At 31.9% G+C, this 57671-nt stretch carries 50 protein-coding genes (1 of these 50 only partly in view); 24 read left to right on the forward strand and 26 right to left on the reverse strand.

The genetic code is table 11. The annotated features are described in order from the left end of the window. The first annotated feature begins 64 nt into the window (after window positions 1-64). Window positions 65-1012, forward strand: a complete 948-nt coding sequence (locus Q4Q47_RS20265; RefSeq protein ID WP_303308554.1) for a phosphoribosylaminoimidazolesuccinocarboxamide synthase — start codon at window positions 65-67, stop codon at window positions 1010-1012. Window positions 1013-1066: 54 nt separating this feature from the next. Here Q4Q47_RS20265 and Q4Q47_RS20270 read toward each other — a convergent pair whose 3' ends face one another. The 3 genes from Q4Q47_RS20270 to Q4Q47_RS20280 all read right to left on the reverse strand — a co-directional run bounded on the left by Q4Q47_RS20270 (window position 1067) and on the right by Q4Q47_RS20280 (window position 3625). Beyond that, window positions 1067-1987 carry a hypothetical protein gene (locus Q4Q47_RS20270; RefSeq protein ID WP_303308555.1) on the reverse strand — a complete coding sequence of 307 codons (921 nt, stop codon included), beginning with the start codon at window positions 1985-1987 and terminating at the stop codon, window positions 1067-1069. 113 nt (window positions 1988-2100) lie between these two features. Beyond that, window positions 2101-3222 carry a chromate efflux transporter gene (gene chrA / locus Q4Q47_RS20275; RefSeq protein WP_303308556.1) on the reverse strand — a complete coding sequence of 374 codons (1122 nt, stop codon included), beginning with the start codon at window positions 3220-3222 and terminating at the stop codon, window positions 2101-2103. A gap of 28 nt (window positions 3223-3250) precedes the next feature. Beyond that, window positions 3251-3625 (reverse strand): TfoX/Sxy family protein, encoded by a 375-nt coding sequence (locus Q4Q47_RS20280; protein ID WP_303308557.1) that lies wholly within the window; start codon window positions 3623-3625, stop codon window positions 3251-3253. 622 nt (window positions 3626-4247) lie between these two features. On the opposite strand from Q4Q47_RS20280, the gene Q4Q47_RS20285 reads away from it, so the two are divergent. The 4 genes from Q4Q47_RS20285 to acs all read left to right on the forward strand — a co-directional run bounded on the left by Q4Q47_RS20285 (window position 4248) and on the right by acs (window position 9815). Beyond that, a complete protein-coding gene (locus Q4Q47_RS20285) occupies window positions 4248-5636 on the forward strand; it encodes an alanine/glycine:cation symporter family protein (protein WP_303308558.1) in 1389 nt (462 codons plus the stop codon). Continuing rightward, window positions 5623-5877: a DUF4212 domain-containing protein gene (locus Q4Q47_RS20290; RefSeq protein WP_303308559.1), complete on the forward strand. Its 255-nt coding sequence runs from the start codon at window positions 5623-5625 to the stop codon at window positions 5875-5877. The genes Q4Q47_RS20285 and Q4Q47_RS20290 overlap by 14 nt, the downstream gene beginning before the upstream one ends. Then, a complete protein-coding gene (locus Q4Q47_RS20295) occupies window positions 5867-7594 on the forward strand; it encodes a sodium:solute symporter family protein (RefSeq protein WP_303308560.1) in 1728 nt (575 codons plus the stop codon). The genes Q4Q47_RS20290 and Q4Q47_RS20295 overlap by 11 nt, the downstream gene beginning before the upstream one ends. A gap of 313 nt (window positions 7595-7907) precedes the next feature. After that, window positions 7908-9815 carry an acetate--CoA ligase gene (gene acs / locus Q4Q47_RS20300; RefSeq protein WP_303308561.1) on the forward strand — a complete coding sequence of 636 codons (1908 nt, stop codon included), beginning with the start codon at window positions 7908-7910 and terminating at the stop codon, window positions 9813-9815. Window positions 9816-9951: 136 nt separating this feature from the next. Here the strand turns inward: acs and Q4Q47_RS20305 are convergent, their stop codons facing one another. The 9 genes from Q4Q47_RS20305 to Q4Q47_RS20345 all read right to left on the reverse strand — a co-directional run bounded on the left by Q4Q47_RS20305 (window position 9952) and on the right by Q4Q47_RS20345 (window position 20552). Further along, window positions 9952-10938, reverse strand: a complete 987-nt coding sequence (locus Q4Q47_RS20305) for an NAD(P)-dependent alcohol dehydrogenase (protein ID WP_303308562.1) — start codon at window positions 10936-10938, stop codon at window positions 9952-9954. Between the two features lie 149 nt (window positions 10939-11087). Beyond that, a complete protein-coding gene (locus Q4Q47_RS20310) occupies window positions 11088-11846 on the reverse strand; it encodes a hypothetical protein (RefSeq protein WP_303308563.1) in 759 nt (252 codons plus the stop codon). 237 nt (window positions 11847-12083) lie between these two features. Further along, window positions 12084-13670 (reverse strand): alpha/beta hydrolase family protein, encoded by a 1587-nt coding sequence (locus Q4Q47_RS20315; protein WP_303308564.1) that lies wholly within the window; start codon window positions 13668-13670, stop codon window positions 12084-12086. A gap of 109 nt (window positions 13671-13779) precedes the next feature. Then, the gene (locus Q4Q47_RS20320) at window positions 13780-14880 is read right to left on the reverse strand and encodes a helix-turn-helix domain-containing protein (RefSeq protein ID WP_303308565.1); all 1101 of its coding nucleotides are present in this window, start codon (window positions 14878-14880) and stop codon (window positions 13780-13782) included. Window positions 14881-15013: 133 nt separating this feature from the next. Next, window positions 15014-16381: a serine hydrolase gene (locus Q4Q47_RS20325; protein WP_303308566.1), complete on the reverse strand. Its 1368-nt coding sequence runs from the start codon at window positions 16379-16381 to the stop codon at window positions 15014-15016. A 94-nt stretch (window positions 16382-16475) separates the two neighbouring features. Then, the gene (locus Q4Q47_RS20330) at window positions 16476-17297 is read right to left on the reverse strand and encodes a nuclear transport factor 2 family protein (protein ID WP_303308567.1); all 822 of its coding nucleotides are present in this window, start codon (window positions 17295-17297) and stop codon (window positions 16476-16478) included. A gap of 31 nt (window positions 17298-17328) precedes the next feature. Next, complete coding sequence (locus tag Q4Q47_RS20335; protein ID WP_303308568.1) at window positions 17329-18075, reverse strand: type 1 glutamine amidotransferase domain-containing protein; 747 nt, start codon at window positions 18073-18075, stop codon at window positions 17329-17331. Between the two features lie 89 nt (window positions 18076-18164). Continuing rightward, window positions 18165-19214, reverse strand: a complete 1050-nt coding sequence (locus Q4Q47_RS20340; protein ID WP_303308569.1) for a helix-turn-helix domain-containing protein — start codon at window positions 19212-19214, stop codon at window positions 18165-18167. 165 nt (window positions 19215-19379) lie between these two features. Further along, window positions 19380-20552: a metallophosphoesterase gene (locus Q4Q47_RS20345; RefSeq protein ID WP_303308570.1), complete on the reverse strand. Its 1173-nt coding sequence runs from the start codon at window positions 20550-20552 to the stop codon at window positions 19380-19382. Between the two features lie 210 nt (window positions 20553-20762). Here Q4Q47_RS20345 and Q4Q47_RS20350 point away from each other — a divergent pair, with 210 nt between their 5' ends. Together Q4Q47_RS20350 and Q4Q47_RS20355 are read left to right on the forward strand one after the other, a co-directional pair. Further along, entirely contained in the window at window positions 20763-21578 is an 816-nt protein-coding gene (locus Q4Q47_RS20350; RefSeq protein ID WP_303308571.1) for a sensor histidine kinase, read from the forward strand. Beyond that, on the forward strand, window positions 21575-22273 hold the full coding sequence (locus tag Q4Q47_RS20355; protein ID WP_303308572.1) for a LytR/AlgR family response regulator transcription factor: 699 nt from the start codon (window positions 21575-21577) through the stop codon (window positions 22271-22273). The genes Q4Q47_RS20350 and Q4Q47_RS20355 overlap by 4 nt, the downstream gene beginning before the upstream one ends. A gap of 161 nt (window positions 22274-22434) precedes the next feature. On the opposite strand, the gene Q4Q47_RS20360 is transcribed toward Q4Q47_RS20355, so the two are convergent. The 5 genes from Q4Q47_RS20360 to Q4Q47_RS20380 all read right to left on the reverse strand — a co-directional run bounded on the left by Q4Q47_RS20360 (window position 22435) and on the right by Q4Q47_RS20380 (window position 26398). Further along, window positions 22435-24039, reverse strand: coding sequence for a protein kinase domain-containing protein (locus Q4Q47_RS20360; RefSeq protein WP_303308573.1), 1605 nt, complete (start codon window positions 24037-24039; stop codon window positions 22435-22437). Between the two features lie 169 nt (window positions 24040-24208). Then, window positions 24209-25234: an ATP-binding protein gene (locus Q4Q47_RS20365; RefSeq protein WP_303308574.1), complete on the reverse strand. Its 1026-nt coding sequence runs from the start codon at window positions 25232-25234 to the stop codon at window positions 24209-24211. A gap of 223 nt (window positions 25235-25457) precedes the next feature. Then, entirely contained in the window at window positions 25458-25793 is a 336-nt protein-coding gene (locus tag Q4Q47_RS20370; RefSeq protein ID WP_303308575.1) for a hypothetical protein, read from the reverse strand. Window positions 25794-25802: 9 nt separating this feature from the next. Then, complete coding sequence (locus Q4Q47_RS20375; RefSeq protein ID WP_303308576.1) at window positions 25803-26111, reverse strand: hypothetical protein; 309 nt, start codon at window positions 26109-26111, stop codon at window positions 25803-25805. Continuing rightward, complete coding sequence (locus tag Q4Q47_RS20380) at window positions 26108-26398, reverse strand: hypothetical protein (protein ID WP_303308577.1); 291 nt, start codon at window positions 26396-26398, stop codon at window positions 26108-26110. The genes Q4Q47_RS20375 and Q4Q47_RS20380 overlap by 4 nt, the downstream gene beginning before the upstream one ends. An 865-nt stretch (window positions 26399-27263) precedes the next feature. Between Q4Q47_RS20380 and Q4Q47_RS20385 the strand changes: the two genes are divergently transcribed. Next, window positions 27264-29795: a T9SS type A sorting domain-containing protein gene (locus Q4Q47_RS20385; protein WP_303308578.1), complete on the forward strand. Its 2532-nt coding sequence runs from the start codon at window positions 27264-27266 to the stop codon at window positions 29793-29795. A gap of 234 nt (window positions 29796-30029) precedes the next feature. On the opposite strand, the gene Q4Q47_RS20390 is transcribed toward Q4Q47_RS20385, so the two are convergent. Both Q4Q47_RS20390 and Q4Q47_RS20395 read right to left on the reverse strand, forming a co-directional pair. Continuing rightward, complete coding sequence (locus Q4Q47_RS20390) at window positions 30030-31295, reverse strand: carboxypeptidase-like regulatory domain-containing protein (RefSeq protein ID WP_303308579.1); 1266 nt, start codon at window positions 31293-31295, stop codon at window positions 30030-30032. Window positions 31296-31521: 226 nt separating this feature from the next. Beyond that, on the reverse strand, window positions 31522-32172 hold the full coding sequence (locus tag Q4Q47_RS20395) for a hypothetical protein (RefSeq protein ID WP_303308580.1): 651 nt from the start codon (window positions 32170-32172) through the stop codon (window positions 31522-31524). A 247-nt stretch (window positions 32173-32419) separates the two neighbouring features. Here Q4Q47_RS20395 and Q4Q47_RS20400 point away from each other — a divergent pair, with 247 nt between their 5' ends. Continuing rightward, entirely contained in the window at window positions 32420-34186 is a 1767-nt protein-coding gene (locus tag Q4Q47_RS20400; RefSeq protein ID WP_303308581.1) for an ABC transporter ATP-binding protein, read from the forward strand. Between the two features lie 11 nt (window positions 34187-34197). After that, entirely contained in the window at window positions 34198-34716 is a 519-nt protein-coding gene (locus tag Q4Q47_RS20405; protein WP_303308582.1) for a DinB family protein, read from the forward strand. A 4-nt stretch (window positions 34717-34720) separates the two neighbouring features. Here the strand turns inward: Q4Q47_RS20405 and Q4Q47_RS20410 are convergent, their stop codons facing one another. Further along, entirely contained in the window at window positions 34721-35929 is a 1209-nt protein-coding gene (locus Q4Q47_RS20410) for a multidrug effflux MFS transporter (protein WP_303308583.1), read from the reverse strand. A 127-nt stretch (window positions 35930-36056) separates the two neighbouring features. Between Q4Q47_RS20410 and Q4Q47_RS20415 the strand changes: the two genes are divergently transcribed. The 9 genes from Q4Q47_RS20415 to Q4Q47_RS20455 all read left to right on the forward strand — a co-directional run bounded on the left by Q4Q47_RS20415 (window position 36057) and on the right by Q4Q47_RS20455 (window position 43097). Beyond that, window positions 36057-36506 carry an FKBP-type peptidyl-prolyl cis-trans isomerase gene (locus Q4Q47_RS20415; RefSeq protein ID WP_303308584.1) on the forward strand — a complete coding sequence of 150 codons (450 nt, stop codon included), beginning with the start codon at window positions 36057-36059 and terminating at the stop codon, window positions 36504-36506. Between the two features lie 104 nt (window positions 36507-36610). Then, entirely contained in the window at window positions 36611-37057 is a 447-nt protein-coding gene (locus Q4Q47_RS20420; protein WP_303308585.1) for a DinB family protein, read from the forward strand. Between the two features lies 1 nt (window position 37058). Continuing rightward, entirely contained in the window at window positions 37059-37652 is a 594-nt protein-coding gene (locus Q4Q47_RS20425; protein ID WP_303308586.1) for a Crp/Fnr family transcriptional regulator, read from the forward strand. A 96-nt stretch (window positions 37653-37748) separates the two neighbouring features. Continuing rightward, window positions 37749-38102 carry a nuclear transport factor 2 family protein gene (locus Q4Q47_RS20430; protein WP_303308587.1) on the forward strand — a complete coding sequence of 118 codons (354 nt, stop codon included), beginning with the start codon at window positions 37749-37751 and terminating at the stop codon, window positions 38100-38102. Window positions 38103-38132: 30 nt separating this feature from the next. Further along, complete coding sequence (locus Q4Q47_RS20435; RefSeq protein WP_303308588.1) at window positions 38133-38711, forward strand: YceI family protein; 579 nt, start codon at window positions 38133-38135, stop codon at window positions 38709-38711. Between the two features lie 339 nt (window positions 38712-39050). Continuing rightward, a complete protein-coding gene (locus tag Q4Q47_RS20440; protein WP_303308589.1) occupies window positions 39051-39662 on the forward strand; it encodes a DEAD/DEAH box helicase in 612 nt (203 codons plus the stop codon). Next, the gene (locus Q4Q47_RS20445) at window positions 39662-40198 is read left to right on the forward strand and encodes a GNAT family N-acetyltransferase (protein ID WP_303308590.1); all 537 of its coding nucleotides are present in this window, start codon (window positions 39662-39664) and stop codon (window positions 40196-40198) included. Before Q4Q47_RS20440 ends, Q4Q47_RS20445 begins: the two co-directional genes overlap by 1 nt. 69 nt (window positions 40199-40267) lie before the next feature. Beyond that, window positions 40268-41359 (forward strand): amidohydrolase family protein, encoded by a 1092-nt coding sequence (locus tag Q4Q47_RS20450; protein WP_303308591.1) that lies wholly within the window; start codon window positions 40268-40270, stop codon window positions 41357-41359. A 118-nt stretch (window positions 41360-41477) separates the two neighbouring features. After that, window positions 41478-43097, forward strand: coding sequence for a helix-turn-helix transcriptional regulator (locus Q4Q47_RS20455; RefSeq protein ID WP_303308592.1), 1620 nt, complete (start codon window positions 41478-41480; stop codon window positions 43095-43097). Window positions 43098-43548: 451 nt separating this feature from the next. Here the strand turns inward: Q4Q47_RS20455 and Q4Q47_RS20460 are convergent, their stop codons facing one another. The 6 genes from Q4Q47_RS20460 to Q4Q47_RS20485 form a co-directional block, all read right to left on the reverse strand. Beyond that, the gene (locus Q4Q47_RS20460; RefSeq protein WP_303308593.1) at window positions 43549-45090 is read right to left on the reverse strand and encodes an acyl-CoA carboxylase subunit beta; all 1542 of its coding nucleotides are present in this window, start codon (window positions 45088-45090) and stop codon (window positions 43549-43551) included. 127 nt (window positions 45091-45217) lie between these two features. Next, window positions 45218-46681, reverse strand: a complete 1464-nt coding sequence (locus Q4Q47_RS20465) for an acetyl-CoA carboxylase biotin carboxylase subunit (protein WP_303308594.1) — start codon at window positions 46679-46681, stop codon at window positions 45218-45220. Between the two features lie 100 nt (window positions 46682-46781). Continuing rightward, a complete protein-coding gene (locus Q4Q47_RS20470; RefSeq protein WP_303308595.1) occupies window positions 46782-47270 on the reverse strand; it encodes an acetyl-CoA carboxylase biotin carboxyl carrier protein subunit in 489 nt (162 codons plus the stop codon). A 144-nt stretch (window positions 47271-47414) separates the two neighbouring features. Then, window positions 47415-48092 (reverse strand): PrsW family intramembrane metalloprotease, encoded by a 678-nt coding sequence (locus Q4Q47_RS20475; RefSeq protein ID WP_303308596.1) that lies wholly within the window; start codon window positions 48090-48092, stop codon window positions 47415-47417. 24 nt (window positions 48093-48116) lie between these two features. After that, on the reverse strand, window positions 48117-48671 hold the full coding sequence (locus Q4Q47_RS20480; protein ID WP_303308597.1) for an NUDIX hydrolase: 555 nt from the start codon (window positions 48669-48671) through the stop codon (window positions 48117-48119). Next, a complete protein-coding gene (locus Q4Q47_RS20485) occupies window positions 48656-49840 on the reverse strand; it encodes an aminotransferase class V-fold PLP-dependent enzyme (protein ID WP_303308598.1) in 1185 nt (394 codons plus the stop codon). Before Q4Q47_RS20485 ends, Q4Q47_RS20480 begins: the two co-directional genes overlap by 16 nt. A 475-nt stretch (window positions 49841-50315) precedes the next feature. On the opposite strand from Q4Q47_RS20485, the gene Q4Q47_RS20490 reads away from it, so the two are divergent. From Q4Q47_RS20490 to Q4Q47_RS20510, 5 genes are all read left to right on the forward strand, one after another. Continuing rightward, window positions 50316-50906 carry an RNA polymerase sigma-70 factor gene (locus tag Q4Q47_RS20490; RefSeq protein WP_303308599.1) on the forward strand — a complete coding sequence of 197 codons (591 nt, stop codon included), beginning with the start codon at window positions 50316-50318 and terminating at the stop codon, window positions 50904-50906. Window positions 50907-50974: 68 nt separating this feature from the next. Further along, window positions 50975-51898, forward strand: a complete 924-nt coding sequence (locus tag Q4Q47_RS20495) for a FecR family protein (RefSeq protein ID WP_303308600.1) — start codon at window positions 50975-50977, stop codon at window positions 51896-51898. 83 nt (window positions 51899-51981) lie between these two features. After that, entirely contained in the window at window positions 51982-55458 is a 3477-nt protein-coding gene (locus Q4Q47_RS20500) for a TonB-dependent receptor (protein ID WP_303308601.1), read from the forward strand. A gap of 11 nt (window positions 55459-55469) precedes the next feature. Continuing rightward, window positions 55470-57047 carry a RagB/SusD family nutrient uptake outer membrane protein gene (locus tag Q4Q47_RS20505; protein ID WP_303308602.1) on the forward strand — a complete coding sequence of 526 codons (1578 nt, stop codon included), beginning with the start codon at window positions 55470-55472 and terminating at the stop codon, window positions 57045-57047. Window positions 57048-57403: 356 nt separating this feature from the next. Beyond that, window positions 57404-57671, forward strand: the beginning of a protein-coding gene (locus Q4Q47_RS20510; protein WP_303308603.1) for a VCBS repeat-containing protein. 3086 nt of this gene lie beyond the right edge of the window; 268 of the gene's 3354 nt are visible here — the first part of the coding sequence; its start codon is at window positions 57404-57406; its stop codon lies off the right edge, out of view.

The raw sequence follows: 57671 nt of genomic DNA on the forward strand, positions 1-57671 counted from the left end.
ATAAATATTAATTAAAAAGAGTTTCTCTCCCTCAGGGAGAGATGTCTGAAAGACAGAGAGGGATATGAGTAATACAATAATAGATACCAATTTCAATTTCCCAAACCAGAAGAGTGTTTACAAAGGAAAGGTAAGAGAAGTATATAATATCAATGATGACGAATTGGTCATGATTGCAACCGACAGACTTTCGGCGTTTGATGTTGTGATGCCAAAAGGGATTCCGTACAAGGGACAAATCTTAAATCAGATAGCTACTAAAATGATGGCTGCGACTGAAGATTTAGTGCCGAATTGGTTAACCGCAACACCAGACCCTAATGTAGCTGTAGGACATTTATGTGAACCCTTTAAGGTAGAAATGGTCATACGAGGGTATATGTCTGGTCATGCAGCACGCGAGTATAAGGCTGGTAAGCGCATCCTTTGTGGGGTGCCTATGCCAGAGGGCATGAAAGAAAATGACAAATTCCCTGAGCCTATTATTACACCTGCTACTAAGGCAGAACAAGGGGATCATGATGAGGATATTTCACGTGAGGATATTTTAAAGCGCGGTATTGTTTCTGAAGCTGATTATGTGGTATTAGAAGATTACACACGTAAATTATTCCAACGAGGAAGCGAAATTGCAGCATCTCGAGGCCTTATTTTAGTCGACACTAAATACGAGTTTGGAAAAACGAAGGATGGACACATTGTACTCATTGATGAAATACATACACCAGATTCCTCACGTTATTTTTATGCTGATGGCTATCAAGAACGTCAGGATAGAGGAGAAGCACAGAAACAGCTTTCTAAAGAATTTGTGCGTCAATGGCTGATAAGTAATGGCTTTCAAGGTTTAGAAGGGCAGACGGTGCCTTTTATGAGCGATGATTATATTGAAACTGTTAGTGAACGTTATATTGAACTTTACGAAAATATTACAGGTGAAACTTTTGTAAAAGCAGATGTTTCTAATATACAGGAGCGGATTGAAGGGAATGTGTTAGCGTATTTGGAATAACTTGTTTATTTAATCTAATCTAGTTTTTTGAAAAGATATTAGAAGACTTACTAATTAGGGCTGATATCTTTTTATTTTTAAAATAACAGGATTAGTTTTATGGGAAATGTTGTAACCGTATTTTTTTACAAAATTTTCGTTGATTTTGTATCCTCCATTGTCAAATCCAATCCAGAATTCATCTTTTTTAACAAGAAGAGCTTCTGCTTTACCATAACAGGTACAAGAATCACATTGCTTATTGTAAAATAATGAAGAATCAGTATCGCATACAATCTTTTTAAAAGAAACGGTTTTGGTTTTTTGAGTAGTAATGTTATACATTCTTATTTGTCTTTCATACCTCTCCAAAATGTATAATATAGGTTGACCCTTATCATTATAGCTGATTTTCATATCTGAAATATCTAGAGGGGATTCATCTTTGCCTCTATAAATATCAAGTATCCTTACCTCATCAGAATTCCAGTTTTGATCCCGAAGGTTATTTAAATTATAAAAATAAATAGCCCTTTTATTATATTCTTTCGAAAAATATAATTTGGAATTGATCGAGTCAATTGCAAAAGCTTCAATAGAAGAATTATCTTTGTTTGGTATTAAACTCGAAATGATTCCGTTCAAATTAGTAGAACTAATTGGTTGATAGGGGGAAGTAGATTTGAGATCTAAAAACTCAATTTTTCGATAATTTTCTTCAATTGCATACCAGATTTTACCATTAAAAAAGTCAAGCGCTTCAATATCTTTTCCTATTATTTTATGGTCAATAGGTTTAAGTTTATAGTTTTTTAAATCAATGTAATCAATGCTTCCTTCATCGGAAGCAACGATTATGTTACCATGATTATCAGAACAAATAGCACTGAGTTCATATTTTTCTTTATTGAGTTGAATGAATTCAAAGTCATTTTGAGCAAATCCTGAAAATGTTATTAAAAAGAATATTGTAAAAGAATAAAATACATTTTGCATATTTAAAGAGGGTTTTGTTTGTTGATTGGCATAATTGTCTGATATAAATAAAGTTACTTATGTTTTATTTTAAAAGAAAATAATTTCTACAAAAAATAAAAATTTCCAACATTTCACACCAAACTCAATAAAAAACCAAACATCGCCCCACCCAAAACAATAAAAGCACTATTCAATTTCTTAAAAACAAAAACGACTACCAAACTAACTATTGCTATTAAAACTGTTCGCCAGTCTGTTACCGTATCTTTTACCATATCGATACACACGGCAACAATTAAAGCAACTGCGGCGACATTTACGGCATCTAAAAAAGCCCTGATGATTTTTGATTTCCGCATTTTAGGAATCAAAGGATTTAAAATTAAAACGAAAAGAAAGGAAGGGAGAAAAATTCCCAAAGTTGCGGCAATAGCCCCCCAAATACCGTTCATTTGCCAGCCAATAAATGTTGCTGTCGATAAAACGGGACCTGGAGTAATTTGTCCGATGGCAACAGCATCAATGAGTGCTTGTCTTGTTAACCAACCGTTTGCAACCAATTCCGTATCGAGAAAGGCAAACAACACATAACCACTACCGTATAAAATAGCACCTACTTTTAAAAAGGTCAGAAATATTTTTAGAGTTCCTATTTTTAAAGGATCTGTTGCTTGAAATATTAAAAGAGGAACAAAACTGTTTAAATTGGTGTTGTTTTTTTTAATAAAATAGAGTGTCAAACCCAGTATGCCACTACCAAAAAGAGCTACTATTTCGTTGACTCCAAGTAAGCAGGCTGCTAAGGTTATACTGCCTAAAATAGCCAGTTCTGTATTTTTAATAGCCTTTTTACCAAGACGAAATGCTGCCATTAAAATAATGGCTATGACCGCTGGTTTAATACCATAAATAAAAGGTTCTACTTTTGGTAATTGACCATATTCCTGATAGAGATACGCTAATATGGAAGTTATAACAACCGCTGGAAAAATAAAGCAAATCCCAGCAACAAATAAACCTTTCCACCCTGCGCGTTCATGTCCGCAGTGCATGGTCATTTCTGTAGAATTCGGACCTGGAATTAAGTTTGTAGCGCCAACAAGATCGAGAAAGTGTTCTTGTGTCATCCACTTTCTTTTCTTTACAACTTCGTCTTCCATCATGGCTATATGAGCGGCGGGACCACCAAATGCTATACTGCCTAACTTGAAAAATAGCTTGGCAATTTCTATTAGTTTCGTTTTTTGAGACATGTTATGATATTCGAGGAAGTATAATGTATTATTTGATTTTCTTTTTCTTCGGCTTACTAGCCTTAGCCAACGGGTTAAAAGCCATACATAAATCTAACCAATACGATAAATCATCATCCCTATCAAAACCATCGGGGGTTACAAAAATATAGCCTCGCATGGGACGACCTGTAAAGTCCATAGGCAAACATTCAGGTTTGTCAAGTTCCGCTTCATAAACAGACTCTCCAATACGGGCCATTAATAAATGATCGCCGTATTTTTTATCTAAGTGAATTCCACAAAGCATTTTGTTATCAACTTTAAAACATAAACCTCCCATCATTTTAAGTTCCGTAAAGGCAGTTCGCTTTTCCTTAAGTTGTTGTCTTATTCTATCTGCTAAATATTCATCGTAAGCCATCGGGATTTGTTTTAAACATTGAACTTGGAGTAAATTTAATACAATTTATGAATTCAACTAATAAACTAATAATAAATAGTATTCAATGATGTTAGAGGTTTTTCCTTAGTGGCTTTGCGGCTTTGCGAGACCCACAAAATATGAAGGTATTTATCCTAGAAGTGATAAGTCACAACCGGTTCATTCAAAAGTTGTTCCTTACTATAATTATTAATCGACATAGTTTAAACAATTTATGAATTCAACTAATAATAGATTAGAACTCAATAGTAGTTAGAGGTTTTTCCTTAGTGACTTTGCGGCTTTGCGAGACCCACAAAATATAAAGGTATTTATCCTAGAAGCGATAAGTCACAACCGGTTCATTCAAAAGTTGTTCCTTACGATAATTATTAATCGACATAGTTTAAACAATTTATGAATTCAACTAATAATAGATTAGAACTCAATAGTAGTTAGAGGTTTTTCCTTAGTGGCTTTGCGGCTTTGCGAGATCAACTAAATGTGAAGGTATTTATCCTAGAAGCGATAAGTTACAACCGGTTCATTCAAAAGATGTTTATTACGATAATTATTAATCGACATATTTTAATACATTTATGGATTCAACTAACAAAGAATTATGAATCAATTGGAGCAAATTGTTAAATCCTTTTCAGATTATGCTTGGGGATTGCCTCTGGTCATACTACTTATTGGAGGCGGATTGTATTTATTAATTCTGTCAAGGTTTTTACCATTTAGACTTATTGGTCACGCTATTGAAGTATTACGAGGTAAGTATGACGATCCTAATGATCCAGGGCAAATCAGTCATTTTAAAGCTTTAACTACGGCACTTTCTTCAACCATAGGTATGGGGAATATTGCTGGTGTAGCTGTAGCCATTTCTGTTGGTGGTCCCGGAGCGATGTTTTGGATGTGGGTAAGTGCTATTGTTGGGATGTCGACCAAGTTTTTCACATCTACATTAGCTATCATGTATCGAGGAAAAGATAGTCATGGAGACTTACAAGGTGGACCTATGTACTTTATTATGGAAGGTCTTGGGAAACATTGGAAACCTTTAGCTGTTATGTTTAGTTTTTTTGGGATGATTGGTGCATTACCTGTTGTTAATGTGAATCAGCTAACACAAGCCATAAACGATATTGTATTAATACCAAATGGTGTTGCCGTTGGTTTAAAGTCTAATCTAATCATTGCCTTCGTTTTGGTCTCATTGACCTCGGTTATTATTCTTGGCGGATTAAAACGTATTAGTAATGCCGCTTCCAAGATGGTGCCTTCTATGGTATTGTTATATTTTGTGTTGGTTTTATTTATCTTAATTTCTAATTATGATATGGTTCCTAAATATTTTGTGATGATTTTTACGGATGCTTTCTCTGCTAATAATTTTACGGGCGAACCTTTTTTAGGAGGTGTACTGGGAGCACTTATTTTATTAGGAATTCGTCGCGGCGCATTTTCAAATGAAGCCGGCATAGGGACGGCACCTATGGCACATGGTGCAGCAAAGACGGACCAACCGGTACGTGAAGGTTTAGTAGCTATGCTAGGACCTGCTATAGATACGCTAGTTGTTTGTACACTAACAGCTTTAGCTATTTTAGTAACAGGTGTTTGGGAAACAACCTCAGATAATGGCGTTAGTTTAACTGCCGCTGCATTTACCTATGCTATGCCCGGTTATGGTAAATATTTACTAATGCTTTGTGTTTTAATCTTTAGTGTGTCTTCATTATTTTCATATGCATACTATGGTACAAAGTGTATGTCATTTTTAATAGGTGCAGAGAAAAAACACTATTATAATTACATTTATATTGTAAGCATTATATTAGCTGCTACGGCTCCTTTTAGTGTGATGCTAAATTTAATTGATGGCACTTTTGCTCTTATGGCTATCCCAACCATGATAGCAACATTAATCTTAGGGCCTAAGGTTGTTAAAGAATTTAAAGAATATAGTAACCAATTAATCAAGGATAAACATGACGAAAAGTAACGCGAAAGCCTATTGGAAAGAAAATATAAGATATGTGCTTATACTATTGTTAGTATGGTTTTTAGTGTCTTATGGTGCAGGAATTATATTTAAAGACAGTCTTAATAGTATAAAATTAGGAGGGTTTAAATTGGGCTTTTGGTTTGCGCAACAAGGTTCTATGTATGTGTTTGTTATACTCATATTTGTATATGTTCGTCTTATGAATAAACTTGATAAAAAGTATGGTTATGACGAATAGTATCATGTTAATTGAACGGTTAGGAGTTCAAAATTGGACCTATATTTTAGTAGGAATTACGTTCGCCATATATATTGGTATAGCTATTTGGTCTAGAGCGAGTTCTACAAAAGAATTCTATGTTGCAGGTGGCGGCGTATCTCCATTAGCTAATGGTATGGCAACTGCAGCCGATTGGATGAGTGCGGCATCTTTTATATCTATGGCGGGTATTATATCTTTTGCTGGTTATGATGGTGCTGTTTATTTAATGGGTTGGACTGGAGGTTACGTATTGTTAGCCTTATTGTTAGCACCTTATTTACGAAAATTCGGAAAATTTACGGTGCCAGACTTTATAGGTGATCGGTATTATTCAAAAACGGCACGACTTGTCGCTGTGTTTTGTGCCTTATTAGTGTCCTTTACTTATGTCGCAGGTCAAATGCGAGGTGTTGGCATTGTGTTTTCTCGTTTTTTAGAAGTTGATATCAACACAGGTGTTATTATAGGAATGCTAATCGTATTATTCTATGCCGTTTTAGGCGGGATGAAAGGCATTACCTATACCCAGGTAGCACAATATTGTGTCCTTATTTTTGCTTTTATGGTTCCTGCCATTTTTATATCTATTCAAATGACTGGAAACCCAATTCCGCAATTAGGTTTTGGAGGTCAATTAGCAGATGGTTCCGGAACTTATTTGTTAGATAAATTAGATGGTTTAAGTACGGAACTTGGTTTTGCCGAATATACGGAGGGCTCTAAATCGTTGATTGATGTTTTTGCGATAACGCTAGCACTCATGGTAGGAACAGCAGGTTTGCCCCATGTTATTGTTCGATTTTTCACTGTAAAACGAGTTAAAGATGCTCGAAAGTCTGCAGGAATAGCATTATTATTAATTGCGATCTTATATACAGCAGCTCCAGCAGTGGCCGTTTTTGCCAGAACAAATATGATTGAGACCGTATCAAATCAACCATATACAACCGTTCCAGGATGGTTTAAAAAATGGGAAACCACAGGATTAATCACGTTTACAGATAAAAATAATGATGGCGTTATTCAATACGTAGCAGACGAATCTAAAAATGAGTTGGTTGTCGATAGAGACATTATGGTACTGGCAAATCCGGAAATTGCAAATTTACCAGATTGGGTTATTGCGCTAGTAGCCGCTGGGGGCTTGGCAGCAGCTTTATCTACAGCAGCAGGTTTATTATTGGTTATTTCTGCGTCGGTATCTCATGATTTAATTAAAAAGGTCATAAAACCTTCCATTTCAGAAAAAGGAGAATTAGTAGCTGCCCGTTTATCGGCAGTTGGTGCTGTTTGTGTTGCTGGATATTTTGGTATTAATCCACCAGGATTTGTAGCTGCGGTTGTTGCTCTAGCTTTTGGCTTAGCAGCTGCGTCTTTTTTCCCGGCTATTATTTTGGGTATTTTTTACAAACGTATGAACAAAGAAGGTGCTATTGCAGGGATGGTAGTTGGTATTACTGCGATGCTATTATATATGATTAAATATAAATTGGGTTGGTTTGATGCCGTGCTTCCTGATAAAAGTGAATGGTGGTTTGGTATTTCTCCTGAAGGATTTGGAACCATCGCTATGATTTTAAATTTCGTAGTATCCATAGTTATTATGAAGTTTACACCCGAACCTTCAAAAGATGTTCAGGAAATTGTAGAGAATATTAGAATTCCAAGTGGGGCAGGAGATGCAACGCATTAGTTATTAGATGTCAATATATTTATCATCTACAATTATTATACTATCGATATAAGGTAAATTCACACTTTGTTAAAATTAATTTTTTGTGTCTAGAACTCAAAATCATCCTATTTTATTCTAATTTTTGATTTGATCGTTTTTAATTATCTCAAAAAAAAAATATTGAATTCACATTAAAATTGAATAATTTTTAGAGAAAATGAAAAGTATGAGTTTGACTTGGCTACTAATAAGAATTATATGCTAGTTATATTATATTTTTATTATTTTAGGCATCCAAAATTAATTTTTAAAATAGCAGGTATAAGTAATTATGAGTAATTATCACATAAAGCATTTAGAGGAATACTACCAAGTTTACAGAAAATCGGTAAGAGCACCAGAAAATTTTTGGGAAGAAGTAGCAGAGGAGCATTTTTTGTGGCAAAAGAAATGGGACAATGTACTTAGTTGGGATTTTAGTAAACCAGAAGTAAAATGGTTTGAAGGTGCGCAATTAAACATTACAGAAAACTGTATTGATAGGCATTTAGCGACTCGTGGTGATAAAACGGCTATTTTATTTGAGCCTAATGATCCTAAAGATGACGCTGAACATATTACTTATAATCAATTGCATCAACGTGTTAACCAATTTGCCAATGTATTAAAAGACCAAGGTATTAAAAAAGGGGACCGCGTATGTGTTTATTTACCAATGATTCCTGAATTGGCTATTGCTGTTTTGGCATGTGCTAGAATAGGGGCCATTCATTCGGTCGTATTTGCAGGCTTTTCGGCAACAGCATTATCAACAAGAATTAATGATAGCGATTGTAAAATGGTTATTACCAGTGATGGATCTTATAGAGGCGCTAAAACAATTGACTTAAAAGGGATTGTTGATGAAGCTTTAAAAGAATGTGCATGTGTTGAAACGGTTTTGGTAGCAAAACGTATTCATTCTGATATTGATATGAAATCTGGTCGTGATAAATGGTTACAACCACTTTTAGATACAGCTTCAACAGATTGTAAGGCTGAGCTTATGAATGCTGAAGATCCTTTGTTTATATTGTACACATCAGGCTCAACTGGGCAACCAAAAGGGATGGTACATACCACTGCCGGATATATGGTTTATACAGCTTATTCATTTAAAAATGCATTTCAATATAAAGAAGATGATGTGTATTGGTGTACTGCTGATATAGGCTGGATTACTGGGCATAGTTATATTGTTTATGGTCCATTAGCAAATGGGGCAACTACGATTATGTTTGAAGGTGTACCGAGTTATCCGGATTTTGGACGCTTTTGGGAGATTGTAGAAAAGCATAAAGTGAATCAGTTTTATACAGCACCTACTGCTATTCGGGCACTAGCTAAACAAGGTTTAGAATTGGTTGAGAAATATGATTTATCAACGCTTAAAGTTTTAGGATCTGTTGGAGAACCAATAAACGAAGAAGCATGGCATTGGTATAATGACAATGTTGGTAAAAAGAAAAGTCCGATAGTTGATACTTGGTGGCAAACTGAAACGGGAGGTATTATGATTACGCCTATTCCGTTTGTAACACCAACAAAACCAACCTATGCTACCTTACCTTTTATTGGTATTCAGCCAGCTTTAATGGATGAAAACGGCAAGGAATTAAAAGGTAACCAAGTAGATGGACGTTTATGCATAAAATTTCCATGGCCTAGTATGGCACGTACTATTTGGGGAAATCATCAACGTTATAAGGACACGTATTTTTCAGCATATGAAAATAAGTATTTTACAGGAGATGGTGCGTTACGAGATGAGGTAGGTTATTACAGAATTACAGGACGTGTGGATGATGTCATTATTGTATCTGGTCATAATTTAGGAACAGCTCCCATTGAAGATGCTATTAACGAACATCCAGCAGTTGCAGAATCTGCCATTGTAGGTTTCCCACATGACGTAAAAGGAAATGCCTTATATGGTTATGTGATTTTAAAGGATGTAGGTGAAACGAGAGTTCATGATAATTTACGCAAAGAAATCAACCAGATAATAACAGAACATATAGGACCTATTGCGAAACTGGACAAAATTCAATTCACGCAAGGTTTACCAAAAACGCGTTCTGGTAAAATTATGAGACGTATTTTGAGAAAAATTGCTCATAAAGACACTAGTAACTTAGGAGATACGAGCACGCTTTTAAATCCAGAAGTGGTTCAGGATATTATGGATAATGCGTTGTAAACAAATTATTTATATTTGAGAACAAACAAATGCTTCTAAACACAAAAGCTCCTATTTAAGGGGCTTTTGTGTTTAATTCTGTGTTTTTTAGAGCCTTGTGCAACGATTACCGTTGTTGTACTCTCGTTTTCTATACTCAAACATTAATTATAACGTTTCCTGTTTTCTTGCCCATAATTACATATTCATAAGCTTTAGATATATCTTCCAATGAATATTCACGGTCTATTACTGGTTTAAATTTTTCTTTTTTCAAAAGATCAATAATATAGGGTATGGTTTTCTGTATGCTATATGGTATAGGAAAGATTACTTTTTTATTTTTTGAAATAGAAGTTGTGAGTGCGTAAAATAAATTTTGAGAATAAGGACCTAACTCTGAGGATATATAAATACCTTTTTCTTTTAATAATGGTTTACATTTTCCAAATGTACTTTTGCCTACAGCATCGAATATAAAGTCATATTTTTCTTTATCGACAGTGAAATCTTCTTTGGTAAAATCATAAACTTTATCAGCACCCAAAGATTTTATCAATTCTAAATTTTTCGTATTACAAGTAGCGGTTATTTTGACATTATATTGCTTAACAAATTGGAGGAGAGCTGAACCAATTCCTCCTGTTGCTCCATTAATAAGAATTCTTTGTCTAGATTGGATGTTTACTTTATGGGTAAAAGTATAAGCATAGTGAGCTCCTTCCAAACTTGCAGCTGCTTGCTTGTAATCAATGTTTTCTGGTATGGTAAATAAATTTCCTTTTGGAGTTAATACTATATATTCGGCTTGTGATTCTAATCCTGTGTCAGTAAAACCAAATACCTTATCGTTTACAATATGTGACTTGATGTTTTTCCCAACTACCATAACTTTACCTGAAAAATCAGTCCCTAACACTATCTTTTTAGGCTTAAAAAATCCTAATACAAAGCGCATTATAAATGGTTTTGCTGTAAGATTTGCACAATCAGTTCTATTAACTGTAGTTGCATGAATTTTAATTAATAATTCGTTATCGTTGGGAATTGGTTTTTCAATTTCTTCAACTTTGATATCCTTAGGAAAACCATATTGTCTTCGCATTGCGGCTTTCATTTTTCGCATATTACCTTCAACTTTCATTAATGTGGGCAACGGTTGGTGTAAGTATAGCTGCGTGATTAAGCAACTAACTTACTAAAAATGGAACGAACCAGAGGAAAATCCTGCGGATTTTCCGAGTAGGGATGTACCAAGCAATTATTTTTAGGACACTTTGTTGTAATTAGTATTTATTTAAGACTTTTTAATTTTATATCTTGATTAATTCGAAAAGTCAAAATATCTGTTAACTCGTTTTTATCTAATTTTCCTTTTATAAAAAATGCAAGATTGGTCTGCTGGTTTAAAAACACCCCTTTTTTATTATCGAATTGAAAATTAGTATTTCCATTAACAAAAATAGTCATAGATTCTATATTAGGGGTTTCAACTGAATGTTTTGCTGAATTAATTGTGCCTGAATAAGTACTAAGTCCATCTTCAGATTTAGTTTTGGTAATAACATTTTCCACCTCTAATTCTATAACTTCTTTACCAAAATCAAAGGGTATTTTGAATTTCTCAGTAATTGATTCTCCAACTTTAATTTCTTTCAATATTACAGGGAAAATAATATCCTTTATTGAAGCGGCTTCTTCCGAAATTTTTCCTTCTATTTTTCCTTGATTAGTATAGTTTTTAAATATAATATCATCTTCCAGTTGAATCTCGTCATAAGTAGTCACAGAGTCATTTACTTTCTCAATAATCTTTTTGTTTATTACAACTAAGTCAGCATGTGTACTGTCTAAAATATCAACAATTAGGTTTGCAGAAACTTTTACTCCATTTTTCTGATTCAAATAATTAACTTCATTTGTTGCAGACATCGAAAGATCATATTCGATTTTATCATAATCCTTGAAATTCCATATATTATTTTTTATAGATAGTTTGGTTGCTGAAAGAAAGATTAAAAATATTAAGGGGTAAAAGTATATTTTATTCATTTTTTGGTATTAATTACAACGTGTACGTGTATGGTTTCGTTGCGTAAGCGCTAAGATAACAAATAGGAGCGAACCGATTGTTTAGCGGATAGGAGATTCCGAGTAGGAATTTCAGACGCAATGAACTATAGGACACGTTGTTGTAATGCGTTTTTTAGATACCCAACTACCGGTAATTTTTTCAAATTCCCAATTCCCATTTATGTTCTTATAAATAGAGATATAGCCTCCTCTCGATCATTTCATCAAACTATTCAATTCTTCAATAGCAAAAGCCTTTAATCTGGATTTTTCATTAGCATTCAAATCCTCATCTGATTCAAGTAATGCTAATGCTTGAGGATAGAAACGCTTCGCCTGCTCATTCAATTCCCTTTTCAGTGAATAGTACGCCACGTAATAGTTGATTCTGGCAGATTCCGGATAACTGTCGTAAGCAAGTTTATAAAGCCTTAGACGGTATGCAAAGTCTTCGTCTTTTTTCCAGGCTAACCAGCTTCGGTAATCTGTATAGAAATCCTTAGAGAAAGGTTGTGAATTCCCCTCAGACTTCAGCTGCTGGTAAATATTTTCAACCGCATCGAACCCTTCCTTCACAAAAGTATCTTTAAGTACTGCCATGTTTGGTGGAGCAGGTAGGCCTGGTAAGATAAACGTGGTATCTATACTTTTCCTGGATGCAACAAAAGAATTGTCAAATAATTCTCCTGATTCTCCCTTTATTTTTTGATTTAGAAATCTTAATATTAACTCATTCACTGTCTCAAATTCTTTTTTTGTGTTCCCGGAATGCTCTCCAATAATGTCTGGAATGAATTCATCAAACATTCCATAATTCAGCGCGGCAAACTCAGACATGTTTGGAAAATGTGCGTAATATCGATCGGCATATTTCAAATGGTAAGTATATTCTGGATCTATAGACGGATGAGGTGAATAAATAAATAACATCGGTGACTGAATGTTCTCGGGCTGATAAAAAACCGATCCGTTTAAAAGCCTTTGTTCAAATGCACTTGGCAATCCTCCTTCCAGGTTGATCAATGCCTTGAATTTCTCATTCCTAGATATTGCAGCCGCTCCCACAGAGGAATGAATCGCATTGGCGAGTATAGAAACTTTACTCATATCCACATTTGATTCTTCACCGATCTTTCCAAGAACAAACTCAAGGTCATCCACAGCTACCTCTAAGCCAATGGTAGATGTTTCCATTCCGGAAGAAAACCTTCCTTTCGGAACGAAAGCAACCGCTACGTAACCATGGCTTGCTAAAAACTCGCAAGTGATGTTTTGATAAGCCGGACTACTTCCATTTGGGTAAATGACGACAGGATACTTTCCTTTTGCAGCTTTAGCATTCAAACGAGCAAAGATATCCAGATCAAGGAGTTGATTCAATTGTTCTGTACTTAAATCTATCTTATTTTCTGCTTCTAGAATGTTTCTTAAATCTCGTGTTTGAGAAATAAATGTCTGTCTCGCGAAGACTTTTTGTTCTTCTGATTCACTAAAATCGGTTTGTCTACCCATTAGATCAACGTAATCTGCATATTTCAATGGATCACCAGAACCTTGTTGAGCTGGATACCAAATGTTGATTTGGAATTGTCGTCCATTTTCGGATGTATGATTTTGATAAAGGTTTCCGTCCCAGTCCGAAAAAGGAACAGCATTCTTTGTGAGGTCATAAGTGAATAACGTTTTAAATCCAACCGTGTATTCTCCAACTGGAAGATTTCCCATGATGGGGAAGTCATTAATGGTATCTTGGCGTTCACATCCCAAGATAACCAGGAGTATAAGAATTACTTTATATTTCATTTTTGTGTAGTGGTTTTGTTCATATTCTATTTAGTTTTGACTAAAATAGAAAAAGAATAAACCTATAAGGTCTCAATACCCGTTTTGAGGTCTCAAAACTTGTAGATGACTAACTATTTTCTGATTTAAAGTTTTTTGGGGTTTGTCCAGTATAGGATTTGAATACACGATTAAAGCTTGCTTTAGAATTAAATCCTGCGTCAAAAGCCAGGCTAAGTATTTTCAAGTGATCATTGTTTGGATCTTTCAATCGCTCCTTCATTTCCTCAACGCGGTATTCATTAATGAACTGGAAAAAGTTCTTTCCAAGCTCCTTGTTAATTGCATTCGAGATGACTCGTTTTGAAATATCTGCGGACTCACCAAGATCAGAAAGAGATAACTCCGGGTTCCGGTACAGCTTATTGGATTCGATGATCGAACTTAACTTTTGAATCACTTCAGAGAGCTTATCATTGTCTTGTTCGTTTGGTTCTTCCTTTATATTGAAAACCTGACATGTTTGAGTTTGTTTGAAGCCGCTAATACTTAACCAATAGAGTACCCCTGAATAAATAAGTAGAATGAAGGCTCTTGGTTCGGTCCATTCCAAGGGAGCAAATTTCCCTCCAACGACCATGCCTGCGATGACAAAGATCAATATTAGGATAAAGGAACCTGCAGTTATTAGTATGAACTGATTCACCCAACGAAGATCAATTAGCTCGGTATACGAGATATTATTTAACAGTGAACCCTGGTATGATTTAACAAGTCGGAAAGAAAATATAAGGTAGATCATAACAGAGAGTATTGCTACAGATTCCAACAGTTCAGCTATATCGTGTATTAATGGCCAAGGGTTACTGTAGTGAGTAAAGGCATGATAGATGCTATGGAAATAGTTAAGAATTAATGGTGAAAAATGCCAGAGATCCTTTTTTCGAAATGCATCAGAACCTTCTGTAAGTGTCTTTATATAGAAATAAAATGCAGGGCCAATCCAATATGATAAGGAGAAGGGGAGCCAAGAGAGCCACTGATAGGTATTCCATATGGATATATCCAAAATGAACGGTGTAAACGTTAGGCACATAGAAAAAATGGTCAGGGAGAGAAAGCGATTAGCCCGCCGATTTTCATTCTTTTCAAAGAGCAGAAAAGCAAACACAAACCCATTGATTACTGAGCATACGGTTACTAGCTGTATAGGTGAAATCTCAAAATGCATTTACAACGTGTATGTATGGTTAGTTGCATTGGCTGGAACTAAGTTAGCAAAAGAAAACAAACCAGAGGAAAATTCGTAAGATTTTCCGAGCACACACAGAACCAGCAATTGACTATAGGACACGTTGTTAGCATTAGTTTAGTTTCTCAATTTCAGTTAACATTATTTTTGCATTATCATTTTCAGGGTTCAAGTCTAAAGATTTTTTATAATTCTGTTTAGCTAAATCATATTGTTTCTTAACAAAATAAGCTTCAGCAAGACTATCAAATGCATTTGATGAGTTTGAATGTTCTTCGGTAAGTAATCTAAATATTGATATTGCATTATCTAACTGATTATTTGACAAATAATAATAACCTGTTTCATTTAGTGCTCTTTCAAAACTTATTTTTTTATTTTCACTTTTTTTCTGCTTATATATCTTTAATGCATCATTATAGTTATTTAACATAAAAGCTAGTCTAATATCTTCATTGAGCATTCTGTCCTTTCTAATTAGAGTAGTATCTGATAAGCCAGAAATATAAGTAATAGCATTACCAATGACTGGGCTATTTCTAAATCCGTTTGACAAAATAATTATGGTCAAATCCTTGTCCATAAACTTCATTAAAGCACTTACTCCACCACCTGCAAATCCAAAATACTGTTTGTCTTCTGGCCCATAAATTCCCCAACTATATCCAAAAGGAATATTATGATTATTAAACACATATGGTGTCATCATTTGACGTTTCGTTTCTTGATTGACTAATTGATTTTGATCTAATTTATTATTCCATTTTAGCAATGTGTTTAAATTTATATTTAAACCATTACCAGCAATGGACCTAGATCCAGCGTTGAATGTACTTGTTTCATAAGCATTGTATTCTTTATTGAATTGATATTTTGATACTCGATTAGGTATAACAACTAAACTATTGGAAGCATAAATTACTTGATGACTATCTTCATTAAATTGATTTTCTTTAATAAAATTCTCAAATTTTTGGCTTGTAACTTTTTCGATGATTAATTTAAGAAACCAAAAATTTGTTTGATTGTACTCGTGTCGATATCCTTTTTTAAAATGTAGCGGTTCTTTAGCCATTTTTGAAATAAGCAATTGATTAGACGATTCACTATCAAAATTTTTATAATCTGGTAGTCCAGATGAATGCGTTAATAAATGCTCAATTTCTATGTCTTTCCATAATTGAGGAAGATTATCTATATATTTTGAAATTGGGTCGTCCAAAGTGAGTTTACCAATTTCTATTAACTGAAAAATTGCGACAGAAGTAACAATTTTAGAAGTAGAGTAAACCCGAAATAATGTGCTATCTGTTACAGGAATGCTATGAGCTAGATTCGCTAATCCGTAATTTTTTCTGTGAATAATCTCTCCATTTTGAATAACTGCAATAGCTAGCCCAGGAATTTCATCTGCTTTGATAAGTGTCGATACATAATCATCTATTTTTTTGTTAAATTGTTTAGGCTTTTTTGTAGCCATATTTTTTGAACAAGATGTAATTATCATTAGATATAATACAAAAGGAACTAAAAATTTGATTTTCATTGTTTTATATTCTTATTTTTTGAATTCATTAATTGATGTTATTCCAAATATCAAGATACATTTTCCAATTCTCCCCTTCTTTTTTCCAAACAATAACGTACTTACCGCTCCAATTACTTTGCTCTCCATTCTCTTTTACGGTAGTTCCTTGATATAGACCATAATCATACGCTGTATTTTCAACAATTCTAATTTTATGTTGTGTTATTTTATGGTTTATCGTTTTTATACCTTTTGGAAGTGTCCAATATTTTAATATTGCTTCTTTCCCTTCTAATATTTCACCTCTTTGAGGGAATATTTTTGCATCATCTGTATAAGACTCTCCAATCATTTTATAATTGGACGTATTTACGTATTCAGAAAAGTTTTTGGTGTTTTCTATAATCTGCTTAATATGTTTTTCTTTTTCAATGTCAGTTTGACTATTTGATGTTTTTGGTTTTTTATAATATATTTTACTGACTATTTTCCATTCTCCATCTATTTTTAATAGATTCATATAATCAATAAACGTAAATGTGGGGTATTCTATTTCTAGTTTTGCATTAGCTGTATTTCCAGAAACATTAATGTAAGAAATTTGTGTTTTTCTATTTTGTTTAGGACCAGGCTTTATAACTCTTTTAAAAAAAGCCAACGCATTTACTTCTTTATATACTCCTTTTGAAATAAATTTCATTGTAGCATCTTTATGGAATGCTTTTTTTAAAGTTTCAAAATCGTTATTTGTACCACCATCTAAATAATAGGAAACAGTTTTTTCTACGAGGTTATAATCAGTTTCTTGAGCAAAAGCATTTATTGAAACACTGATGCAAAGTAATAATGTTATGATTGTTGTTTTCATATTTTAAATATTTTAGTTTATTTATATTAATTTATTTTTCCAGTAATTCTAACACTTTTTGTGCTACAGATGTTGAGGCTGAAGGATCTTGACCAGTGACCAACCTTCCATCAACAACATAGTGATTGTCCCACCCTTCTTTAGAATAAATAAATTTTCCGCCATTATTTTTTATTACTTCTTCTATAGAAAAAGGAAACGTTTTATAGTAAGAAGCTGTTTTATTTTCGAAGACATCAGGAAAACCGTTTACTTGTTTTCCTTCATATAAAAACTTTCCGTTTGATAATTTCAAATTTACTATTCCTGCTGTACCATGGCAAATTGCTGATACAACTCCTTTGTTTTCATAAATAGTTTTTGAAATATGTTGAATTTCTTTATTTTCAGGAACGCCAAACATTGCGGCACCACCACCACTATAATAAACGACTTTATAATCTACGGGATTAATAACTTTAGGATGAAGTGTGTTTTTAAGTAAATTCATAAAATCAGTATCGTATAGATACTTTTTCTGAATGCTGTCGGATGTTTTTAGATAACCAATAGGAATAGCACCTCCTTTAGGGCTTACAAAATCTATTTTGTAACCTCTTTTTTTAAATACATCATAAGCCAAAACAATTTCGGAAAAATGATTAGCTGTATTTAAATTTGTACTTCCGTAAGTATGTTGATTAGATACTATGAAAAGTATTTTATCGTGCTTTTTCGGGGAGGTTTTACATCCTATTAAGATAGAAATGATTAATAAAAAAAATATTATTCTTCGCATACGGTTTTAATTTACCACAATATGCAATCATTCTTGTTAGCAAAGGTTTTATATTATAAATCCGAACTACTAATTGTAAATAAATACTTTTAATTGTCTCCTTTTTGGCTCTTTTCTTTTTTGTATTTAGCTGGTGTAGTTTCTGTTATCTTTTTGAAAGTTGTAAAAAAAGTAGATTTAGAGTTAAAACCACAATCATAGCCAATAGTTTCAATGGTGTATACATCACTTGAAATTAGCAACTGTTTTGCTTCTTCAATTCGAAGTTCGTTTATAAATAACGAAAATGATTTCCCTAAATTATCATTCAGAAGTTGCGATAATTGATGAGGTGGAATATTTAGTTGTTTAGCAACATCTGACAATTTTAAATTGGGATTTTTGAAGAGCTTTTTATCCTTGATGATAGTTAATTTTTCTATAATTGATTTTACTTCTTCTCTATCAATTTTTTTATTCCCGTATTTTACTTTTTCATCAAAAAATAAGGTATTTTTATTCCTTTTAAACAACCATAATAAAACTAAAAGATAAAAAACAAATGAAAATGATAATGCTCCAACAATATAAGATGTATAAGAACCAATATTATAAGAAAACCAAATAATTGATACTCCTGTAAAAATACTCAACAACCAAACCTCAATTTCATTGAGCTTTTTAGTTTTCGAGAATACTTTTTTTAGAATGTGTTTTAGTTGAAAACCAGTTATAATAATATAGATTAACCATTGTAAATAGATCCCTTTTATAATGAATCTTGACCATAGTTCTTTATATGACCAATATGGATAAATTATTCCTAATATAATTAATAAGAATACTAATGGAACAATATGAATCAGCCATCTTTTAGGTGTTGTTTCTTTTAATGTAGATACAATGTACAGGTACAATGCTGGACCTATTAAAACACAAGCAGAAAGGCCAATTTGAATAAAAGTTACTGATAGTTTTTGATTAAAGTAAAAAAAAACAGATTTGATAATTCTTATACTTAAAACAAATAACAGTAATGATAAAAAATAGTTTGTAAATTTCTTATACTTTGTTGAGTAAGCAAAATATATGCTTAATAAAAGGCCATTAAATGCTCCTAATGCACTTAAAAAGAAGATAATTTGATTTTCAAAATTCATTTAATGACATTCAGTTGTTCAAAATTACTTACAACGAGTTCGTGTATGGTTAGTTGCGTTGGCTAGAACTAAGTTAGCAAAAATGGAACGAACCAGAGGAAATTCCGAAGGAATTTCCAAGTCGGCAAGCACTAGCAATTGATTAGGACACGTTGTTAGCAACTGTTACATTTCGTCTTTCTTTCCATCAGCAATCACACGATAGTATTTATCGTTTTCAATTAGCAAGCCTTCAGATTTTCCACTTGGCCAGTTTTTGTGATAGTCTTTTGGGTGATGAACGTCAATTGCTATAACTTTTCCATTGTATTGTCTGTTCACTTTTGATTGAAGTGTATGACCAACAACAATAGATTTAGCCTTGAATTTATTCAACCCTTTTTCTACCTCTTCTTGAGATAAGTCCTCTTTAAAATATCCTCTATACCAACAAATTCCAGTTTTGGTTGATGTCAATAAACTTTCAGTTGTCTTTTCTGTTTTTGGATAATAAGGCGTGTAGTAATTATTTCGTATTAGTTGATTAATTTCATTCAAACTTAATTTTGTAGCTGCAATTTCAGGATGTAATCCTCCGTGAGCAAAAAGGTTTCCATTAATTTTTTCTATTGAATTTTTACTCGACAACCATTTTCCTAAAAATGAATTTGAATTATACAATTCGCTTTGCAATTTTCCTAAAATGTTGCTTACACCAAGATACTTTTCTGCTGATGCTCTATAATTTCCTTGCATGTTTTTCAGTTCGTGATTTCCAATAATAAAATGAACAAAACCACCATGTTTTTCTGCTTCTTGTTCCAGTTTGTATATAAACCACAGTACTTGTGTAACAGACCAACCGCGATCTACAAAATCGCCAACCAATACTAAATGTCCTTTCCCAAATGTCCAATTTAAATCAGCATCAATTACGTTGGTATTGATTAGAAAATCTCTAAATGCTTTATAACCACCTTCAATATCAGAAATTGCAACAATAGGATTCCCGTCATTATAAGTCGTTTTTGGAATCTTAAAATCTGATTTGATTTTAAAATTAAAACTTGTGGAATCAATTTGAAAATAACTAGATATTGAAACTTCTGAATTAATAGCGTATTCCTTTTTATCCACATAAAATCCATCAGCTTTATTCCCTTTTACATAATTTATATTTAAAATGCTGTCATTTTTATAGAAAACATAAGGACCTTCATTATCTATGTTATACATTAAAGGATGATCTGCATAATGTAAAGAAGCACCATGATAAAGACCAAATGCAATTGCTAAACATCCTAATACTAGGATGGTTGATAAAATATGTTTTAAGTATCTTAATATTCGTTTTTTCATTTCTGTTATTTTTTGAATTATTTTTAAGCAAAACTAATTTCTAACTTTAGGTAATTAAAATAACTGGGATAAACTGATTCTTACGAGTGACACAAAAATTGTTTCTGTGTTTAAAGTGATTTTGTAACACTTTTAACTAATTTGAACACGCTTAAAAGGTTGTTTGTCAACCTTTTTTGATAGTATGTTTTATCAACTTACTTTTACCAAATGATATTCAATATAAATAGAAAAAAATGGATTATAATTGTTGTAATTGCGAGTATAACTGCACTTATTCCAATACTAATAACTGCTTTTGAATTAATTACTACAGAAAAAGAATCGGTTATTTTTTTAGAAGGTTATCCAACCTCAATTAGTACACTTTTTCTTTTGTACTACTTATTTATAATTATTCTTGGCGTTTCTTGGTTTATAAAACAAATCATTTCATTAATCAAATTAAAAAATGAAAAAGCAAAAACAGAATTACTGCATTTAAAAAGCCAAGTGAATCCACATTTCTTTTTTAATACATTGAACAACTTATATGGATTGGTTGGAACTGATGTAAAAAAAGCACAAAAATTGATATTAAAACTATCAGAAACGATGCGATATAGCATTTACGAAGGCGAACGAGATTTCGTTACTTTGAAAGAAGAAGTTGATTATTTAAACAATTATATTGAGCTTCATAAAATGCGCTATCACAAAGAAATTGATATACAGTTTGAAGTTCAAATTGAAGACGAATACAATGTAATGCCATTACTTTATATTATTCTATTAGAAAATGCCTTTAAACACGGTTTAGAGAATTTACATGAAGATGCTTATATTCATCTTAAAATGAAGACAAAGAAAAATGAGGTGTTTTTTGAAATAGAGAATAATTTCGATATTTCACAACCAAAAGAAAACAACGGAATTGGATTGAAAAATTTAAAAAGAAGATTAGAATTGGTGTATCCCCAAAAACATACCTTAACCTTTTCTACAATAGAAAATGTATATAAAGCACAATTAACATTGCAGTTATGATTAAATATTTAATTATTGATGACGAGTATATAGCTCATGATATAGTAAAAGGCTACTGTGATTTATTGCCAAATATGCAGTTAATGAAGAATTGCTATAATGCTTTAGAAGCTATTGAATATTTGAATGAAAATGCAGTTGATTTAATTTTTTTAGATTTAAATATGCCAAAACTAAAAGGTTTTGAATTTTTAAAAACATTGTCTTTACCTCCAAAAGTAATAGTAACAACTGCATATAAAGAATTTGCGATTGAAGGTTATGAGCTTAATATTTCAGATTATTTATTAAAACCATTTTCTTTTGAACGTTTTTTAAAAGCGATTAATAAAACCGTAAGTTCAACAAGCAAAACAACACATTCCATTTTAGAAAAAAAAGTGTCAGTTTCTGATAGTATTTTTCTTAGAAGTAGTAAGAAGTATATTCAAGTAACAATTGATACTATTCAATATGTTGAAGCTGCAGGAAATTACACAAAAGTGATTACAACTGATGAAATAATTACAGTTAGAGAAAAATTTTCAGACGCTTTAGAATTATTTAGCGATTTAGATTTTATACAAGTCCACAAATCGTTTGCAGTATCAAAAAAGCACATAAAGAGTATTGAAGGTAATCGAATTTTTATTTCTGAATATATTATTCCTATTGGGAAAACTTATAAATCAAATATTATTCAATTATTGAAGTAGTTTGTTTGACTCTAATAGTTGCTAACGTTGTTGTGTATGGTTAGCTGCGTGGTTAAGCAACTAATTTAGCAAAAATGGAACGAACCAGAGGAAATTCCGAAGGAATTTCCACGTAGGCTATTACCAAGCAATTAATTATACACAGTGTTACCTGTTGGCTTTCATAAACTATCTATTACTATATTATTTCCACCTGATGTTGATACGTTGAAATTAACTGACCTTTTGGATTCTACCATTCTTTTTTGTTCTTCGATTTTATTTTCAACTTTTTTCTCAACAGCTTTTAAAGATTTCATAATTAGTTTCACTATCTGAATTTTCAATTGATTTTTGAGAGAAGAATCTATTTCAGCAATACCTTTGAAAATATTGATAGTTTTAAAATTATAATTAATCGCAGGTGGACCAACCCTATTAATCATATTTTTTAATTGTCTTGAAGTCTTATCTAATTCTCTGAATAAGCTTTCGGGATTATTAACATTTGCTTTCGCAAAAACAGAAGGGAAAGTAGAAAAAGTCTCAATTTCTGTATAATAATCCTCGGTGTTTATGATTCTAAAGAACAAGTATAAATTAGAAGGAAATCCCATTTTTAAATCTCCGTGAAATTCATAAAGATAGTTTTGAATTTGTTTTTCACCATTTCTATCATTGGAAAAACGAAAATGTTTAGATTTTTTGAAATCAGTAAAAACTCCTTTTTCTTTTATTTCTAAAACACATTCATCTAATGTCTGGAATAATTTTATGGCAAAATCCTTTCGTTTTTTTAATAATTCAGATTTCGTTCTTTGTAATTTCTCTATTTCATCAAAATTGGCTTGGTGACCAATTCTCATTTTTAAAATTTCTTCTATGCTTTCTTCAAAAGCATCTTCTTTTGATAATTTTGAATTAATAACAAGATTGATTCTTTGAGTGGATGAAAGGTTTAACCTCTTTTTCCAATCTTTAGTCATCATATCTCTAGTTAACTGAAGTAATTCAAATGAAAATGTAGTATTTGAGATTTGAGGGACATCTTCTTTTATGGCTATAACAAGATTTGAATATGGTGTTTTATCATAGAACAACTCTTTTTTCATAATTATGTCATGAAGTGTTGCTCCAATTTGATAAAGATTAATAGCTCTCCATCCTTCTTCTGAATCTGTTTCTGTTCGAAGCAAAAATTCAGGTGGTGCATATCTTAAAGTTCCAACAAAAGACTTTTCTTCTTCATCACTGAACGATTTAGCACCAACTAATTTTAATACACCCAAGTCCATTAGAATAATTTTATTCTCCTCACTTACCATTATGTTTTCAGGTTTTATGTCTCTGTGAGCAATTCCCTTTTGAGACAACAACTGTTCAGTTGTTTCAGTAAGTTTTTCTAAAACTTTAATTGCGAAATTTTGCCCATATTCGTTACTTACAATATAATCTTTAAGATTAGAACCGCTTATCAGTTCCATTACAAGAAAGTAATATTTTTGACCATTTAAATCAGTATTGCCTCCTTCGAAAATCCTAACTAGATTAGGAATAGAATGATTTTTTAAGGCTATTTCTTGTTCAATTCTTTTGGTTTGAATTTCGTGTCCAAATCTCTCAACTAAATCATTATCAAAAATCTTTAGAGCATAAAAAATATCATTTTTTTCAGCTTTAAATACTGCTGCGGATTTACCATTGTTGATTAACTTTAAAACTTTGAATCCACCTATGGATTGACCTTTAATCTGTTTTTCTAATTCTAATGATTTTAGTTTATCCATTCATCTAATTTGAGTTCTGCTTTTCAGCTTGCAGGTAACGGTCTTGTATATGAAAAGTAGCGGGTTTTTAAGCACGAACTTTTCGGTTTAATACTGACCTTTATTATATTATATAACTTTTGTTAAAGCACCTAAACCGCTATTTTTTATATACGTTGTTGTGCTTTCGTTATTTATCTATTTGTTTTACAATATTCGCTACAAATTCAATTGCGTTTTGATTATAAATACTTGGACATCCAGGTTTGTTTCCAGTCTTTTTATAATCATCTTCTTTCTGTTTATTTCTGAAATTGTATGCAGAATAATCAAAATTATTTTTCAAATCATTTTCACTAATTACTTTCCAAACATCACTTTGACTTGAACTTGGAACTAATCGTTTAACTTCTTTTGCTAATTCAGTTGCTGAAAATGGAAACCTTTTTATTAAATCTTCTTTTACTTTTTTAACTACTTCAATATGGTCAATAGGTGTTACATCTCCAACTAATTTTAATGTTGTTGCTCCTTTTTTCTCTACAAACTCTCCTTCTTTTATGAATTTAAGTTTAGATGCTAACTTTTCATCAACTACTAAAATCTTTGAATTTTCCTTTTCTATTATTGATTTTTCTGTGTCGAGAATTGCAGCATTTTCAGGACCTGCTTTTCCAATTTTAGACATTAAATCGAGCCATTGAGAGTTATTTTGCTCAACTCTTTTATTAATAATTGCTTCTAATTCGGGAAATTGAATTTTTTGTGTTCTTCCACCATACCGAAAATAGATTTCTCCATTTTTTATAATCTGCTCTTTACCTTCGTCTTTTTTTGCAATTATGGGTTTTGTCTTTGCCGAATAAATTCTAAAAACTCCGAAATGTTTACCGTCAATCTCAAATTCTGCTTGTTCCCAATTAATATTTCCTGAAAATATATTTAGTAAATAACCTGTAATTTTTTCAGGGTCAATTTTTATAAATTGGTCTAATGCACTTGCTGATAATCCGTTCGGAATTCTTGGTGAATCTTGTACGCCAAAAACTAAATATCCACCTTTGTTATTTGAGAAAGCAGCAAAATCTCTAAAATAATCTGCAAGAGATGAAAAATTAAATTGTTCTTTAAATTCAAGTTCTTGTCCTTCTCTATGAAAAAGATAGCCTGAATCAGCAACTCTTAAAATTTCTTCAACTTGGGATTTTTCTATCATTTTCGAATTTTGGTTTTAATGAAGCACAACGTTCATAGCTATGGTTAGTGCGGGAGTTAAAAATAATGAATTTCCTACTAAGCACTTAGCCAAAACTTTATATTTTGATTTATCTTTTCAGTTCTAAAGCCAAATTAAAGATTTGGCGGACTTAGTAGAAATACTAGAACTTAGGAATAAGCACTAAAACCCGTATTAATTATAGGTAATGTTGTAGCTAGTTTTATTCATAAATATCAATAGGAGAAAGAATCCAAGAAATTCCATCTTCTATTTGTTTGACGTGCCAAATTGTTAATCCAATATTCGGTTCAATTTTGTCATTTTTTACAGCAAAAGGAGGAATCCACATTAATTCAATTTCTCCATCTCCATACCAACCAGCATCTAAAAACATTTTTTCAGCAATTTCAATGTAATCTTTATAATTCGAAAGACACTCAGATGGGGTAAGTGTGAAATTCAAATTGTCGATCCATTCATAACAGTCAACTTTAAATGTTTTCAAGTGTTCTGGTGTATATTTTATTATTTCTTGTTTTTTAATTGAGTATGCCATTCAGTAGTTTTATTCAGATTCCATTAAATACGTGTTTTCAATTCCCATTGAGTATTTTATTGCTTTACCTGTAATCACAAATTTGGTCTTATCTTCAGATGTTTTAACTAATGCCAAAGCACTTCCAGATTCGTATCCTTCTACACAGGTTAGTAACATAAAATCTCTTTCTCCAGGAATTTCAGCAAGCATATATTCATAGTAATCATCTTCTTTTTCGGAAACATTCAGTCCCATTTGATACTGACGAAATCTTGTTCCTTTCCAAAATTCTAATTTATCTTCAATTTCTTTTAAAGGTTTTATTTTGCTAGTCATTCCCATATTATTTTATCTGAAATGATTTTTGGACAAATAGCAATAACTGAGTTTTTACTTTTAAGATATTCTGGTTTCTTTTCTTTAATTATTTCTGTTGCTAAAATATCTAAGTCACCTTGATTTTTTGGGTGGTCAATTTCCATATAAAAATCATATTGTTCTCCAAGATTTAATTTCCCAACTTGCACTGTATTATTCTGGACAAGAATTATATCAGTACCAGAGGCTATTTCAGGAACAGTTTTTCCGTCACCATAAACTTGAATTAAATCTAGTTCTTTCATTTTTTGTCAATTAGCTACAACGGTACGTGTAAGGAAAGTACGGGTTTGTGAACGGCGATTTTCCGAAGGAAAATCGGAAGTTCGCAAACAAAGCACTGACCTTTGATTTGGTAATAAAAATAGTATTTTTTTTACACATTGTTACCTGCAGTACTTTTATTTTTTTTAAGGTCGGTTTGCGAATTGATTGGGTTGTGTTATAGTCCGAGTTATAGAGTTTGAGTGAGGTCAGTCGCACGTTTTGATTGCGTATTGCTTTGGTCAGTTTTTTGATTTAAGATTTGCCGTATTAAAGGTCAGTCGTACGCAACAGTTGCGCTTTGCTTTGGTCGAAAATTTTAGTTATTGATTTTTTTGCAGCAGAGTGGGGTATTGCAGGTAACGTTTGGTATATGGTTTGTTGCGTGTTTAAGTAACTAATTTAGCAAATAAAAACCGAATAGAAAATAGAGTGCAGGATTTTCGTAAGTGGGCTAGAACTAGCAATAAATTATATACTTTGTTGTAGCACGTATTTTATTTATTTAGTTTTTCTGCTTAAAAGGGGTCAAGTATTATATTGAGAATCAGAATAAAAAAAGCATATAATTTAGAGAACCTATAAAAGGAAAAATTCGAAAGAAGAAACTAAAATAGACAGTTAGTAAGGTTCGTAAATATACTTAATACTTCAAGAGAATATTAGTTTAGAGATGGAGAGTTCAAGTAGATAGCTAATCATATAAAAGTAGATAATCAATCTAGTTTCCTGTTAAATGATAAATATTTTGGTTGTAAGGTAATCACTTTAATAAATAGTAAAGAACCTTTTATTAACGATATTTTTTTCAGTTACTTTGTTTAAATAAGATAAATTATTTAAGCTATGAAAAAACTAATACTTTCTTTTTTTCTTTTATTTTTAAGTTTAATTACTAATGCACAAATTCAATTAGGTCAAGATATTTTCGGAGAAGCTTCAGGTGATAATTCTAGTAGAGCACTTGCCTTATCTGCCAACGGTAAAAGATTGGTGATAGGGTCTCATTTTAATAATGGTAAAGGAAATGGTGCTGGTCATGTAAGAGTTTTTGAATATGTTTCTGGAGTTTGGGTACAGGTGGGGTTGGACATAGATGGTAAAGTCCCATTAGATTATTTTGGAACTTCTGTGTCAATATCGGAAGATGGAAATATCATTGCTGTAAGTGCTGTAAAAAAAGATTTTTTAGATGCTGGTCGTGTGCGCATATTTAAGTATATTAATGATGAATGGGTTCAACAAGGGGGTGATATTATTGGAGAAGCCGAAGGAGATACTTCTGGTTGGTCAGTTTCTCTTTCTGCAACTGGCAACCGAGTGGCTATTGGGGCTCCTTATAATGATGGTAATGGAAATGGTGCTGGTCATGTTAGAGTTTTTGAATATATAGAGGAGGTATGGGTTAAATTAGGACAGGATATTGATAGTTTTAATGGTAATTATTGGATAGGAAAAGATATTTCATTGTCATCAGACGGCAATAGAATTGCAATTAATGGGTACAAAGGCAGTAGCGGTAGTGATGTCCAAGTATTAGAATATAATGGGAGTAATTGGGTTTTGGTTGGTGGATTCATCGATGGAGACAGGTCTTTTGGGGATTCAATTGAATTATCAGGTAATGGAAATCGTATAGTAATTGGTAATTATAGTACAGGGATCACAAATATTAATGTTCTTGAATTTAATGGAGTACAATGGAATTATATGGGAGAATCCATAAAGGCTGAATATTTTTGGAAAACTTCAGAAGCCCATGTTTCTATTTCATATGATGGATCAATTGTGGCTATCGGAGATCCTCCAAATGGAGATGCAGGGAATAGCGCTGGGAGTGTTCGAATTTTTAAATTTGTTGAAAGTGATGGTGAGAATGGCGCACATTGGACGCAATTAGGTGTAGATATTGATGGCTCAAGTGCTTCAGATTATTCAGGAGATGGAGTTTCGTTATCTGCCGATGGAAGTAGAGTGGCAATAGGGGCATGGAATGGTGGTGATTCTGGGCATGGGCAAACCAGAGTGTATGATTTAAATTTTAATTCTGTACAAGGGTCTACCTTATTTGATGTTGGTCAAAACGACTGTAATGATTTAGCTATAGCAGCTAAAAATTTTAAAGTAATTGCAGAGAATGAAGGTGAACGAACTATAACTTATTCAAAAAATAATGGTGATTTTAATCTTTCATTAAGAGAAGGTACTTATAATATATATACTGAAAATACACTTTTTGCAGGCAATCCAATCAACCAAGAAGTTGTTTTTGCAGGGCTTAATCAGGTTGAAGGAGTTGACTTTTGTGTCTCTGCAAATGAATTGGTGAATGATGTAACAATTATGTTGATTCCTACATGGCATGCTAGACCAGGGTTTGAGACTAGTTATCAATTAGTTTATGAAAATATTGGTAGTACAGTTTCTAACGGTAGTATTAATATGCAATTTGAAAATAGTTTGCAATCATATGTTAGTTCTTCTGAGAATTTAGAATCTCAGACAGCTAATACCTTAATTTTTAATTATATTGATTTGCAACCTTTTGAAAAAAGGAATATAGGGATAATCTTAAAGACTTTTGAACCACCTATTGTGAATGGTGGAGAGATTTTACCCTTAACTGCAATGATTACAAGTAATGATATAGATATAAATCTAGAGAACAACATTTCCGAAACAGAACAAACTGTCATAAATTCTTTTGACCCTAATGATAAAACCGTATTACAAGGAAATGAAATTACATTAGAAGAAGTTGACGAATATCTTCACTACTTAGTACGTTTTCAAAATACTGGTACAGCTAGTGCGATCAACGTTAGAGTCAGAGATGTGTTGGAAAATAAATTAGATTGGGATACTTTTTTGCCTGTAGCGTCAAGTCATCCCTATATTACTCAAATAACAGAAGAAAATTTAGTAGATTTTATATTTGATAACATTTTATTACCAGCAGAACAAGACGATGAGCCTAATAGTCATGGTTTTGTAGCTTTTAAAATTAAGCCGAAATCTGATGCGCAAATTGGTGATGTAGTTACAGGAAAGGCTAATATTTACTTTGATTTTAACTTGCCAATTATAACAAATATAGTTAGTACAGAAATTGTAAATAATTCACTTAGTGTAAGTGAAAGTAAACCACAACATTATTTTAATATTTATCCAAATCCAACAAATGATAAAATTTATATATCTTCAAAAAAAGGAGTTAATGTTGATGGAGTTTCTATTTATTCAATAACTGGAAAATTATTATTAAATGATAGAGTGTCTACTAAAGAGATAGATTTAAACCAGTTTCCAAAGGGAATGTATTTCTTAAATATTTTATCAGATAAAGGAAGTGTAACAAAAAAGGTTATAAAGAATTAGTTTATGCTTGAAGACATTTATATTTTCTAAGCAGAAATTTATAATTAAAACTAAAGATAGTATTTGAAACGGTTATCCATATGTGCTACAACGGTTGGTGTAAGGATAGTTGCGTGATTAAGCAACTAACTTAACAAAAATGGAACGAACCAAAGGAAAATCCGTAGGATTTTCCAAGTAGGTAAGAACCAAGCAATTATTTTTACACGTTGTTACCATTTCGTTTTTTAAATTTTAAAAGTTTTGTTTTAATTGTTTGATTTTTGACACAGCCAATTTGTTTGTTTCCTCATTTGGGAAGAACCATCGACCAGAGGAATTCTCAAAATGTTTTTCCAAAGATGATGGGTTTGACTCTAAGTCTGCTACAATTTTGTCATAATCCTTATCAATCTTAATTGTAGTTTTCCAATCTTTTGGGATGTATTCAATATATGGATTATGGTCGTAACCATTCATACTCCAATATTCTTCTTTACTTAAATCAAAATTGTTGAATTTTTGAACCAAAATTTCGAGATTATTTTGATATTCTAAGTTTTCATGTTGATAGTTCGCTGTGATTTTTGAAAGGAATGGCACTTTTTCAAAATAGTTGAACTGGATATTGATCTGTGCATCAATTCTTTTATGAAAAGCAGTACTCCAATATTTTGTTGTTGAACACTCAATTTTCAATATCTGTTTAGTGTCAGCATAAACATGAATCACTCCTTTTGCATTATTCCCATCGAAACGAATTCGATAAACTGAGTTATTTTGAATATAATAAGTAGAATCTTTTTTATAATTATACTTTTTATAATGCTTGTTAGAAAGTAAACCTCTTAACTCTAAATAACGGAACATATTCAAATTTGCTCCTCCTCCAGGAGAAACCTTTTGAACATTATAATAAGTTGCTCTTTTATATTTTGTCCATTTAGGGTTAACCACATGGCTTTTGGTATTTTCACAGAAAAAATTGTGGTTTGAAAGCAGTGCTGCATTTGCTGGTGTCTCTGCAAACACCGAATACCCAATACTTTCCATAAACATAATATATTGATTGTTCTCTTTTGCTTTTTCTCTATAGTGAGCAATTCCTATATGTGCCTTTTTTCTTTTATTTTTATTATAATCCGTAATTACTTCTTTAATGAACTTTTTTAGATTCAACTTCTTTGATGTAATTGTAACCTCAATTAATTCATTGATAAATGGATTTAATTCGTGTGTTTTTGTTTTCGTACATTTTGAGATAGTTGTTCTAATAGTTTCATAACCCATATATGAAATGAATATACTATCTGATTCATGAGCACCGCTTAAAGTGAGTGTAAAACGTCCATTTATATCAGAAGTTGTTCCGATTGATTTATTTTGATATATAATTGTAGCATTTTGCAAAGCCTCTTTTGTGTTTTTGTCAATTATATTTCCAGTAATAGTATTTTTATTTTGTGCTTTTACCTGAAGTGTTAATATTATTGAAAGGATTAGAAGAATTTTTATTTTCATAGGTTATTTGCTTTTTGGGTCAAAATGAATGGTAACGCCACAGCTATGGTTAGTGCGGGAGTTAAAAGTAATTAATTTCTGATTAAGCACTTAGCCAAAACTTTTTATTTTGTTTTATCTTTTTTGTTCTAAAGCCAAATCAAAAGATTTGGCGGTGTCGGCGGATAAGCGAACTCTATATCTTAAGCAACAAACCCGCATTAATTATAGGTAATGTTACCCATAGTTATTTTTCTAATTTCATTTTTGTTAAGTTCATTTTCTCTGTTTTCCTCGGATATTTTCCGTGTTCAAAAGTCAATTCAATATCATATTCATAGTCATCTTTTTCAATTCTTTGCAATGAAATTAAATCCACGTTATAGAAAAAACCTATTCGAAATAACTCATAATCTTCTCCAAGGTTTTCTGGTCCAACAACAATGTAAATTGAAACAGTACAATTACACATTTCAAGAGGTAATGATTTGCCATCACAAATACTGAATGTTGAATAATTTAATAAATCTAATCTTTCACGAATATTCCCAAAAGTTTCGGCAAATAATTTATTGTCAAGCTTAGTTAATTCAACATCTCTTTTGAAAATATACTCATTTCCGTATTTTGCCAAATCTAATGTGTCCTCTGAATATCTTTTATCGAGTATTTTTATAATTTTAGAGTCTAATAATTCAATTATTTGATTGTCTTTATTCTTTGTGCCTAATGTTTTAAGAACAGAAATTTGTTTAATCAATTCAGTATTCTTTTTCTTGATTTCCGTTAGTTGAGTTTTTAAAAAGTTGTTTTCCTCTTTTAATTCAACATTTTTTTTATTGTCAGAACAAGAAAAATTTAAAAATAGCAGTAGGATTATGAAAAGTAGTTTGTTCATTTTTTAATTATGGGTAACAATAGTATAAAGAACATATGTTCTTTATACGCCCAAATATAGAATATATATAACATATGTTGTATATATCTTTTATAAGCGTACTAATATAATAAACCTATTAGTTATATAAACGCTTTTAAGGATTAGATCTTATTAATATGAATCATGATAAAGATTAGTTAATTTAGCAATCTATCTTATACCATATTTTACACTCAAATAGGTATTATTGATTAAAATCATTTTGATGCAACACCTCAAGAACACTCCAAAAACAAAAGCCAAAAATAAAGTGACTATGGCGCAAGCCTTTAAAACCATTATATGGCCACGTCGTAATTTGGTATTTATAGGTTTAGTTTTAATAGTTATTAGAAGTTTAGCAGGTTTAGTCCTGCCATGGCAAAGTAAAGTATTGTTAGATGAGGTCGTACCAAGTAAAGATTTCAGTCTTTTATATAATTTAATAGTTATAGTTTTAGGTGCTATTTTGATACAATCACTTACGTCATTTTTACTCACACGTATATTGAGTGTGCAAGCACAATATTTAATTAGTGAATTACGCGCGCAAGTACAGAAAAAAGTGCTTTCATTGCCTATTAGTTTTTTCGATAATACCAAATCGGGAGCTTTAGTATCACGTATTATGAGTGATGTTGAAGGGGTTCGAAATCTTATTGGCACAGGTTTGGTGCAGTTAGTAGGTGGCACCTTTACAGCCATTGTGTCTTTGATCATTTTAATAAAACTGAATCCATGGATGACACTTTTTGTGTTTGTACCACTTTCTATATTCGGATATATCGCGCTTAGAGCTTTTAAATATATTCGTCCCATTTTTAGAAAACGAGGTGTCATAAATGCAGAAGTTAAAGGGAGATTAACCGAAACTTTGGCTGGTGTTCGGGTGATTAAAGCCTTTAATGCAGAAGGACAAGAAAACAAGGTTTTTGAAAAAGGGGTTGATAAATTATTTCAGAATGTAAAAAAGAGTTTAACGGCTACTGCTTTAATGACTAGTTCTTCAACCTTTTTGATAGGTGTTGCTACCACAGGGATTATGGCAATAGGAGGTTATTATATGATACAAAGTGACATGACAACCGGGGAATTTTTATTCTTTACGCTCATTTTAGGATTTATGATTGCGCCTATAGTACAAATGAGTAACATTGGAAGTCAGCTAACTGAAGCTTTAGCAGGTTTAGATAGAACAGAGGAGCTTATGAATATGACTGCCGAAGAAGATAATAAGGAGAGGACCATTCAACTGGAAGCTATAAAGGGAGAGATTATTTTTGATGATGTATCATTTTCTTATGAGGAAGGTAAAGAAGTATTACATCATATTAATTTTAAAGCTCCTGCAGGTTCAACAACGGCTTTAGTTGGTAGTTCTGGGTCGGGTAAATCAACCATAGCAGGTTTGTCTGCTACGTTTTTAAATCCGAAATCTGGTAAAGTAACTATAGATAATCAAGATTTATCTAAGGTAAGGTTGAATACCTACCGTCAGTATTTAGGTGTGGTTTTACAAGATGAGTTTTTATTTGAAGGCACTATTAAAGAGAATATCATGTTTCCAAGACCTGATGCCACAGAGTCTGAATTACAAGGTGCAGTAAAAGCAGCATATGTAAACGAATTTACGGATCGTTTCGATGATGGTTTAGAAACCTTAATTGGTGAAAGAGGCGTAAAGTTATCTGGAGGCCAGCGACAACGATTGGCCATTGCACGTGCTATTTTAGCTGATCCAAAAATTATTATTTTAGATGAAGCAACATCTAGTTTAGACACCGAGAGCGAAGCTTTGATACAAAAGAGTTTAGGGGAGTTAATTAAAAACAGAACGACTATTGTTATAGCACACCGATTAAGTACTATTAGAAAAGCAGATCAAATTCTAGTCATTGAAGCCGGGCGTATTGTGGAACGCGGTACTCATGATGAGTTGATTGTTTTAAACGGTCGATATTATGATTTATATACGTATCAAGCTAAGATTTAATAAAAAATAAAATGAATACATCAGATTTAAAAACGACCGAATACAACATCTATTATAACAGATATCTTAGTTTAGTTTCTAAAGAAACTACACTGATAGATGGTTTTAAAAAAGATTCAGATATGGTTTTACAATTCTTTGAATCTATTCCTTCGGATAAACTAAATTACAGGTATGCGGAAGGAAAATGGAATGTAAAAGAAGTTTTTCAGCATCTCATTGATACTGAGAGAATTTTTCAACACCGTTGTTTTCGTTTTTCCAGACATGATAAAACTGGTATTTCGGGGTTTGAACAAGATGATTACATTGAACCATCTCAGGCGAACAACAAAAGTTTAGAATCTCTTGTAGAAGAGTTTAAAGCAGTGCGCCAAAGTTTTATTGTATTGCTAAAAAGTTTAAATGACGATGATTTAAAATTCATAGGCAATGCAAATGGTTCAGATATGTCCGGAAGAGCAGCAGCATTTACCATTTTAGGACATTCTATTTGGCACATTAACGTTATAAAAGAACGTTACTTATAAAGGATTAAACAGTTGATAGTGTTTTTTTTCTTTTTAAAAGTAAAAAAGTTAAAAGAGACAATACGCCAAAAATTGAAAAACCAATAAATAGCGGTAATACAGAATCGTTAACAAAACTACCAATATAATTGGCTATAGGAACAGCCATGACTGTAGACACAAAACCATTAATAGCTGCGCCTATACCTGCTATATGACCCAGTGGTTGCATCGCTAAAGCCCTTATATTCCCAAAAATAAAGCCAACAGCAAAGAACTGTATAGCAAAAAAACTGATTAAAATACCAATACCCGGATTGTCGCCAGACCAGAATAAAACAACATACAAAACAGAAATAACAGCATATGCTATGGTCGCCAAATATGCAATACGCCACATACCATATTTTATAACAAAAACGCTGTTTAGATAGGTTGCCAGCCCAATAGATATAGCCAAACTTGCAAAAATATAAGGGAACATATCTGCTAAGTTATATTGCTCTTGAAAAATTTGTTGAGAGGTACTTAAGTAGACCATAAATGACCCTGTTATAAACCCAGAAATAAGCGTGAAAGCAACAGCATCTTTGTATTTGATAAACTCCTTAGCACCATCAATAAATTGATGTGATGTGAATTTTATACGTTTTTCTTTTTGTAAGGTTTCGGGTTGCCGTTTCCAAAACCAAAGCATGACTAAAAGACCATAAATTAAGTTTACATAAAAAATGGACTCCCAATTATAAAAATTGAGCAAAAACTGCCCTAATGTGGGAGCGATTACGGGAACTAAAATAAAAACCATCACAACAATAGATAAGATTTTAGCCATATAATCGCCACTATATGAATCTCTTACAATTGCGATGCTTAAAGTTCTTGGAGAAGATAATCCGATACCTTGAAGTATGCGACCAATAATCATCATTTCAAAACTTTTGGTAGTCACACAAATAATACTGGCAATTATAAATACTACAAAGCCTATATATACAATTGGTTTTCTGCCAAAGCTATCTGATAAAGGACCAAAAATAAGCTGACCAAATCCTAATCCTAAAAAAATCATAGTAATTAACAACTGGTTATCATTTACATTGGTAATGCCTAAAGAACTTCCAATTTCTGGAAGTGCAGGCAATAATGCATCTATCGATAAGGCAACAATAGACATAAGTGATGCCATTAATGCTACAAATTCTAATTGGAATTTATTATTTGGGTTTTGCATTTGGCAAAAGTAGTTTATATAAAGTTGTCAAGCTTAAATTCTAGTGTTACAATATTCACAATTTTTATGATTTTTTATGATTTGTAGAGTAAAGGTGTTTGCTATATTTACATCAAAAAAATGAATTATGAAATACATTATGTTTTCTTTGGTTTTATCTCTTTTTGTTTCTTGTAGCAGTGATGATGAAAAAGATTATGTTGCTTTAAATGATAAAGAAATTACCGATTATATTGCTAAAAACAATTTGGCCGCAGAAAAAAGTGCAACGGGACTTTATTATGTGATTGATGATGAAGGTACGGGGGAGCAGCCTAACTCAACATCTAATGTTACAGTAGCCTATAAAGGGTACTTTACCAACGGAACTGTTTTTGATCAAAGTGATGGAGAAGGTATCTCATTTGGTTTACAACAAGTTATAGCAGGTTGGACAGAAGGGATTACATATTTTAAAGAAGGAGGAAGCGGTAAACTTTTAATACCATCTCATTTAGCTTATGGTAATTCTGGAAGAGGAAGTATTCCTGGAGGGGCTGTTCTTATTTTTGATATTAATCTTATTTCTGTAAATTAGAGAGAACATATTAGATGAGTTCGATAAGGTTAACTGTGTTTTTTGAATACAAAAACAATTGAATTACCCATCACTTATTTATTAGGCTAAAACATCAATAAAATATGCTTACTAAAACTTTAATTAAAATTTTTACTAGAGATCTTAATAAACTTAAAATTGAAATAGATGCTTACAAGAGCGAAGAAAATTTATGGCTTCTTGATAAAGAAATCACGAATTCAGCAGGCAATTTATGTTTGCATATTGTTGGTAATCTCAATCATTTTATAGGGACCATACTTGGCGGATCAGGATACATAAGACAAAGAGATCTTGAGTTTTCGCTTAAAAATGTATTAAAAACAGAATTGTTACAGCAAATAGATGATACCATTCAATTAGTTGAAAGTGTCTTGGTAAAATTATCAGCTGAAGATTTAGAAAAACAATATCCAATGGTCGTTTTTAAGGAACCTATGAGTACTGAATATTTTTTGGTTCATTTAACGACTCATTTATCTTATCATTTAGGACAAATAAATTACCATAAGCGTTTAATAGACTCGTAATATGATTAAAGAAAAAGGTCAAGCACTATTAGACTATATTAACAGATATGTTTCTTTAACAGAAGAAGAGGAAGCTATACTTCTTTCTAAAGTAACTTATAGAAAATATTTAAAAGGTCAGTTTATTGTTCAACAAGGAGATGTTTGTAAATATGAAAGTTTTGTACTATCAGGCTGTACAAAAACATTTCATGTGGATAATGAAGGACAGGAACATATCCTCATGTTTTCTATTGAAGATTGGTGGACTGCAGATATGGGAAGCTTTATTACACAAAATCCGGCTGATTATAATGTACAATGTCTGGAACATACAGAGTTGATTATGTTTTCTTATGATATTATTGAAGGTTTATATGCAGTAATTCCAAAATTAGAACGCTTTTTCAGGCAAATTATACAAAACGCATTTATAGCTTCACAAAAACGTATAGTTAGAAGTTTTAGCCTATCAGCAAAAGACAGATATGTTTACTTTAGAAATCAATACCCCAAAATAGAACAACGGATTCCTCAATACATGATTGCTTCTTATTTAGGCATTACCAAGGAATTTTTGAGTAAAATTAAGAGTGAACTTATACAGGAACAATAAAAGTTAAACTAGATTAACATGATTTCATAAACTATCTTATTTTCTACTTGAATGATGTTTAAGACCTTTGTATCATAATAATTAAAGCAATAAATTATGAATACATTAATTGAAAATATTAGTACAATAAACGATATGATTCTTCAAGGAAAAGCATTAGAAGCTTTTGATGAATTTTATCATGATGACGTTATTATGCAAGAAAATGATAATCCAGAAGTTATAGGTAAAGTAGCAAACCGCAAAAGAGAAGAAGAATTTTTTGCATCGATCACTGAATTTAGAGCTGCTCAGCCAATAAAAGTTACTGTAGGAGAAAATACAACTATGGTAGAATGGCATTTTGACTATACGCATAAAGATTGGGGTATAAAAAATTATACACAAGTTGCAGTACAAGATTGGAAAGATGGAAAAATAATTAAAGAAAAATTTTATTACGGATCATAAATTAAATCAAAAACAATTAAAAATAACAAAATGAAAAACACAGTTAAAAATTTAGTAGTATTAACAATAGTAACATTATTTACATTGTCTTTTACAGCAATAGATAAAAACAAAAAGGAGATAAAAACAGATAAAAGTAAAGTGGTATGGAAAGGTTATAAGGTAACTGGGTCTCATGAAGGAACTATTGCAATAAAATCAGGGTTTTTAAACTTTGAAGGAGATAAATTAACAGGAGGCGAGTTTGTTATAGACATGACTTCTATAAATACTACAGACATGCAAGGAGAGTATAAAGGAAAGTTGGATGGTCATTTAAAATCTGGTGATTTCTTTGATGTTGCAGCATATCCAACAGCAAAATTAGTGTTTGTTAAAGTTAAGTCTACTGGAAAAAACACTTATGAAGTTACAGGGGATTTAACTATAAAAGGTAAGACAAATCCTGTTACGTTTACTATTTCTGTTTATGGAAGTAAAGCAACTGCTTCTTTAAAAATTGATAGAACAAAGTTTGGTATAGAGTATAAATCAACAAGTTTTTTTGAAAACTTAAAAGATAAAGCTATTTATGATGAATTCGATTTAGTAACAGATTTAGAATTTTAATATAGATTGGTATTAATAGCAAGAAAGAGGCTGTCTAAAAAGTAAGTTCGATGTCATATTGAGCTTGTCGAAATATTTTTAACTACTGATAATCAATATCGGTTTCGACAGGCTCAACCTGACAAATCAAATTATAAAGATTTTTTAGACAGCCTCTTTTATTTTCACCCATTTCTTAGTGACATTTAACCCGGGTTAAGTATTAGAACTTCGTTATGAAGGTTAAAACTATAAAAAAGTAGTGAAGCGCTATAGTTTGCAGTAGTTTTAAGTTGTAATAGATTTTCTAATACTTAATCTGGGTTTAATACTATCTTTGTTCTCGTATAAAGAAAAACTATGCCATTTAAAAAGCTCATTCCTCCTTTAAAAGATACTATTACGCATAAAGGTTTTGATGAACCATTAGCATTTCAAAAACAGATCTTATCGAAAATAAAAGGAGGCACTAGTTTATTTGCTATTGCTCCTAAAGATTCTGGTAAAACAACCAGTATGGTCATAAGCGTTGTTCAGAGATTAAAATCGGCATTTGAGGATGCACCCCGTGCTTTGATTTTTGTTAAAGATAAGCAGGCAGCGCTAGCATTAGAGTTAGAATTCAATTTGTTTAAAAGAGGTACAGATTTAAGAGTTTATTGTGCTTATGAAGAACATGATATTGATATACAGCGCGATGAAATATACACTGGAACAGATATTGTCATTGCAACCCCAAAGCGTTTAAACAAAATATTTTTCTTAAATGGTATAAATTTGAACAAACTACAAATGTGTATTGTTGAAGATGCTGAGTTTCTGTTTAGAGGCCATCACTTTGCAGAGGTAACAAGAACACCGGAAAGTATAGGCAAATGTCAGTACTTAATTTTTTCAACAGCGTTTGATAAACGTTTTGAACGTTGGAAAGAATCATTTATGTACAATGCTAAAATTATCAATGCTAAATAATGAATAAGACCTTTAGAAATTTTAAAATTACTTTATTAGATACGGGTGAAAGTGAAAGGTTTTTTTATCTCATTGATAATAATAGAAGTCGTTTAGAAGATTTTTTTGCAGGTACAGTTTCTAAAACTAAAACGCTTCATGATACGATAAGCTATTGTCGTGAGATTGAACAGAAGATACTAAATAAAAGCTATTTCCCTTTTATCATAAGTGATTTGAAAACAGATACTTTTATAGGTTTAATTGATGTTAAAAATATAGATTGGAATATTCCAAAAGCAGAAATAGGTTATTTTATTGATGTTAATTATGAAGGACAAGGCGTCATTTCAAAGTCTTTAAGAAACGTTATAGAACATCTTTCTGAAGTATATCGATTTAAAAAATTATTATGTCGATCTAATAGCCGCAACATAGGTAGCATAGCTGTAGCTAAGAAAAATGGTTTCATATTAGAAGGAACGATAAAAAAAGATTATAAAACGACCAAGGGGGAGATCGTGGATTTAGATTATTATGGACGTGTTTTTAGTTAAACCCATCATAAAGTACTAGTTTGGATAAGGTAAGATATATATTTTTATGGGGAATCAAACCATTAATATATGCATACTAAAAAAATCGCCTTCATTTCATTTGCTTTTCTCTTTTCATGTTGTATAACTGCTCAAGATATATCATTCGAAGATTATAACCCTAAATCAACATTGGTTGTTCCAGGGCATATTATAAATCGTGCAAAATTTCCTTTTATTGATGTGCATGGCCATCAATATAGAATGGCAAATCAAGATTTAACACCCGTAGTAAAGGCTATGGATACTCTGAATATGAGTATTATGGTTAATTTAAGTGGACGCTCGGGTGATAATTTGAAGAAGTCCGTTCAGAACATTAATGATCATTATCCCAATCGTTTTGTGGTATTTGCAAATATTAGTTTTAATGGGAATGTTGGAAAAAAAGGGTGGATTGAAGAAACAGTAAATCAACTAGAACGCGATGTTAAAAATGGAGCACGTGGTTTAAAAGTCTACAAGGGTTTAGGATTAAGAGATAAAGATGTTCATGGAGAAAGAGTGGCTATTAATGATGCTAGACTAAATCCTATTTGGGCTAAATGTGGGGAGTTAGGGATACCGGTGCTTATTCATGCTGCAGATCCAAAGTCTTTTTGGGATGATTTTGATGGAGACAATGAGCGTTGGTTGGAGTTAAAAACGCATCCACGTAGAAAACGAAGCGCTACGAACCCAGCACCATGGGAGCAAATTATTGCGGAGCAACATAATATGTTTAAAAATCATCCTAAAACCATATTCATTAATGCTCATATGGGATGGTATGCTAATAATCTAGGTAAATTAGGCGCGTTATTGGATGCTATACCAAATATGAATGTTGGAATTGCCGCTATTATAGCAGAATTAGGTAGACAACCTCGATTTGCTAAAGAATTCTTTATAAAATACCAAGACCGTATTTTGTTTGGAAAGGATAGCTGGAAACCCAATGAGTTTCCAACTTATTTTAGAGTTTTAGAGAGTAAAGATGAATACTTTCCATACCATAAAAAATATCATGCCTTTTGGCCTATGTATGGCATGGATTTACCTGATGATGTGTTAAAAAAAGTCTATTACAAAAATGCATTACGTATTGTTCCGGGATTAGATAAAAGTTTGTTTCCAAATTAAAATGACCATGGAAAGCTACTATTTGTGAGGGTTTTCCTGTGTAATGAATTTGTAATATTCAACCAAAATTAAAAATAATTACATATTTTTACAAAGAGACAAATTCTAGAATAAAATTTTGATAAAACGCAAATTTCGATTAGAAAGCAAGCTATTTTGTATTAGTATAGCTCTATTGTTTTTTAGCGCTTTTTGTTATGGTCAAAGTTCAAGTGACTATGAGCGATTTGTCGATTCTGCCGATGTATATATAGATATCAGCACAGAAAAAGCAATTGCTTTTTTAGACTCTATTCCACAGCCAGTTAATGATTACATTACTGAAGGGCTTCCCAATTATTATGTTATAAAATCTTTGATTTATGACGAGAATAACGATGAAATAAAATCATATCAAAGTTGTGTTTTAGCACTGAAGCATGCCTTGGAAGTGGAGAACTACAAGATTGCAGGAGAAGCTAGTTTGGAATTATTTTATAGCCTTTATTATGTTAAAAAAGATACTACAGCTTATGAGTATTTAAAAAAAGCCAGAACGTATTATGAATTATCCGATTATGCCTACGGTGATTTTGAGGTTGATCTAACCTATGCGTATGCTAAATTTCTTGATGGAGAACATAAAGCATGTAATAGTCTGTTATTAGAAAATTTAGATACATATAAAAAAGCCAAAGATGATGCATATTTTTATATGTTTGCAACGAGTATGTTAGCGTCTAATTATTTAACTTCTAAAAATTTAGACTCGGCTTATACTCATTTTGATGCCTTTAAAGCTTTAAAGGATAACCCTACTATAGTTTCATATAACTACGCATCTTTTGAATCCATTATAGATGTGTCTTTTGCTGAGTTTTATTTTGAAAAAAAGCAAATGGATTCTACATTTCATTATCTATCAAAATCATCTAAGAGTAGAGATTTTATGACGGAGGATGTTGAAGAAGATTATTTAAAACTATATGCTGATTCTTATAGATTTTCCGGCAATATAGAAATGGCAAAAGCTTATATGGATTCTTTAGCAATTTTTGAAAACAAAATGTATGAGAGGATCATGAAAACTAGTTTTCAAATAAATAACGATCTTGTTAAAACGGAATTTGAATTAAAAGCTGTCAGTGATGAAAAGTATTTCAATGGTATATTGGTCGTTGTTTTGTTGCTTATTTTAACGGTTTCAAGCTTTATATATATGTACATTTATAGAAAGCAAAGGCTAAAAACAATCATTTTAAGTGATCAAACAAGAAATAATTTATCATATTTAAAATCTAATAATGAAAAATTGGTTGTAAAAGTTCAAGGCTTAGAAGACTATATATATAACTTAAAAAAAGAAGTAAAGAAAATATCAACAATAGGAGAGCTCCCTACACAACGTGAAAAAATTAAAGAACTATATAAAGCCTTACACCTTAATTCTTCAACAATTTTAGATAAAAGTGAAAGTCATTTAGATTTGGTTAATGATCTGAACGTTAATTTTTTCCAAAAAATAAATAAAATGTACCCGCAATTAAATAATTCAGAAATTATTATTTGTTATTACCTGCATGTTGGTTTTAAGAATAAAGAAATTGCGGTCTTCTTAAATACATCGGTAAGAGCAGTTGAAAGTAAACGTTATCGTATTACTAAAAAGATTCATATTGATAAAGAAAAAACAACATTGGTAGAACATCTTAATGATACTTTTAGATGTTCAGAAAACTCAGAAGAAATACTGAATTAAGCTTTTTATATTTTTAGTAATTCTAAATTAAAAAAAACAAAAAAATATTCGTTTCACATATTTTGAGTAGAAAATGAGTAGTTGTTTATTCTTTATTATTAGGGTAGTTTGTGATATTTGTAGAGCTATTAATCAACATTAATCTGCCGTTTATTATTACCTACTTAAACTTGTTTTTTATAGGTTAGCAGAAATTATGATTTATAATGAAAAAGGTAGATCGTATTTTGGTATTTAAAACAAAAAAAGTTGTGGGATTTATTTCAAATAAACTAACTTATATCTGTAAAGATATAGTTTACTTATAAAGTTTATTTGGTTGGATAGTAAAAAGGAGTCTGTTACAGACTCCTTTTTTATTAATAATATTCTATAGTTATTTATTAATAAATACCCTTTTACAAACATAGGATGACAAAATGTATTACTTTACTTTTTAGACCTTTTTTAGTTATAAAGGTATGTTTCCGTGTTTCCTTTTAGGAGTATCAACATGCTTGTCTTCTAACATGGCAAAAGCTTTAATAAGTTTTCTTCGTGTGTTTTCAGGCAAAATAACTTCATCAATAAAGCCGCGTCTTGCCGCTCTATATGGGTTGGCAAATTTATCTGCATATTCGGCTTCTTTCTCTGCCAATTTTTCAGCAGGATCATCAGCAGCAGCAATTTCTCGCTTAAAAATAATTTCACTAGCACCTTTTGCTCCCATAACGGCAATTTCTGCCCCAGGCCACGCATAATTTAAATCAGCTCCGATGTGTTTAGAATTCATAACATCGTAAGCACCCCCATAGGCTTTTCTTGTAATAACAGTTACTCGAGGTACGGTCGCTTCACTCAAGGCATATAATAATTTTGCTCCATTAACAATAATGCCATTCCATTCTTGGTCGGTTCCTGGTAAAAAGCCAGGGACGTCAACAAGTACCAGCAGCGGGATATTAAAACAATCACAAAACCGTGTAAAACGTGCCGCTTTTTTTGAGCTTTTTACGCCTAGTACACCTGCCAAAAACATAGGTTGGTTGGCAACAATACCAATACTTCGCCCGCCAAGTCTTGCAAAACCAACAATAATATTTTCAGCATAGTCTTTATGGATTTCATAAAAAGAGTCATCATCAATGATACCAGCAATAACGGCATGCATATCATAAGGTTTATTAGGATTGTCTGGTACAATAGCTGATAAATGGTCTCTTACTTCATCTTTCAACTCAAAATTCAATTTTTTAGGTGTTTCAGTATTGTTTTGAGGCAAGTAACTCAATAGTTTTTTTATATCTTCTAAACACTCAATATCATTAGCGGAGGTTTTATGTGCGACACCAGATTTAGAAGCATGCGTATGGGCACCACCCAATTCTTCGCTAGTTACTTCTTCATTGGTAACCGTTTTAACAACGTTTGGACCCGTTACAAACATATAGCTTGTGTTTTCTACCATTATGGTAAAATCGGTCATAGCAGGGGAGTAGACCGCTCCACCGGCACAGGGCCCCATAATAGCAGAAATTTGGGGTATTACTCCAGAGGTTTGTACATTTCTATAAAATATATCTGCATAGCCGCCAAGAGACCGAACTCCTTCTTGAATACGTGCCCCACCAGAATCGTTTAGTCCAATGATTGGAGCTCCAACCTTAACAGCTAGATCCATGATTTTGCATATTTTTTCAGCATGGGTTTCTGATAAAGCCCCCCCAAAAACGGTAAAGTCTTGTGCATACACATATACTAATCTACCATTTACAGTTCCATAGCCAGTAATAACACCATCACCAAAATAGATGTCATTTTCCATACCAAAATCTGTAGTTCTATGAGTGACTAGAACACCAATCTCTTCAAAAGAACCTTCATCCATGAAATAATTAACACGTTCTCTTGCTGTGAGTTTCTTTTTTTCGTGTTGTTTATCAATGCGTTTTTGGCCGCCACCTAAATGGGCTAAAGCAATGCGTTCGTTTAGTTTGTTTATTTTTGAATCCATAGGTTAGTGCTTTGTTATACTGCGCTACGCGCAGAATCTATTTGTTATTTGTGGAGTTCCACATCATACTTCGGCAAGATTTACTTGCTATCTTCAAAACAAAATATATTTTGTTCTTCGATAATACTTAGTAAGGGAATGCGGAATAACCATTATTAGGTGTTCTTAGTAATTTTTGATCTTCTATATATTGTTTTACAGCAATTAAAGCAGCAATTTTTGCTTCTTTCTCTGTTTCTTCTTTTAGTGCTTCTGGTGAGTAGTAATTTTTAACAAAATGGGTGTCGAAATTTCCAGAACGGAATGCCTCATGTTCACAAACATATTTTCCAAAAGGAAGGGTCGTTTGAACACCTTCAACATGATAATTATCAATAGCTTTTATCATAAGTTGGATGGCTTCATCTCTTGTTTTTCCATAAGTAATCAATTTAGAAAGCATCGGGTCGTAATAAATGGGAATATCCATATTTTCTTCAAAACCATTATCGACGCGAATGCCATTACCTGAAGGAAGTTTATAAACATCTAAATGTCCAACACTTGGTAAAAAATCATTTAATGGATCCTCAGCATAAACACGTAATTCTAGCGCATGTCCATTAATTTCTAAATCACCTTGTTTTAATGGAAGAACTTCACCACGGGCCACAAGTATTTGAAGCTCTACCAAATCAACACCAGAAATTAATTCTGAAACGGGATGCTCTACTTGTAATCTGGTATTCATTTCTAAGAAATAGAAGTTATGTTCTGCATCTAATAAAAACTCGACAGTTCCAGCACCTAAATAATCACAAGATTTAGCAACTTTAATAGCTGCTTCTCCCATTTTTTCTCTTAATTCTGGAGTTAAAACTGATGAGGGTGCTTCTTCAACTACTTTTTGATGACGACGTTGGATACTACATTCACGTTCAAAAAAATGTAATATATTTCCATGACTATCTGCCATCACTTGAATTTCTATATGACGTGGAGAAGTCACGTACTTCTCAATAAAAACAGAACCGTCACCAAAAGCAGAAGTCGCTTCGCTAATAGCTCGATTCATTTGAGATTCTAAATCGCTTTCTTTTTCTACAATCCGCATGCCTTTTCCACCACCACCAGCTGATGCTTTAATAAGTATAGGAAACCCTATTTCTTTAGCAATAGCTTTAGCCTTGACAACATCTGTTATCGCTTCATCAATTCCAGGAACCATAGGGATATTATAATGCTTAACAGCTTCTTTTGCAGCTAATTTACTCCCCATAATTTTAATAGCCTTAGATCTTGGACCAATAAAAATGATGCTATTTTGTTCGCATAATTCTGCAAAACCGGCATTTTCACTTAAAAAACCATACCCAGGATGTATACCATCTACACTAAGTTGTTTAGCAACCTCAATAATTTTATCGCCTCTAAGGTAAGATTGATTAGATGGCGCTTCTCCAATATATACGGCTTCATCTGCAAATTTTACGTGAGGAGCATTTCTATCAGCTGTAGAATAGACAGCTACTGTTTTTATGCCCATTTTTTGAGCAGTTTTCATAACTCTTATGGCAATTTCACCTCTATTTGCTACTAGTATTTTTTTCATAATAAATAAATTAAGCCATGAATACACATTGTATAATGTAATCGTGTGTATAAAAAATTTATGCTTTCATATTTTTGAAAACGCACTTTATAAATACGCATTATGCGTCGAACTCAATTATTAGTTGATTTTTCTCTACGGCATCTCCTTTATTTACAGAAATAGATTTAATAATTCCATTACATGGAGAAGTAATAATATTTTCCATTTTCATAGCTTCAAGAATAAAAAGAGGGTCATCTTCCTTCACTTCCTGATTTGTCTTTACATTTATTTCTAAAATAAGCCCAGGCATTGGTGCTTTAACAGAATCTATATGTTTTGAAGACCCAATAGCAAACCCCATTTCTTTTATTAAAATGTCTAAATTATTTGAAATATTAATTTCATATGTATTACCATTAACCTTTACTTTATATGATTTTTTATTGAAATCGGCTCGTGTAATCTCAGCTTTATACGATTTGTTTTGCTCAAGAATATGAAATTTTGATTCTGAAATTTGTAACGCGTCAAGATTTGAAATATCACTATTATTAATTTCAAAATCAAAAGTATTATTTACGGAGGTTTTGAAAGTTTTACTCATCAGTGTCTTGAATTAATTAGTAGTAAATATATGAATTTTATACACCAAATTTTGTTTTATAAAGCTTAGTATAGCTATTGAGGTCGTTAAAAATATCAAAAAAATATAACCTAATTTATGAGATAAATCATGTTTCAAAAGAACTTATGAAACATTAAAATTAGAATTTTGTTGATGACGTATGATAGCTTTTCGAGCAAGAAAGATCCCAATAAAAAGTGATATAAATGCACCTATCCATATACCCGGTACAAAATCTATAAATAAGAAAAAATCGTAAGCCCCATGAAATATAGTAGCGGATAGTAAACCAACAAGGTTTAAACTAATTCTATTCTTTGAAAATTTTGCTTTACCCATATAAAAGCCCATTAGGATTCCAAATGTAGCATGTGCAGGAACCGCAGTAAAAGCTCTTAATAAAGCTGTTTGATAACCTCCCTCTAGTACATAAAAAATATTTTCGGTGGCAGCAAAACCCATAGATACCATAACAGCATAGGCTATACCATCAAATGGTTCGTTGAATTCTTTATGTGTTTGGGCATAATAGCGAACAATGATGTATTTACTAAACTCTTCGGTTAAACCAACAACAAAAAAGGCTTTAATAAATTGTTGAAAAATACTTGTATTGTTAGGAAGGGGCAAGACAATATCAAATACATAATATAAAATAGTTGTAATGACTACACTTACTATAGCACCTAAAAGAAAGTTGTAAAAAAGCAAGCGTTTGGGTTCTTTTTCATATTTATCTTTAAAATAGATATATAGAATAATTATGAATACAGGAGCCATGGCTAGAAGAAGTAGGTTCATTTTATAAAGATGCTTAAATAGAGGTTAATTTATAGTTTCAATGATGTTTTGTAATACCAACTCGTAGTATGATTTGTTAGAAGGGGAAAAGTGATTATCGTTGTTCCCAATATTTTTAATGAGCGCTTTAAAATTTGAAAAAGAAACTAATTTAAGTGCCTTAACTTCTTCCTCCTGAGGAGATAATTTTGAAATCGGAACTTTCAACTCACAAATAAATGTGTTATGGAATTCGTTATCTATAATACCATTTTCATAGGTTTGAAAGCATTTAAAAACACCTATTTCTTTTAAATCATTTTCAGAAATTGATAACCCAATTTCTTCTCTGGTTTCTCTTATGGCTGCTTGTTTTATAGTTTCTCCTGTATCTACATGACCAGCAACAGATACATCCCACATCAATGGACAAACCATTTTTTTTGCAGAACGTTGAGACAATAAAATGGTACCTTTTATAGTATAAAGCCAAATATGAGCCGTATTGTGATAATAGCCTTTTTGATGAATAATAGATTTTAATTCGGATTCTCCAGTAGGCCTTCCTTCTTTGGTGACTATATCTATGTATTCGTCCATTCTTGGATTTTTTTTAAGTGTATAGATAAACAATCAACAAGAGGTTCAAAATCTTTAGACGTATTAAATAGATGACAAGAAATTCTAATAAAATTTCCTCTAAACGACACAAAAATATTTTTGCTTAATAAATCTTTTTGTAATGCTTGAAGGTCTAACCCATTTGGTAATTCAATTCCGAACAAATGATGTGTTCTATGGTTTGAGTTTTCAATATAGCAACCTAGTTTATCTAGTTTTTCAATTGCTTCAAAGGAAATAGATTCACAATAGTTTTGTATGGCTTTTGGCGTCCATTCTAAAATTTGCTTTAAAGCTGCAATTTGCATCTTTACATAAATAAAGTTTCCACTTTCACCTACAGAATATCGACTTGCCAAAGGTTTGTATTGAGGCTCATAATTAGTTAATCTTGCAAAATTCTCACTATGCAACCTATTTGCCCAATTTTCTTCTAAGGGTGAGCCGTTATCAAAATAATCCCCATAATAAGCATAAGCACAACCGTAAGGTCCAAAAAGCCATTTGTAACCAGCACAAATAAGTGCATCTGGTTGAATCTCTCTTACAGAGAAAGGTAAGGCTCCTACAGATTGAGATCCATCTATAATTAAAAGCGCATTTTGTGATTTAGTTTTTTCTCGAATAGACTTTAAATCAAATAATGTTCCATTTGACCAATGTATATTGCCCATGGCAACTACAGCAGTTTTACTATTTATAGCATTTAAAATGGATTCATTCCATGATTTTGCACGATTGGTTTTTGACTCTGGAATGCTTACCGTTTTTAGCGTAGCGTTATATTTTTCTGCTAGTTTTTGCCATGAATATACATTGCTTGGAAATTGCTCAGCTATAATTAGAATTTCATCTCCAGATTTTAGTTTAATATTATTGGCTACTGTTGCAATGCCATAAGAGACCGAAGGCATGGTAGCTATACGGTTATAATCGGCTACTTCTATAAGTTGTGCGAATAATTTTTTAAGCTCAGAAACAGGTTCAAAATAATCTAGAGTTTTAATTGTATAAGGAAGACTTTTTTGTTTTAAACCTTCTAAGCCAGCTTGATAAATGGCTTTAAAAGAAGGCGATTGACTTGCTATATTTAAATAGGTGATTTCCAGGGGAATATCAAATAAATGTTTCTGATCTTGTAACAGCATAAATAGGTTTTATTTAATCGAAAAAAATTCTCCGGTGCTTAGCGTCGGAGTTTCCATTGAAATTGTCATTCCCGTGAAATCGGGAATCTAAATAACATAGTTTCGGTTTTTGACCAAAAAGGTCAAAGCTTGTGCTCAACTTGATTGGGTATGAAACGGGCGAAATACCTTTATGCTTCTGCTTCAAGTATAGTTTCGTTTCAGCGAAATTATTTTATTCGTTAAAACTACTAAAGTTTATTGAAAATTAATAGAAAGAAATCATCATTATAAAAATTTATAAACCTGTAATACCAATCAAGTTCATGATGACGAATACTTTATGATTAATTACGGGTAATTAAACTTTTTAATGAGCCAAAAGAACAATCTTGTTTTTCAGGCAAGTATTGCTTTGTCATATTAGAACTACATTGTTTAGCATAATATTAAAAAAAGCTACTAATCATTAGTAAATGTGTAAAACTTTTTTAAATTGCACCAATTAATTAACCATTTTATCAAAACGAAACAAAACAAAACGATCCCTATAAATCAAACAAAGACAAAAGATTTGTTTGATTTATTATACGATTTGCATTACTCCTTATTATTCCAAATTGTAAAGCAATATATGCCTACAAATGAGGATGCAGAAGAAGTATTACAAGACGTTTTTATGAAAATTTGGAATAATATGGACCAAATTGATATGAATAAAAATGTTACAGGTTATTTGTTTAGAGTGACAAGAAATACATGTCTCGATTTTTTACGAAGTAAAAGACATGCACTGGCATTAGAAACAAACTCTCTTCAACAAAAAAACTTATTAAATTTTCATGCTTTAACCAATAATACGGCTTCTACAATAATTGAGAATGAGCTTATAGCAATAATTGATGAAAGCGTACAGTTACTACCTGAAAAATGCCGCCTTGTCTTTATGAAAAGTAGATTTGAAGGGTTAAAACATAAGCAAATTTCATCAGAACTTAATATATCTACAAAAACCGTAGAGAATCATATTTCAAAGGCAATCAAGCATTTACGAATCTCTTTAAGAGATTATTTACCTTTTTTATAATTTCTTTTTAAAATAGGACTAGGGGATACTTTAATTATTATACGTATTATATATATAAGGTAATATGTATGAGTAATAAAAAGGTATTAAAACTTATTAAGGGACAGCTTTCTCCTGAAGAGGAAAAAGAAGTCATTGATTGGTTGTTTAATAACCCCAAAAGAAGGGAGCAATATGAAATCCTTAAAGCTAAGCATGTTGCCGCAAGTTTAAGAAAAAGCAAAAAGACAACTTTTAAAAAGTTTTACAGATATGCAGCTCTTTTAGCAGTGATATTAACGTCGTCTATCTTAACTTGGCATGTAGTTGTAAAGAATAGTATTAGTACAATTCCTAGTAATTCATTAGTATTAATAACGACACAAAAAGCCGAAAAAAAAGAAATCATTTTAGAAGACAGTACAAAAATAACCTTAAACGCCAACAGTGTCTTGTCTTACCCAAAGCACTTTAGTGGAAATACTAGAGAGGTGGCAATAAAAGGAGAAGCCTTTTTTGAGGTTACAAAAAATACAGAAAAACCTTTTATAGTTACGACAGAGGATGGCATGAAAATTAAAGTGTTAGGAACTTCTTTTAACGTTAAATCCTACTCTGAAGATAAAAATGTAGAAACCACATTAGTAACTGGAAAAGTAAAAGTTATTGAAGAAAATAAAAATACGGTAGTGGAGTTGTCACCTTCACAAAAGGCTACTTATATAAAAAAAGAGGACAAAATGATTGTAGAAAAAGTAGATGTTAAAAACTTTACTTCATGGAAGGAAGGGAAACTAATCTACAATGATACCCCCATGCGACAAGTTATTAAAGACCTTGAAAGGACTTATGATTTAAAGTTTGATGTAACATCTAACAAAATACTTGATTATAAATATAAAGGCGAGTTTGATAATTTAGATATCAAACAAATATTAGATTTATTTGAGGTGTCATCGCCTATAACCTATTCAATACAGAACAACATTATAAGATTAAACATTCAAAAATAAAAGGGTAAGTGTTGCAGCACTCACCCTTTAAGCTAATTATTTAACACCGAAAGTAGTATTAACAATTAAAACCAAACAAAAGTATGAAAAAAAAGCAACACTTTTTTTCAAAAATCCCTATTCTTAGGATTATGAAAATCTATTTAGTTTTACTTTGCATTACGTTTACTAAAATCTTTGCGAGTGATGCTCATTCGCAAAACATTACGTTAAATGCAGAAAATGTAAAAATCAAAAAGATTCTTACAGAAATTGAACACAAAAGTGATTTTAGTTTCTTTTACAATAGTAGTATTGTAAACGTGAGCTTAAAAAAATCTTTAGCGGTTAAAGATATCAAAATTGATGATGTATTAAATCTATTATTTAATAATACAAATATAGATTACAGTTTTGTACGAAACCAAATCATATTATTTCCTAAAGATAGGCCAGAATTAAAACTAAAAATCGAACGAATTCTTGATAAAAAAGAGACCATAATTACTTCGTCGTTAACTCCAAAAATGGTTGATGAGTATATTAAATCTATACTACAAACTAAAGTCAGCGGTCAGGTTATTGGTGCTAATGGAATCCCTTTACCTGGAGTATCCGTATTAGTAAAAGGGACCTCCAAAGGGACTTCTACAGATTTTGATGGAAACTATTCTCTAAGCGTAGAAAACTCTGATGCTATTTTAGTGTTTTCTTATATAGGGTATACGACACGAGAAATTTCCATTAACAATCAGAATGTTATTAATGTAACGCTAACCGAAAATACATCTCAATTAGATGAAGTCGTTATCGTTGGTTATGGTGCTCAGAAAAAAGTAAATCTTACAGGATCTATTGCTACCATAAAATCAGATGATATTGTTAAAAACAATACAGCTAATGTAAGTAGTGCATTATCTGGACGATTGGCTGGTGTGGTAACAATTCAAAGCTCTGGTGAGCCGGGAAGTGATGCATCAACAATTAGAATTCGAGGATTAAGTTCTTTAAATTCAAATTCACCGTTGATATTAGTTGATGGCATACAAAGAACATTAAATAATATTAATGCTAATGATATTGAAAGTATAAGTGTATTAAAAGATGCAGCAGCAGCGGCTATCTATGGTATGCGAGCTAGTAATGGTGTGGTTTTAATCACAACAAAAAGGGGTAAAGGTAAAACCAAACTCAATGTAAATCTGTATTCTGGATTACAAGAATCTACCAGAATGCCTAATTTTTTAGATTCGTTTAATTATGCAACGCTATTAAATGAAGCTAATGTAAATGATGGTGTCCCAGAAGGTTATACGGCAGATGATTTACAAAAATTTAGAGATGGAACAAGCCCGGATACACACCCGAATACCGATTGGATAGGTGAATCATTAGATAATAATTCTGCTATACACTCCATTGATATATCAGCAAGTGGCAGCACTGAAAATAATAAGATAAAATATTTTACCTCATTAGGTTATTTATACCAGGATGCGATATATGACAATAATGATTTTGATCGCTTTAATTTTAGAACGAATCTTGATATTCAGTTAAATGAAAACATAAACTTGTCGACAGATTTTAGTGGTAATCTAGAGTCTAGAAATAGACCAGGGATTGAAGCAGCAACTTTGTTTTCAAATATTATGCGAACGCCTCCTACTGAGGTAAATCAATATTCAAATGGAGGGTATTCTAGTTTTAGTTTACAACCAAGAATAAGTAACAGTGGGTATTCTAAACTTCAAGATTTTGAATTTCAATCTAAAATAGCATTACATATTCAGTTTCCTTTTTTAAAAGGCTTAAGTTTTACAGGGCAAGTCGCTTATGATAGAGGCGCAGGCGGAAACAATAATGAAAGAAATAATTTTAGAGGAAGTGTAACTAATTTTACCATTCCTACTTCTTACACAACTTTTGATGCAAATACTGGTGAGTTTTCCCTGAGTACACCATCAGATCGTGGAGAAACTGCTAGCTTGTTTGAAAGTCGTGCTAGAGGGTACAAATTAACCACAGAAGGTATATTAAGTTATGATACGGTTATTGATAAGCATGAATTGGGAGCTAAACTCATTTATTCAAAAACAACTTCTGAATATAGCTTTTTAAGTGCAGGTATAAGCAATATATTGGGTACTTCTGTAGATTTATTTGTTGCTGGTGATGCCGAAACAAGATCGATATCTAATGGAAGGTGGTCATCAGGAATATTAGGATATGCCGGACGATTTACCTATGCTTATGATAATAAGTATTTATTTGAGTTTAATGGCAGATATGATGGGTCATATAAATTTAGTAAAGATTCTAGATTTGGTTTTTTTCCTTCACTTTCATTAGCATGGAGGATTTCTGAAGAAGGGTTTTTGAGCAATTCAAACGTTATCAATAACTTAAAAATTCGAGCATCCTATGGTGAGTTAGGAAGTGATGTGGGAATAGGTGATTTTAGATATTTAGAAGTTTTTGGATTTGGTGGGGCATTTGTAGATAATAGTAGTGTTTCTCAATCCATAACAAGTAATGGCATACCAGATTTAAATACCACATGGGAAAAAGCAAAGACTTACAATCTTGGTGTTGAACTAGGTTTATGGAACAATTTATTCACCTTAGAAACTGATGTTTATTATAAACGTACATCAGACATTTTGGCTACGAGAGCATTACAAGTGCCTGATACTTTTGGAGCTACATTACCAAGAGAAAATATTGGAGTGGTAGATAACAAGGGACTTGAAATTATTTTAAACCATAGAAATAGAATAAAAGAACTAGACTATTTTGTTAATTTTAATTTTGGTTATGCAAAGAATGAAATAATTGATATCGCCGAAGCGGAGGATGTTGATCCATTACGCAGGCTTACGGGTAGGCAAATACAAGCAGGATCTCGTATTGGTTACATAGCAGAAGGCTTGTTTTTAACCCAGCAAGAGATAGACGATTTAAATACTAATGCACCAGGAGGCACATACCAAACTCAAAACCCTCAACCAGGAGATATAAAATATGCAGACATTACCGGAGATGGTGTCGTTAATAGCGATGATAGAACCGTTATAGGAAAAGGAAATGTACCAGAAATTACTTTTGGTTTAAATCTTGGGTTTAATTATAAGCAATTTGATTTTTCTGCATTGTTTCAAGGCGCAGCAAATTTTGACATGTACTTATCTAATGAAGCAGCTTGGGCATTTTTTAATGGAGGGAAAGTATTTGATAGACATTTAGGTCGTGCACAAATTGGTACAGATGGTAATGTAACGAATGTTAACGCAAGTTACCCTAGATTGACTTTAACAAGTAATGCCGTAAACGAACGTTTTTCATCATATTGGTTAGTGCCAGGAGATTATCTGCGTTTTAAAAATGTAGAAATTGGTTATACACTGCCTGAAAATGTTACTAAAAAAATAGGTTTAGATAGATTAAGAATCTATTTAAATGGTAGAAACCTAGTAACATGGTCTAAAATAAAACATTTAGATCCTGAAAACCCTCAAGCAAGAGGTCGGTTTTATCCACAACAAAAGGTTTATAATTTAGGTTTTAACATACAATTTTAAAGGCATTAATTATGAAAAAAACAACAATATTATTTTTTCTAGTTTCACTTACAATTCTACAATTTTCTTGTGATAGTGATTCCATAGATTTAGACCCACAAGGAGCAATTTCTTCTGATGTGGTTTTTACAGATCCTGCTTTTGCAGAAACATATTTGAATGCAGTATATAATGGTGTTCCTCATGGATTTAGTGCACCAGATGGTTGGTATATGCTAACTTCTGCGACAGATGATGCAGAGAACTCATATCCTTGGCCATCATCGAATACCAAATTTAATACAGCTAACATAACCTCAGAAAACTCACCATTTAATGGTTTATGGAATAATGCATATTTCCAAATTAGGAGATTAAATAATTTTATTCAAAACTATGACCAATTAGAAGGAGCAGATGCCGTAAATAATAGGTTAAAGGGGGAGGCACACTTTTTAAGAGGTTATTTTTATTCATTGTTATTAAAAACATTCTCCGGAGTGCCAATAATAACTGTGCCACAAGAGTTGGCAGATGATTTGTTAGTGAGCAGAAATACTAAAGAGGAAACATTAAACTTTATAGTTTCTGAATTTGATACAGCTGCAGGTTTTTTTGAAAATGCAGAAACTAAATCTTCAACGAGAGGATCTTGGGATGCTGCTATAGCGATAAAGGCTAGAGTGTTATTGTATGAAGGAAAATATGCAGAATCTGCCGTCGCGTCAAAATTGGTGCTAGATAATACGTCTAGGTCCCTTGATAGTGATTATCAAAGTGTATTTGTAAATAATGATGCTACTGAAGTGATTTTCGATACGCAATTTAGCGATCCGGATAAAGGACATTGGGGAAATTTGTTTAACACTCCAAAATCTAGTGGCGCTGTTAGTGGTTGGGGAGGTACTGGTCCAACACAAAATTTGGTTGATCAGTATGAAATGCAAGCAACAGGATTATTGCCATCTGAAGCAGGTTCTGGATATGACATAAATAATCCATATGATGGTCGAGACCCTAGATTTGAAGCTTCAATAATACATGATGGTACAGAGTGGAAAGGTGATGTATTCTTTCACAGGCCTGGAGGAAATGCCGGGATTGCTACAAGTGGCGATTTTACCAGAACAGGGTACTCGATGAAAAAAATGATTCAAGAAGATACAAATCATAACGATAGGAGTACGCAACATTGGATTCATATAAGATTGGCTGAAGTGTATCTTAACTATGCAGAAGCATTGATAGAATCTGGAGCAAGTTTAGGTTTAGCAGTCGACGCTATTAATGCAGTTAGGACAAGATCCAGTATGCCAGATATTGGCTTAGGAAGCCAAAGTGAACTACGAATTAGAGTAAGGCGCGAGCGAAGAGTAGAATTGGCCTTTGAAGAGCATCGTTTCTGGGATATAAGAAGATGGGGTATCGCTGGAACTCCAGAAGTATTAACTATATATAGAGTTGATATGGATACAGACGGGAATCTTATAGATGACGGTAAGGAAATATGGGAAACACGAGATTGGAATGTTGAAGCTGGTGGACTATTCCCTATTCCCCAATCAGAGAGAGATAAGAATACCAATTTAACTCAAAATGATGGGTATTAGTTATTCGTTATAAAAAAATAGAAATATTTGAATTATACCAATTATATTTTAAAATGAGACACAGAAAACGACATTGCTTTTGTGCTTTATCCTGCTTCGAATTATTTGCATAGCCGTAGTTATGAAAATGATGAGTAAAGAGATAAAACTAAAAATGAATGAGTTTGAATGGCTTATTTTAATGTATAATTGGTATTAGTTATAGAACCCATTTAATAGTGTTAAACAATTGAATGGGTTCTTGTTTTTTAAAGCTTCAATCTTATGAAATGAGCCATAACAATTAAGTTGATACCAACAAAAATAATTATTGGCGAATTACATTTGACCTAATAAAAACAATAAAATTTGAACAGATGAAAAAATCATTGTTATATTCTCTTATCATTTTTTCAATAGTCTCTTGTAAAAATGATTCAGAAGCACCCGTTGAAAAGAAGGAGGAAATGAATCTTTCTCAAGAATTATTTAGTGTATTATCTCCAGAAGAAACAGGAATTTCATTTTTAAATGACCTCAAAGAGAATATGAATAACAATGGTTTGTATTATGAGTATTATTATAATGGGGGAGGTGTAGCGGTAGCAGATTTTAATAATGATGGACTTATAGATATTTATTTTG

This window comes from Flavivirga spongiicola, assembly GCF_030540825.1.
Lineage (GTDB): Bacteria > Bacteroidota > Bacteroidia > Flavobacteriales > Flavobacteriaceae > Flavivirga > Flavivirga spongiicola.

Coding starts and splice junctions, on each gene's coding strand:
- Q4Q47_RS20475 (WP_303308596.1), bottom strand. CDS start 48,092: ATGAACCTACTTCTTCTAGCCATGGCTCCTGTATTCATAATTATTCTA.
- Q4Q47_RS20400 (WP_303308581.1), top strand. CDS start 32,420: ATGCAACACCTCAAGAACACTCCAAAAACAAAAGCCAAAAATAAAGTG.
- Q4Q47_RS20435 (WP_303308588.1), top strand. CDS start 38,133: ATGAAAAACACAGTTAAAAATTTAGTAGTATTAACAATAGTAACATTA.
- Q4Q47_RS20325 (WP_303308566.1), bottom strand. CDS start 16,381: ATGGCTACAAAAAAGCCTAAACAATTTAACAAAAAAATAGATGATTAT.
- Q4Q47_RS20485 (WP_303308598.1), bottom strand. CDS start 49,840: ATGCTGTTACAAGATCAGAAACATTTATTTGATATTCCCCTGGAAATC.
- Q4Q47_RS20460 (WP_303308593.1), bottom strand. CDS start 45,090: ATGGATTCAAAAATAAACAAACTAAACGAACGCATTGCTTTAGCCCAT.
- Q4Q47_RS20375 (WP_303308576.1), bottom strand. CDS start 26,111: ATGACTAGCAAAATAAAACCTTTAAAAGAAATTGAAGATAAATTAGAA.
- Q4Q47_RS20445 (WP_303308590.1), top strand. CDS start 39,662: ATGAATAAGACCTTTAGAAATTTTAAAATTACTTTATTAGATACGGGT.
- Q4Q47_RS20270 (WP_303308555.1), bottom strand. CDS start 1,987: ATGCAAAATGTATTTTATTCTTTTACAATATTCTTTTTAATAACATTT.
- Q4Q47_RS20480 (WP_303308597.1), bottom strand. CDS start 48,671: ATGGACGAATACATAGATATAGTCACCAAAGAAGGAAGGCCTACTGGA.
- Q4Q47_RS20505 (WP_303308602.1), top strand. CDS start 55,470: ATGAAAAAAACAACAATATTATTTTTTCTAGTTTCACTTACAATTCTA.
- Q4Q47_RS20415 (WP_303308584.1), top strand. CDS start 36,057: ATGAAATACATTATGTTTTCTTTGGTTTTATCTCTTTTTGTTTCTTGT.
- Q4Q47_RS20500 (WP_303308601.1), top strand. CDS start 51,982: ATGAAAAAAAAGCAACACTTTTTTTCAAAAATCCCTATTCTTAGGATT.
- Q4Q47_RS20450 (WP_303308591.1), top strand. CDS start 40,268: ATGCATACTAAAAAAATCGCCTTCATTTCATTTGCTTTTCTCTTTTCA.
- Q4Q47_RS20390 (WP_303308579.1), bottom strand. CDS start 31,295: ATGAAAATAAAAATTCTTCTAATCCTTTCAATAATATTAACACTTCAG.
- Q4Q47_RS20305 (WP_303308562.1), bottom strand. CDS start 10,938: ATGAAAGTTGAAGGTAATATGCGAAAAATGAAAGCCGCAATGCGAAGA.
- Q4Q47_RS20320 (WP_303308565.1), bottom strand. CDS start 14,880: ATGCATTTTGAGATTTCACCTATACAGCTAGTAACCGTATGCTCAGTA.
- Q4Q47_RS20295 (WP_303308560.1), top strand. CDS start 5,867: ATGACGAATAGTATCATGTTAATTGAACGGTTAGGAGTTCAAAATTGG.
- chrA (WP_303308556.1), bottom strand. CDS start 3,222: ATGTCTCAAAAAACGAAACTAATAGAAATTGCCAAGCTATTTTTCAAG.
- Q4Q47_RS20265 (WP_303308554.1), top strand. CDS start 65: ATGAGTAATACAATAATAGATACCAATTTCAATTTCCCAAACCAGAAG.
- Q4Q47_RS20280 (WP_303308557.1), bottom strand. CDS start 3,625: ATGGCTTACGATGAATATTTAGCAGATAGAATAAGACAACAACTTAAG.
- Q4Q47_RS20365 (WP_303308574.1), bottom strand. CDS start 25,234: ATGATAGAAAAATCCCAAGTTGAAGAAATTTTAAGAGTTGCTGATTCA.
- Q4Q47_RS20385 (WP_303308578.1), top strand. CDS start 27,264: ATGAAAAAACTAATACTTTCTTTTTTTCTTTTATTTTTAAGTTTAATT.
- Q4Q47_RS20335 (WP_303308568.1), bottom strand. CDS start 18,075: ATGCGAAGAATAATATTTTTTTTATTAATCATTTCTATCTTAATAGGA.
- Q4Q47_RS20440 (WP_303308589.1), top strand. CDS start 39,051: ATGCCATTTAAAAAGCTCATTCCTCCTTTAAAAGATACTATTACGCAT.
- Q4Q47_RS20420 (WP_303308585.1), top strand. CDS start 36,611: ATGCTTACTAAAACTTTAATTAAAATTTTTACTAGAGATCTTAATAAA.
- Q4Q47_RS20310 (WP_303308563.1), bottom strand. CDS start 11,846: ATGAATAAAATATACTTTTACCCCTTAATATTTTTAATCTTTCTTTCA.
- Q4Q47_RS20425 (WP_303308586.1), top strand. CDS start 37,059: ATGATTAAAGAAAAAGGTCAAGCACTATTAGACTATATTAACAGATAT.
- Q4Q47_RS20315 (WP_303308564.1), bottom strand. CDS start 13,670: ATGAAATATAAAGTAATTCTTATACTCCTGGTTATCTTGGGATGTGAA.
- Q4Q47_RS20340 (WP_303308569.1), bottom strand. CDS start 19,214: ATGAATTTTGAAAATCAAATTATCTTCTTTTTAAGTGCATTAGGAGCA.
- Q4Q47_RS20290 (WP_303308559.1), top strand. CDS start 5,623: ATGACGAAAAGTAACGCGAAAGCCTATTGGAAAGAAAATATAAGATAT.
- Q4Q47_RS20285 (WP_303308558.1), top strand. CDS start 4,248: ATGAATCAATTGGAGCAAATTGTTAAATCCTTTTCAGATTATGCTTGG.
- Q4Q47_RS20355 (WP_303308572.1), top strand. CDS start 21,575: ATGATTAAATATTTAATTATTGATGACGAGTATATAGCTCATGATATA.
- Q4Q47_RS20470 (WP_303308595.1), bottom strand. CDS start 47,270: ATGAGTAAAACTTTCAAAACCTCCGTAAATAATACTTTTGATTTTGAA.
- Q4Q47_RS20345 (WP_303308570.1), bottom strand. CDS start 20,552: ATGAAAAAACGAATATTAAGATACTTAAAACATATTTTATCAACCATC.
- Q4Q47_RS20405 (WP_303308582.1), top strand. CDS start 34,198: ATGAATACATCAGATTTAAAAACGACCGAATACAACATCTATTATAAC.
- Q4Q47_RS20360 (WP_303308573.1), bottom strand. CDS start 24,039: ATGGATAAACTAAAATCATTAGAATTAGAAAAACAGATTAAAGGTCAA.
- Q4Q47_RS20380 (WP_303308577.1), bottom strand. CDS start 26,398: ATGAAAGAACTAGATTTAATTCAAGTTTATGGTGACGGAAAAACTGTT.
- Q4Q47_RS20395 (WP_303308580.1), bottom strand. CDS start 32,172: ATGAACAAACTACTTTTCATAATCCTACTGCTATTTTTAAATTTTTCT.
- Q4Q47_RS20495 (WP_303308600.1), top strand. CDS start 50,975: ATGAGTAATAAAAAGGTATTAAAACTTATTAAGGGACAGCTTTCTCCT.
- Q4Q47_RS20465 (WP_303308594.1), bottom strand. CDS start 46,681: ATGAAAAAAATACTAGTAGCAAATAGAGGTGAAATTGCCATAAGAGTT.
- Q4Q47_RS20370 (WP_303308575.1), bottom strand. CDS start 25,793: ATGGCATACTCAATTAAAAAACAAGAAATAATAAAATATACACCAGAA.
- Q4Q47_RS20430 (WP_303308587.1), top strand. CDS start 37,749: ATGAATACATTAATTGAAAATATTAGTACAATAAACGATATGATTCTT.
- Q4Q47_RS20410 (WP_303308583.1), bottom strand. CDS start 35,929: ATGCAAAACCCAAATAATAAATTCCAATTAGAATTTGTAGCATTAATG.
- Q4Q47_RS20350 (WP_303308571.1), top strand. CDS start 20,763: ATGATATTCAATATAAATAGAAAAAAATGGATTATAATTGTTGTAATT.
- Q4Q47_RS20330 (WP_303308567.1), bottom strand. CDS start 17,297: ATGAAAACAACAATCATAACATTATTACTTTGCATCAGTGTTTCAATA.
- acs (WP_303308561.1), top strand. CDS start 7,908: ATGAGTAATTATCACATAAAGCATTTAGAGGAATACTACCAAGTTTAC.